We start from the raw sequence: 56,933 nt of genomic DNA, 5'->3' as shown, positions 1-56,933 counted from the left end.
GTCGACTCGACGACGACGGTGTTGACCCCGGCCTTCTCCGTGTAGACCTGCGCCTGGCGGGCGTTGGCCTCCAGCCAGTCGCCGAACGAGGACGATCCGGTGTAGTCGATGATCTTGATTTCGGGGCGCAGGGCGAGCGTCTTGGCGATGCCCTCGCCGGGCCGCTCGGCGGCCAGGCACACGAGGTTCGGGTCGAAGCCCGCCTCCGTGAGGACCTCACGGGCGATCCGCACCGTCAGGGCCAGCGGCAGGACCGCGCGCGGGTGCGGCTTGACCAGGACGGGGTTGCCGGTGGCGAGCGAGGCGAACAGGCCCGGATAGCCGTTCCACGTCGGGAAGGTGTTGCAGCCGATCAGGAGCGAGATGCCGCGCGCCACGGGCGTGAAGCGCTTGTGCAGCGCGAGCGGGTCGCGCTTGCCCTGGGGCTTGGTCCACTCCGCGGCGTCGGGGGTGCGGGTCTGCTCGGCATACGCGTACGCCACCGCTTCCATGCCGCGGTCCTGGGCGTGCGGCCCGCCCGCCTGGAAGGCCATCATGAAGGCCTGGCCGCTGGTGTGCATGACCGCGTGCGCCAGCTCGTGCGTGCGGGCGCTGATCCGCGACAGGATCTCCAGGGAGACCATCGCGCGCACTTCCGCGCCGGCGTCGCGCCAGGCGCGCATTCCGGCGCGCATCGCGGGGAGCAGGGTGTCGACGTCCGGGTGCGGATACGTGATGCCCAACTCGGGTCCGTACGGCGAGATTTCGCCGCCGACCCAGTCGTCCGTGCCGGGCTGGCCGAGGTCGAAGCGGGTGCCCTGAAGGGCGTCGAAGGCGGCCTTGCCCTCGGGCAGGCTCAGGCTCCCGTCCTCCCCGTACGCCTTGGGGTGTTCGGGGTGGGGGGACCAGTACGCGCGCGAGCGGATGGTCTCCAGCGCCTGGTCGAGGGTGGGCCGGTGCTTGGCGATCAGCTGGTGCGCGGTGAGTTCGGCGGCCATGACGGGACCAACTCCTCCTCGGCCGGCTCTTCGTCGAGCCGGCGAGCTGGGCAGGGACGGTGGGCAGGAACGCTCTGACACAGCTAGAGTAACCGAACGATCGGTCGGGACAAGGGGCTCCGCGAAACCTGTGGACAACTTCTTCACGGTCACCCCCGGGCCCTGCGGCCGACAGGCCGTGCGGGAGGATCGCGAGCATGACAGCACTCGAGCTCAGCAGCGCCGTTGCCGTGGTGGGCACCGGAACCATGGGGCAGGGCATCGCCCAGGTCGCCCTGGTCGCGGGCCACCCCGTGCGGCTGTACGACGCCGTGCCCGACCGCGCGAAAGCGGCCGCCGACGCGATCGGTGCCCGTCTGGACCGGCTCGTCGAGAAGGGCCGCCTCACGGCGGAGGACCGCGCCGCGGCAGGCGCCCGGCTCAGCCCTGCCGAGAGCCTCGCGGAGCTCGCCGACTGCGCTCTCGTCGTCGAGGCGATCCTGGAGCAACTGGACGTCAAGCAGCGGCTGTTCCAGGAGCTCGAAGAAGTCGTCGCCGAGGACTGTCTGCTCGCCACCAACACCTCGTCCCTCTCCGTGACCGCCGTCGCGGGCCCGCTGCGCGAGCCGGGCCGCTTCGTCGGCCTGCACTTCTTCAACCCGGCCCCCCTGCTCCCCCTCGTCGAGGTCGTCAGCGGCTTCGCGACGGACGAGGCGGCGGCCACGCGCGCGTACGAGACCGCCAAGGCCTGGGGCAAGACCCCGGTGCGCTGCGCGGACACCCCCGGCTTCATCGTCAACCGCATCGCACGGCCCTTCTACGCCGAGGCGCTGCGCCTGTACGAGGAGCGGGTCGCCGACCCCGCGACCATCGACGCCGTCCTGCGCGAGTGCGGCGGCTTCAAGATGGGCCCCTTCGAGCTGACCGACCTCATCGGCCAGGACGTGAACGAGGCCGTCACGCGCTCCGTCTGGGAGTCCTTCTTCCAGGACCCCAAGTTCACCCCCTCACTGGCCCAGCGCCGCCTCGTCGAGTCGCGCCGCCTCGGACGGAAGTCGGGGCAGGGCTGGTACGCGTATGGGGACGACGCCCCACGCGCGGAACCGCACACGGCCCCGCCCGAGAAGGCCCCGGCCTCCGTCGCCGTCCACGGCGACCTGTTCCCGGCCGACACCCTGTCCGGCCTGATCGGCGACGCGGGCATAGAGGTCCGCCGCGGCGAGGGCGACCCCAGCTACCCCGGCTTCATCGAGCTCCCCAGTGGTGTCCGGCTCGCCCTGGCCGACGGCACGGCCGCCGACGCCGCGGCGGAGCCCACGATCCACTTCGACCTCGCCCTGGACTACGCCGCCGCGACCAGGATCGCCCTCGGCCCGTCGAGCCGGGTGGGCGAGCGGGGGCTGAAGGAGGCCATCGGCCTCTTCCAGGCGCTCGGCAAGAAGGTCAGCGTCATCGGGCACACCCCCGGGATGATCGTGGCCCGCACGGTGTGGATGCTCGTCGACTTCGCCCTCGACGCGGTCGGCCGCGAGGTGGCGGCCGCCGAGGACATCGACACCGCCATGCGGCTCGGCGTCAACTACCCGCTCGGACCGCTCGAATGGGGTCGCAGGCTCACCGCGTACCGGGTGGCCGAGGCGCTCGACGTGCTGCACGACGAGTACCCCACCGGGCGTTACGCGCCCTCCCAGGCACTGCGGCGCCAGGCCGTGCGAGAGGAATACTCATGACCACCGCCCGGCGGGACACGTACACCCCGGAGACGCTGCTGAGCGTGGCCGTCCGGGTCTTCAACGAGCGCGGCTACGACGGCACGTCCATGGAGCACCTCTCCAAAGCGGCCGGGATCTCCAAGTCGTCGATCTACCACCACGTCGCGGGCAAGGAGGAGCTGCTGCGCCGGGCGGTGAGCCGGGCCCTTGACGGGCTCTTCGGGATCCTCGTCGAGGAGCACGCGCGCGTGGGCACCGCGGTGCAGCGCCTCGAGTACGTCACGCGGCGCACCGTGGAGGTCCTGGTCGCCGAACTGCCCTACGTGACGCTGCTGCTGCGGGTGCGCGGCAACACGGACACCGAGCGCTGGGCCATGGAGCGGCGCAGGGAGTTCGACCAGCAGGTGGCCGAGCTGCTCAAGGAGGCCGCCGCGGAGGGCGATCTGCGCTCCGACGTCGAGCTGCGCCTCGCCACCCGGCTGCTCTTCGGAATGATCAACTCCATCGTGGAGTGGTATCGCCCGGAGAGCCGGGGGGCCGCCAACGGCGAGCAGATCGCCGACGCGGTCGTGCAGTTGGCCTTCGCGGGACTGCGTACCGACCGCTGAGGCCGGTGCTCCGGAGTCAGTTCTCCGGCTCCATGTCGTCCTCCTCGAAGACCAGCAGCGTACGCGTACTGAGCACTTCGGGGATGGCCTGGAGCCGGGTCAGCACCAGTTCGCGCAGGGCTCGGTTGTCCGGTGTGTGCACCAGGAGCAGTACGTCGAAGTCCCCGCTGACCAGGGCGATGTGAGACGCACCCGGCAGTGCGCGCAGATGCTCGCGCACCGTGCGCCAGGTGTTCTGGACGATCTTCAGCGTGATGTACGCGGACGCGCCCTGCCCGGCGCGCTCGTGGTTGATGCGTGCCCCGAAACCCCGGATGACGCCGTCGTCGATGAGGCGGTTGATGCGCGCGTACGCGTTGGCGCGTGACACATGGACGCGTTCGGCCACGGAGCGTATCGACGCGCGTCCGTCCGTGTGCAGGATCTGCAGTATGTCGCGGTCGATGGCGTCCAGGGGGCGGGGATCCGGCAGCTGGCCCTCCGGCGGCCGTCCGTCCGGAACCGGCCGTCCGTCCGGAACCGGCCGTCCGTCCGGAACCGGCCGTCCGTCCGGAACCGCGCCTTCCGGAGCTCGGGCCTCCGGGACGCGGCCCTCCGGCGCGCGAGCGTCCGGGATTCGGGGCTCGGTGCGGTCGCCGTCCCGCCCCTCGGCCATTCGTTCAGATGCCATGTCCCCCCGCCTCCCTACCATGGACGTACTGCATCCATCCCAGGCTGTGGAGAACCGTTTGTCCACAGCCTGGAGGTGCCTGTAGCCAAAATGTGCCGACGACCGAACAATCGGTAGGTGAGGCGCATCACGCCGACGCGTCTCATTTCCGCTCCCACGAGGAGTCCGCTTCCCCCAGGAGGTGCCGTGATGACGGTCATGGAGCAGCGGGGCGCCTACCGGCCCACCCCGCCCCCCGCTTGGCAGCCCAGGACCGACCCCGCGCCGCTGCTGCCGGACCCGGAGCCGTACCGCGTCCTGGGCACCCCGGCCGCCGAGAAGGCCGATCCTGGGCTGCTGCGCCGTCTCTACGCGGAGCTGGTACGCGGTCGTCGCTACAACACGCAGGCGACGGCCCTGACCAAGCAGGGCAGGCTGGCGGTCTACCCCTCGAGCACCGGGCAGGAGGCGTGCGAGATCGCCGCCGCGCTCGCCCTGGAGGAGCGGGACTGGCTCTTTCCCAGCTACCGGGACACGCTCGCCGTGGTCGCCCGCGGTCTGGACCCCATGAGCGCGCTGACCCTGCTGCGCGGCGACTGGCACACCGGGTACGACCCGCGCGAGCACCGCACAGCGCCCTTGAGTACGCCTCTCGCGACGCAGCTGCCGCACGCCGTCGGCCTCGCGCACGCCGCCCGGCTCAAGGGCGACGACGTCGTCGCGCTCGCCATGGTGGGCGACGGCGGCACCAGCGAGGGCGACTTCCACGAGGCGCTGAACTTCGCGGCGGTGTGGCGGGCCCCCGTGGTCTTCCTCGTGCAGAACAACGGCTTCGCGATCTCCGTGCCCCTCGACAAGCAGACGGCTGCCCCGTCCCTCGCCCACAAGGCGGTGGGGTACGGCATGCCGGGCCGCCTGGTGGACGGCAACGACGCGGTGGCGATGCACGAGGTGCTCGGCGAAGCGGTCTCCCGCGCGCGGGCCGGCGGCGGCCCCACGCTCGTCGAGGCCGTCACGTACCGCATGGAAGCCCACACGAACGCCGACGACGCCACGCGGTACCGCCAGGACACCGACGTCGACGCCTGGCGCGACCACGACCCGATCCTGCTCATGGAGCGGGAGCTGACGGAGCGCGGACTCCTGGACGACCACACGAAGCGACAGGCGGCCGACGACGCGGAGGCCATGGCGGCCGACCTGCGCGAGCGCATGAACCAGGAGCCCGTGCTCGACCCCATGGACCTCTTCGCGCACGTGTACGCGGAGCAGACCACGCAACTGCGGGAGCAGGCGGCCCAGTTGCGCGCCGAACTGGAAGTGGCCTCCGAAGAGGCCGAGGAGGAAGGGCGATGACCACGGTCGCGGCGAAGCCGGCCGCCAAACCGGCCACGATGGCGCAGGCGCTCGGACGCGCGCTGCGGGACTCCATGGCCGAGGACCCTTCCGTGCACGTCCTCGGAGAGGACGTCGGGGCGCTGGGCGGAGTCTTCCGGGTCACCGACGGGCTCACCAAGGAGTTCGGCGAGGACCGCTGTACGGACACGCCGCTCGCCGAGGCGGGCATCCTGGGGACGGCCGTCGGCATGGCGATGTACGGGCTGCGGCCCGTCGTCGAGATGCAGTTCGACGCCTTCGCCTATCCCGCCTTCGAGCAGCTGATCTCGCACGTGGCGCGGATGCGCAACCGCACGCGGGGAGCACTGCCGCTGCCCATCACCGTCCGCGTGCCCTACGGCGGCGGCATCGGCGGCGTCGAGCACCACAGTGACTCCTCCGAGGCGTACTACATGGCGACTCCGGGCCTCCACGTCGTCACGCCCGCCACGGTCTCCGACGCCTACGGCCTGCTGCGCGCCTCCATCGCCTCCGACGACCCCGTCGTCTTCCTGGAGCCGAAGCGCCTGTACTGGTCGAAGGCCGACTGGACCCCGGAAGCCCCGCAGAGCGTGGACCCGATAGGCCGCGCCGTGGTGCGCCGCGCCGGTCGCAGCGCCACGCTCATCACGTACGGGCCGTCCGTGCCCGTCTGCCTGGAGGCGGCCGAGGCCGCGCGCGCCGAGGGCTGGGACCTGGAAGTGGTCGACCTGCGTTCGCTGGTGCCCTTCGACGACGAGACGGTCGCCGCGTCCGTGCGGCGCACCGGGCGGGCGGTCGTCGTCCACGAGTCGGGCGGCTTCGGCGGCCCCGGCGGCGAGATCGCCGCGCGGGTCACCGAGCGGTGCTTCCACCACCTGGAGGCGCCGGTGCTGCGGGTCGCGGGCTTCGACATCCCGTATCCGCCGCCGATGCTGGAGAAGCACCATCTGCCGGGTGTCGACCGGATCCTGGACGCGGTCGCGCGGCTGCAGTGGGAGGCGGAGAGCTGATGGCCCCGGCCCTTGATGTGAACAGTATGGAATTCAAACTGCCCGACCTCGGGGAAGGGCTCACGGAGGCGGAGGTCGTCCGCTGGCTCGTCGAGGTCGGTGACGTCGTGGCCGTGGACCAGCCGGTCGTCGAGGTCGAGACGGCCAAGGCGATGGTCGAGGTGCCGTGTCCCTACGGAGGCGTGGTGACGGCCCGCTTCGGCGAGGAAGGCACGGAACTTCCCGTGGGGGCGCCGCTGTTGACCGTCGCCGTCGGCGCTCCGGCCGGGTCCGGTGCCCTGGAGACGACGACCGGGGGCCGGGCCCCCGAGGAGCCCGCCGAGCGGGCCCTGCAGACGGCCGCCGAGGAGGCCTCCGGGAACGTCCTCGTCGGGTACGGGACGGCGGCGGCTCCCGCCCGCCGCCGGAGAGTACGGCCCTCGCGGCCCGCACCCCGCACGGCCGCCGCGCCTCCCGTGGCGCCCCCGGCGCAGGACCGGACCGTGGCCCCCGCGCGCGGGGACGGCCCCATTCCGGTGATCTCCCCGCTCGTCCGCAAGCTGGCCCGGGAGAACGGCGTGGACCTGCGCGCCCTCGCGGGCTCCGGCCCGGACGGGCTCATCACGCGCGCGGACGTCGACGCGGCGCTCACGGCGGACCGCGCCGGCACGAGGGCCACCGGAGAGGCCACCGGCGAGGACGCCGAGGCGCGCCGGACCAGGGCGATCGAGGCGGCCGCCCGCGAGGACGACGAGCTGATCCGCGAGAACCGGGCCGCTGCGCGCCACCAGGTGGCGGCGGGACAGGAGCCGCAACACGCCGGAGCCGTGAGCCGGCACACGCTGACCGGCATACGGGGCCTGGTCGCGGACAAGATGTCCCGCAGTCGGCGCGAGATACCGGAAGCCACCTGCTGGGTCGACGCCGACGCGACCGAACTGCTCGCGGCCCGCAAGGCCATGAACGCCGCGACGACGGAACGGGACGGCCACAAGGTGTCCCTGCTCGCGCTGCTCGCCCGCATCAGCGTGGCCGCGCTGACCCGGTATCCGATGCTCAACTCGTCCGTGGACATGGAGGCGCGCGAGGTACGGCAGTTCGCCGACATCCACCTCGGTCTCGCCGCGCAGACCGACCGCGGCCTGGTCGTTCCGGTGGTGCGGCACTCCCAGACCCGTACGACCGACTCGATCAACGCCGAGCTGATCCGGCTCACGGAGTTGGCGCGCAAGGGCACGCTCACGCCGGGAGAGCTCACCGGCGGGACCTTCACGCTCAACAACTACGGGGTGTTCGGAGTGGACGGTTCCACGCCGATCATCAACCACCCCGAGGCGGCCATGCTCGGGGTGGGCCGGATCGTGCCCAAGCCGTGGGTGCACCAAGGGGAGTTGGCGGTGCGGCACGTGGTGCAGCTGTCCCTCACCTTCGACCACCGGGTGTGCGACGGCGGCACCGCGGGCGGCTTCCTGCGCTATGTGGCCGACTGCGTCGAACAGCCGGCGGTGTTGCTGCGGTCGGTGTGACGGGTGTGACGAGCGTGAGGGATGTGACGGGTGGGAGGGGTGTGATGACGGGTGCACCTGAAGTGACGTAAGTCCTTTGCCCGTAAGGCCCTTCGCGGGGGTGGCAATGATCCTTCGTATGCCCATACTCAGTGGGTGACCACGAACGAGGGCGGTCCGCCCGAGCCCGCCACGCCGTACGACGCCGTCGTCCTCGCCGGCGGTGGCGCCGCGCGGCTCGGCGGCGCGGACAAGCCGGGCGTGCGGGTCGGCGGCCGGACGTTGATCGACCGGGTCCTCGCGGCCTGTGCGGGCGCCGGGACCACGGTCGTCGTGGCCGCGCCGAGGCCGACCACGCGTCCCGTCGTGTGGGCGCGCGAGGAACCCGCGGGCGGCGGGCCGCTGGCCGCGCTCGCCGCGGGGCTGCGGCACACCTCGGCGGAGCGGGTGGTGGTGCTCTCGGCCGACCTGCCGTTCCTGGGTGAGCGGACCGTAGGCCGTCTGCTCGCCGCGCTGGGCGAGAGTGGTGCGGACGGGGCGGTCCTCACGGACCCCGAAGGGCGGGATCAGCCGCTCGTCGCGGCCTACCGGCGGGACGCGCTGTGCCGGGAGATCGCGGGGCTCGCGGAGGAGCGGGAGGCGGGTGGCCGCTCCGCGGATGTCCGGTCCCCACACCTCCGAGGGCTCTCCGGGTTGCCTCTGCGGTTGCTCGTCGCGCGGCTCGGGCTGGCCCGGGTCGCCGACCCCGTCGCCGCATTCGACTGCGACACCTGGGACGACATCGCCACCGCCCGGGCGCGGATCAGGGAGCATGGGCACGTGTTGGATGAATGGATTTCCGCAGTCAAGGACGAGCTGGGCATCGATCTCGATGTCGACACCGGCGCCCTCCTCGACCTCGCCCGCGACGCCGCGCACGGCGTGGCCAGGCCGGCCGCACCGTTGACCACGTTCCTCGTCGGATACGCGGCGGCGCAGGCCGCCGCGCGGGGCGGCGGCGCAACAGCCGACGGCGCCGAGGCGGTGGCCGAGGCGACGCGCAAGGCCGTCGCGCTCGCGGCCCGCTGGACCGACGAGGACCAGCAGGACGAGAAACCCGACGCCAAGCCCGGCTCCGCGACCGATGCCAAGCCCGGCTCCGCGACCGATGCCAAGCCCGGCTCCGCGACCGATGCCAAGCCCGACACCGCGACCGACTCCTCGCCCCGCACCCGGCCGGACGCCGGATGACCGGGCAACCCGCGCCGGACGCCGATCTCGACGAGGCACTCGCCCTGGTGAACGGCGACCGCGACGTCAGCCGCAACCGCGACCGCGACGTCAGCCCCGACCGCAGCCACGACAAGAGCGCGCCCCAGGCCTCCCCGGCGACCACCCCAGCCGCCCGAACCGCCGCCCGAACCGCCGCCCGAACCGCCGCCCGGTCCACCGCCCAGCCCGCCGCCTCACCCTCGCCCGCCTCCACCCCCGCACCCGCCTCGGCACCCGCCCCCACCCCTTGGCCCGCCGCCCGCGTCCGGGCCGAGCGGGCCGCGCCGCGGCCGACGGTCGAGCCCGTCCCGGTTCCCCTGGACCGGGCCCTCGGCCTGATCCTCGCCGCGCCGCTCACCGCTCTCACGGACCTGCCGTCCTTCGACACCTCGGCGATGGACGGCTGGGCCGTCGCGGGGCCGGGGCCCTGGGACGTGCGGGCCGAGAAGATCCTTGCGGGGCACGGCCGTCCGGACGCGCTCTGCGACGGGGAGGCGGTGCGCATCGCGACGGGTGCCCGCATCCCGCAGGACGCCACCGCGGTGCTGCGCAGCGAGCACGGCACCCTCGACGACAAGGGCCGGCTGCACGCGCTGCGCGAGGTGGTCACCGGCCAGGACATCCGCCCGCGCGGCCAGGAGTGCCGCTCCGGCGACCACCTCCTGCCCGCCGGCTCCCTGGTGACCCCCGCCGTGCTCGGCCTGGCCGCGGCCGCCGGATACGACACGCTCGCGGTGGTCCGCAGGCCGCGGGCCGAAGTCCTCGTGCTGGGCGACGAGTTGCTGACGGAGGGCCTCCCCCGCGAAGGCCTCATCCGGGACGCGCTCGGCCCGATGCTGCCGCCCTGGCTGCACGCGCTGGGCGCCGACGTGACCGCCGTGCGGTTCCTCGGTGACGACGCCGAAGCGCTCCACGAGGCGATGCGCTCGTCCGCCGCCGACCTGATCGTCACGACGGGCGGTACGGCGTCGGGGCCGGTCGACCACGTACACCCGACCCTCGACCGGCTCGGCGCCGAACTGCTCGTGGACGGCGTCGCCGTGCGCCCCGGGCACCCCATGCTGCTGGCCCGCGTCCGACCCGGACAGCACGTCGTCGGGCTGCCCGGCAACCCGCTCGCCGCCGTCTCCGGGCTCCTGACGCTGGCCGAGCCCCTGCTGCGTACGCTCTCCGGTCGCGCGACCGGCTGCGGCGGCCCCTCGACGTACACCGCTCCCCTGCGCGACCCCGTGCAGGGACACCCCCACGACACCCGCCTCGTCCCCGTCACCCTGCGCTCCGACCGGGCCGTGCCGCTCCGTTTCAACGGTCCGGCGATGCTGCGCGGCATCGCGGCGGCCGACGGGCTCGCGGTCGTACCGCCCGGCGGGGCGCGGGAGGGGCAGGAGCTGGAGATCCTCGACCTGCCGTGGGCGGTGCCGGACGTGGGTACGGGAACGGGGCCGTACGGCGCGGGCAGCGCGGACGGCGAGGAGTGTTTCACGTGAAACTTCCCGGGCACGACGCGATGGCGCGCCACCCCGAAGAGCAGCAGATGACCCAGCGGATCAAGCTGCCCCGGCGTACGGTCGAGCGCCCGTTGCGCCAGGTCACCCGCCGTCTCGCGATGGCATTGCTGGTGCTCGCACTGACGACGTTCATCGTCTGGGTGGACCGCGGCGGCTATCACGACAACTCGGACAGCCGCGTCGACTTCCTCGACGCCACGTACTACGCCACGGTCACGCTCTCCACCACCGGCTACGGCGACATCGTCCCGTACAGCGACAGCGCGCGGCTCACCAACATCCTCCTGGTCACGCCGTTGCGCGTGCTCTTCCTGATCATCCTGGTCGGCACCACCCTCGAAGTGCTCACGGAACGGACGCGCGAGGAATGGCGTCTGTCCCGCTGGAGGTCCAACTTGCGTGAACACACCGTCGTCGTCGGATTCGGCACCAAAGGCCGGTCCGCGATCCAGACCGTCCGTGCCACCGGCCTGAAGCCGGACCAGATCGTCGTGGTCGACCCGAGCGCGAAGGTCATCGAGGCCGCCACGGCCGAGGGCTTCGCGGGCGTCGTCGGTGACGCGACGCGCAGCGACGTGCTGCTCCGCGCCGAGGTGCAGCGGGCGCGCCAGATCATCATCGCGACCCAGCGCGACGACACGGCGGTCCTTGTCACCCTCACCGCACGGCAGTTGAACCGCGGGGCGAAGATCGTGGCGGCGGTGCGCGAGGAGGAGAACGCGCCGCTGCTCCGGCAGTCCGGCGCCGACGCGGTGATCACCAGCGCCAGTGCGGCCGGACGGCTGCTCGGCCTCTCCGTGCTCAGCCCGAGCGCGGGCATGGTCATGGAAGACCTGATCCAGCAGGGCAGCGGGCTCGACATGGTCGAACGGCCGGTGATAAAGGCCGAGGTGGGGCTGAACGTGCGGGAGACGGACGACCTGGTCGTGAGTGTCGTACGAGGGCACCGCGTGCTCGGGTACGACGATCCGGCTCTGGGGAAGCTGCAGTTGACGGACCGGCTGATCACGATCGTCCGCGCCTCACCGGGCACGGCCGTCGCCCCGGACTTCAAGCCGCTGCCCCCGAACTGACGCGGGCCGTTCCCGGAGACGAGCGATCAGGACCGCGCCCACGACAGGGGCCGAGCACTCCTTCCCGGCACCCCGCGTCGCCGTTCCCCGACCGGCCCCGCGGCCGTGACGCGAGTAGCCTCGCCCGCATGTATGCGATCACGATCCCCGAACCCGGCGGCCCCGAAGCGCTCGTATGGGCCGAGGTCCCCGATCCCGTGCCCGGCGAGGGCGAGGTGCTCGTCGAGGTGGTGGCGAGCGCCGTGAACCGGGCCGACCTGCTGCAGCGGCAGGGCTTCTACAACCCGCCGCCCGGCGCATCCCCCTACCCCGGCCTGGAGTGCGCGGGCCGGATCACCGCCCTCGGCACCGGCGTCTCCGGCTGGGCGGTGGGGGACGAGGTGTGCGCGCTGCTCTCGGGCGGCGGCTACGCGGAACAGGTCGTCGTGCCGGCCGGTCAGCTGATGCCCGTGCCCGCGGGCGTCGACCTCGTGACGGCGGCCGCGCTGCCCGAGGTGACCTCGACCGTGTGGTCCAACGTCTTCATGATTTCCCACCTGCGACCCGGCGAGACGCTGCTCGCGCACGGTGGTTCGAGCGGCATCGGGACCATGGCGATCCAGCTGGCCAAGGCCGTCGGCGCGAAAGTCGCCGTGACGGCGGGCAGCAAGGAGAAGCTGGAGTTCTGCCGGGAGTTGGGGGCGGACATCCTCATCAACTACCGCGAGCAGGACTTCGTCGAGGAGATCGAGCGGGCCACCGGGGGCGCGGGCGCGGACGTCATCCTCGACAACATGGGCGCGAAGTACCTGGACCGGAACGTGCGGGCCCTCGCGGTCAACGGCCGCCTCGCGATCATCGGTATGCAGGGCGGCGCCAAGGGTGAGCTGAACATCGGCGCGCTCCTCCAGAAGCGGGCCGCCGTCACCGCGACCTCGCTGCGCGGCCGTCCGGCGGCTGAGAAGGCCTCGATCGTCGCGGCCGTACGGGAGCACGTCTGGCCGCTGATCGGCGGGGGCCACGTACGGCCCATCGTGGACCGTACGGTGCCGATGCGGGACGCCGCGGCGGCGCACCGGGTCCTGGAGGAGAGCGGGCACATCGGCAAGGTGCTCCTGACCCGGTAACAGGTCAGGCTCGGCCCCCGCGGGTGATCTCCGGCCGCGGGGGCGCCGTGACGCAGGCCGCACGGTTCTCGCGTCCCTTCCGGGGCCTCCCGCTGTCACCTTCCGTGGTCCTCCCGCTGTCACCTCGCGAGGCGCCATTCCGCCGTATTCCGCCGCACGCCTGGTCGAGATGCCGGATATAAGCCTTCATGTGAGGCTTGTCACCATCGTCGTCAGTGCAGCGATGCCCTTGATCGATGGTTCCGATGATTCCGACGGCCCGGTGACGGGAGGGGGTCAGCGCGGTGGAAGCTTCACGGGCTGGACGGCGTGCGGTCCTGGTGGCGGGCGCGTTGTTCGTCGTTCTCATGGCGGTCGTGCCCGGTCTCGTCTCGTACGCGGCGGCTCACCCCCCGCCGAGGCGTCCGGTCGCCACCGTCGACGAGACCTCCCGGGCCGGAAGCAGGCCGGGCGAGGGGCGGGAGCGGCCCGGCCAGGCCAGGCCGCCGCTCACGGGCCTGCCGCAGATGCCGCAGGCGCCCTACACGCCGCCCCCGAGCCCCCCGAAGCCCGACCCGCTCCCCGTCACCCACCAGGACACCGCCTCCGACCCCACGGAACGCACCCCCACCGGCCCCGTGCTCCCCAACCTGCGCGTCCTGCCCCTCGGCGGTGGCCTGCTCCTCATCGGCCTCGGCCTCGGCTTCCTCGGCCTGCGGCTGCGCCGTGGCTGAGGGTGGATCAGTCGCTTCCGGGGGCACCACCGATGTGTGAGGCAGGCGTGCGAGAGAATGGCGGCATGGAGATGCCGAGGAACGAACGGTCGCCGGAGAGCCCCCAGGTCCTGGTCGTGGGCCAGGACGGAATGGCTCTCGGTGGTGGCGGAGACGACGAATCCCGCGAGGTCCCGGTGACGGAGATGGTCGAACAGCCGGCCAAGGTCATGCGCATCGGCAGCATGATCAAGCAGCTTCTGGAGGAGGTGCGGGCGGCTCCTCTCGACGAGGCGAGCCGGGTGCGCCTCAAGGAGATCCACGCCAGCTCCGTCAAGGAGCTGGAGGACGGCCTCGCCCCTGAGCTCGTCGAGGAGCTGGAGCGGCTCTCGCTGCCCTTCACGGACGAGTCGACGCCCAGCGACGCGGAACTGCGCATCGCGCAGGCCCAGTTGGTCGGCTGGCTCGAAGGCCTCTTCCACGGGATCCAGACGACGCTGTTCGCGCAGCAGATGGCGGCGCGGGCCCAGCTGGAGTCGATGCGGCGGGCGCTGCCGCCCGGCGTCGGCGGCGACGAGGAGGACGAGGGCGGCGGCATCGCCGGGCGCACGGGAGGCCCGTACCTCTAGCCCCCGGACCCGCACGGACGCCGACACCGGCACATACGAAGAGGGGCTCGGTACGCATCACGCGTACCGAGCCCCTTCTTCACGAGGTGTGCCGCCAGGGATCAGGCCGGATTGCCCGTGGAGATGTCGAACTGGATGTCGACGTTCTTCGGGTCGACCTCCGTGCCCTCCTTCGGGGTCTGCCGCATGACGGTGTCCTCCCCGTAGGCGTTCTCATTCACCTTGCGCTTGTCGTAGCTCCAGCCGGCCGCCTGCAGGCAGGAGAGGGCCGACCGCCAGTCCTTGAAGGTGAAGTCAGGGACCTTGATCTTGTTCTCGTCGTTGTAGCCCTCTTCGGGGTCCGTGCACTTCTCGGTGTCCATCACCATGTTGCGATTCGGACCCTTGTGCCCGGCCACCGGCTGCTTCGACTTGTCGCCGCCGGCCTCCTTGCCGCCCTCGTCGTCGCCGCTCATCGAGACGGCGGCGACCAGGCCGCCGACGGCGAGCAGCGCGACGACGATCGAGCCGACGACCACCGGCATGTTCCGCTTGCGGCCACCGGAACCGCCCGGACCGGCCGGGGCCGTCGTCGCGGGCTGCGGCGAGAGGTTGTACGGCGGCGGGGTGTGCGCCCCCTGCTGCGGCGCGTACGCGTTGACGGGCGGCGGGGTCTGGTAGGCGCCCTGCTGCGGGTAGCCGTAGCCCGGGGTGGGCGCGGGCGTCGGCGCCGGGGTGGACGGGCCGTACTGCCCGGGGCCCGCCTGGTACGGGGTCTGGACCTGGCCGTTCTGCGGCAGCGACGCGTCGACCGGCGGGAAGACTGCCGCGCCCACGCCCGCGCCGCTCGCGGTCTGCGAGCCCGGCACGATGCTGGGGGCCGCCGCCTGGAAGGACTGGGCGACGCGCAGGCACTCGTCGCGCATGGCCTCGGCGGTCGGGAAGCGCTCGTTCGGGTTCTTCTTGAGCGCGCGGGCGACGATCGCGTCGACCGCGGGCGGCAGGGAACGGTTGATCGAGGAGGGAGCGACGGGCTCCTCCTGGACGTGCGCGTACGCGATCGCGAGCGGCGAGTCCGCCTCGAACGGCAGCCGCCCGGTCACCAGCTGGAAGAGCATGATGCCGACGGAGTAGAGGTCGCTGCGCGCGTCGACGCCGCGGCCGAGCGCCTGCTCGGGCGAGAGGTACTGCGGGGTGCCGACGACCATGCCGGTCTGGGTCATGGAGGTGACGCCGGACTGCATGGCGCGGGCGATGCCGAAGTCCATGACCTTCACGACGTTGCGCTTGGTCATCATCACGTTGCCGGGCTTGATGTCGCGGTGGACCAGGCCCATCTCGTGGCTGATCTCCAGCGCCGCGAGCACATCGGCGGTGATCTTCAGTGCCTGGTCGGACGGCATCGCGCCGAACTGGGCGACGGACGCGTCGAGCACGGAGCCGAGCGGCTTGCCCTCCACGTACTCCATGACGATGTACGGCATCGGAGCGCCGTCGCCCCCGGCGGAGCCGCCGTCGGACAGCGTGTCCTCGCCCGTGTCGAAGACCGACACGATGTTGGTGTGCGTGAGCTTCGCCACCGACTGGGCCTCGCGGCGGAAGCGCTCACGGAAGGACTGCTCGCGGCCGAGTTCGGTGTGGAGTGTCTTGATGGCGACCTGGCGGTCGAGCACGGTGTCGTAAGCGAGGTGCACCGACGCCATGCCGCCCTCGCCGAGCAGATCGCGCAGTTGGTAGCGGCCACCGGCCAGCGAACGCCCCGCGTACCGCCCCTGTGCGCCGTCCTGGCTGCTCATCTCGTGCGTCCCCCATTGGCGCGGTTGCCGGACGGCTCCGCGGCTGGTGATCGATTGACCGCTTATTCCAGGCCAAGTCTGCCCCAGGACGATGACGCGTCAAGCTCGGTGCCCGTTCCGTGACCGTACGCGCAAGAAGCGTCTCGGAAGCGTTACAAGTTTGCGCGCGGGACCCCGCGAGGGCTTTGATGTCCGGTCCACGTCGAACCGGGGGGCGGCGCGAAGGCTGTAGCGTGGCCCGTCGGAGTACCCGGTATCGCGACGTACTCAGCACCAAGTACCACGACCAGAAACGACGGCGAGGACTGATGGCACAGACGCAGCGCGCTCAGGGCCCGTCCGACCCCGAGGCGTCCGGCGGCGGTATGTCAGACGCGCCTGAATTGTGGGGCAATGGCGGGCTCGTCGGCGACGGCCGTTACCGGCTGACCCACAGACTCGGCCGGGGCGGCATGGCCGAGGTCTTCGCGGCCGAGGACGTACGTCTCGGCCGCACCGTCGCGGTCAAGCTGCTCCGCTCCGATCTCGCCGAGGACCCCGTCTCCAAGGCCCGTTTCACGCGTGAGGCGCAGTCCGTCGCGGGCCTCAACCACCACGCTGTGGTGGCGGTGTACGACTCCGGTGAAGACGCCGTCGGGCCGAACGTCGTCCCGTACATCGTCATGGAGATCGTCGAGGGCCGGACGATCCGCGATCTGCTGCTCAACGCGGAGGCGCCGGGTCCGGAGCAGGCCCTGATCATCGTGTCCGGTGTGCTGGAGGCCCTGGCCTATTCGCACCAGCACGGCATCGTGCACCGCGACATCAAGCCCGCGAACGTGATCATCACCGACACCGGCGCGGTGAAGGTGATGGACTTCGGCATCGCGCGCGCCCTGCACGGCGCGCAGTCGACGATGACCCAGACCGGCATGGTCATGGGCACGCCCCAGTACCTCTCGCCCGAGCAGGCGCTCGGCAAGGCCGTCGACCACCGTTCCGACCTGTACGCGACCGGCTGTCTCCTCTACGAACTCCTCGCGCTGCGGCCCCCGTTCACCGGTGAGACGCCGCTCTCCGTGGTCTACCAGCACGTCCAGGACCAGGCCGTGCCGCCGTCCGAGGTCTCCGACGCGTCGCCGCCGGAGCTGGACGGGCTCGTCATGCGCTCGCTCGCCAAGGACCCGGACGACCGGTTCCAGACGGCGGAGGAGATGCGCGGCCTCGTCCAGTACGGGCTGCAGATGCTGCACGAGCAGGGCAGCCACACGGGCACCTGGAACACCGGGCCCGTCGCGATGCACGAGGGCGGCAGCACCCCGGCCATGGGCGTCGCGGGCACCACCGCGATGGCCCACCCGGACTCCGGAACCGCGCAGATCCCGAGCCCGATGCTGCGGCCGCCGGGTGACGACGGCGGTTTCGACGGCGGTCACCGCGGCGGCAAGGGCGGCCGCGGCAAGGTGTTGATCTTCGTCGTCCTGGCGATCATCGCCATCGCGGTGGGCGTCGCGTTCGCGCTGAACGCGAGCGACAAGAAGGACCACAAGGACCCGACGAAGTCCCCCTCGCCGAAGCACTCGCAGTCGAAGGACCCGAGCAAGAGCCCGGACAAGGAGACGTCGAACGAGCCGACGGACCCGGACACGGACACCGGCGGGGAGACGTACAACCCGACGCCGAACCGGCCCACCAACCCGACGGGCCCGACGAACAGGCCGACGCAGCCGACGAACGAGCCGACGCAGCCGACGAACGAGCCGACCGAGCCGACCACGGACCCGACGACGCCGACCACGGACCCGACCGAGCCCACCGGCGACCCGACGGACCCGGGCGACGACGAGGGCGCGGGCAACGGCGGCGGCGAGGGCGAAGGGCTCTGACGCCCGGCGCCGTACGGCTCAGAGGACGTGCTGGAGCCGGCGGTCGTACGCGGCCGCCCGCAAGGTGTGGACCGTGCTGAACTGCGGCTGGATGCGCAGGTAGACCGGGTCGAAGAGGTCGCCGTCCACGAAGTGCGGACCGGGGCCGAAGAGCTCCAGCTCCGCGTTGGTCGGCTCCACGCGGTCGCAGAGGCCGACGCACTGGACGGTCCACTGGGCGTCGCGCGCGCTCGTGACGTTGAGGTTGTCCGCGCCGTACGCGACGACACTGCCGATGCAGGCCCGGTGGTAGCCGTATCCCTTGTGCATGCGCAGGAGGATCTTGCCGTCCACGACGATGTGCCGGGCCGCCGCGAGGAAGGGCAGCGCGCGCATGCTGGTCGCCACCCGGCCGTAGTCGGTGCGGCTGAGCAGTTCGAAGGCGCGCTGTTCATCGGTGGGCATACCACCCACTTTGGTTGATGGACAGGGTGTCGGAAAAGGGGATCCCGCCCCCACAAAACGAGGACGTAAGTCCCTCAACCGTCAGGCGCTCCCGTACGTCACCGGTCGCCGCCCCCGTACGGCGCCCGGCCCCCCGACGGGGGTGTCAGTGCTTCTCCGCCTGCATGCGCGCCACGTACGCGGCCGCCTGCGAGCGCCGCTCCATGCCCAGCTTGGACAGCAGGCTGGAGACGTAATTCTTGATCGTCTTCTCGGCGAGGTGCAGGCGCTCACCGATCACGCGGTTGGTCAGACCCTCGCCGATCAGGTCCAGGATCTTCCGCTCCTGCTCGGTGAGGTTGGCCAGGCGGTCGTCGCCCTTGGCGTTGTTGCCGTCCCGCAGCCGTTCGAGCACCCGGGCCGTGGCGACGGGGTCGAGCAGGGACTTGCCCGCGGCCACGTCACGGACGGCGGTGAGGAGCTCATTGCCGCGGATGGCCTTGAGGACATAACCGGAGGCACCGGCCATGATCGCGTCGAAAAGGGCCTCGTCGTCGGCGAACGAGGTGAGCATCAGGCATTTGATGTCCTCGTTCTGCGAGCGGATCTCGCGGCACACCTCGACGCCGCTGCCGTCCGGCAGGCGTACGTCGAGCACGGCCACGTCCGGCCGGGTCGCAGGGATCCTGACCAGGGCATCTGCCGCGGTGCCCGCCTCGCCGACCACCTCGATGTCGGACTCCACGGAGAGCAGCTCATGGACTCCACGCCGGACCACTTCGTGGTCGTCGAGGAGAAATACCGTAATTTTTCCGTCTTCGCGCACGGAGCCAGTCTCACACACGATCTCTTTCCGTGCCCGGGCGGAACCCTTCCCGTACGCGGGGTGGCCGGGATAACGTGCCGGTGTTCCGGCCCCCTGCCAGGCTGTGATCAGTGCTGTGACCAGGACGTGTTCCTCCCATTCTCGATTTACTCGGTAATCCAAGCAATCAGGTACTTGGATTTCCGAGTAAATTCGCAGGTCAGATGGGGTTTCACAGAAATGGGAAGCACTGGGTAACGTGCATTGAGCAGGGTGCTCGCCGGGGCACCTGTCACGCCTGTTCCCGGCCGAGTCGCACCCACCCCGTGCGCGGGCTTGTGGACGGGCGAGCCGCACTGGCCATCCCGGTAACCCCGGGGGCCGGACCGACGGAGGAGCACACGTGACCGTGGAGAGCACCGCCGCGCGCAAACCGCGCCGCAGCAGTACGGGCGGCGGCAAGCGCGCCAGCGCCAAGAAGGCCGCGCCGCAGAAGAGCACGGAGCCCGAGCTCGTACAGCTGCTGACCCCCGAGGGCAAGCGCGTCGAGAACGCCGAGTACGACGCGTACGTCGCGGACATCACCAGTGAGGAACTGCGCGGCCTGTACCGCGACATGGTCCTCACCCGCCGCTTCGACGCCGAGGCCACCGCCCTGCAGCGCCAGGGCGAGCTGGGTCTGTGGGCCTCGCTGCTCGGCCAGGAGGCCGCCCAGATCGGCTCCGGCCGGGCCACCCGGGACGACGACTACGTGTTCCCCACGTACCGCGAACACGGCGTCGCCTGGTGCCGTGGGGTGGACCCGACGAACCTGCTCGGCATGTTCCGCGGCGTGAACAACGGCGGCTGGGACCCGAACAGCAACAACTTCCACCTGTACACGATCGTCATCGGCTCGCAGACGCTGCACGCCACCGGCTACGCCATGGGCGTCGCCAAGGACGGCGCCGACTCGGCCGTGATCGCGTACTTCGGGGACGGTGCCTCCAGCCAGGGTGACGTGGCCGAGGCGTTCACGTTCTCCGCGGTCTACAACTCCCCGGTCGTGTTCTTCTGCCAGAACAACCAGTGGGCGATCTCCGAGCCCACCGAGAAGCAGACCCGCGTGCCGCTCTTCCAGCGCGCGCAGGGCTACGGCTTCCCCGGTGTGCGGGTCGACGGCAACGACGTGCTCGCCGTGCTCGCCGTCACCAAGTGGGCCCTGGAGCGGGCCCGTACGGGTGAGGGTCCCGCGCTGATCGAGGCGTTCACGTACCGCATGGGCGCGCACACCACCTCCGACGACCCCACCAAGTACCGCAGGGACGAGGAGCGGGAGGCCTGGGAGGCCAAGGACCCGATCCTGCGCCTTCGCGCCTTCCTGGAGTCCGAAGGTCACGCGGATGAGGGATTCTTCGCGGAACTCGACGACGAGAGCGAAGCGTTGGGCAAGCGAGTGCGAGAGGTGGTGCGGGCGATGCCGGATCCGGATCTGATGGCGATCTTCGAGAACGTCTATGCCGACGGCCACGCGCTGGTCGACGAGGAGCGCGCCCAGTTCGCCGCCTACCAGGCGTCGTTCGCGGACGCCCCCGCGGGCGGGGAGGGCAAGTAACCATGGCTGTCCAGAAGCTTCCCATCGCCAAGGCGATCAACGAATCGCTGCGCACCGCGCTGGAGAACGACCCCAAGGTCCTCATCATGGGTGAGGACGTCGGCAAGCTCGGCGGCGTCTTCCGCGTGACGGACGGGCTGCAGAAGGACTTCGGCGAAGAGCGGATCATCGACACCCCGCTCGCCGAGTCGGGCATCGTCGGCACGGCCATCGGACTCGCCCTGCGGGGCTACCGCCCGGTGGTGGAGATCCAGTTCGACGGCTTCGTCTTCCCGGCGTACGACCAGATCGTCACGCAGCTCGCGAAGATGCACGCGCGGGCGCTCGGCAAGGTCAAGATGCCGGTCGTCATCCGCATTCCGTACGGCGGCGGCATCGGCGCCGTCGAGCACCACAGCGAGTCGCCCGAGACGCTCTTCGCGCACGTGGCGGGGTTGAAGGTGGTCTCCCCCTCCAACTCGGCCGACGCGTACTGGATGATGCAGCAGGCCATCCAGAGCGACGACCCGGTGATCTTCTTCGAGCCGAAGCGGCGCTACTGGGACAAGGGCGAGGTCGACAAGGACGCGATCCCCGGCCCCCTGCACAAGGCCGTCGTCGCCCGCGAGGGCAGCGACCTCACGCTCGCGGCGTACGGCCCGATGGTGAAGGTCTGCCTGGAGGCGGCCGCGGCCGCCGCGGAGGAGGGCAAGTCCCTGGAGGTCGTGGACCTGCGCTCGATGTCGCCGATCGACTTCGACACCGTGCAGTCCTCGGTCGAGAAGACGCGGCGGCTCGTCGTCGTCCACGAGGCCCCGGTCTTCCTGGGCACGGGCGCGGAGATCGCGGCGCGCATCACCGAGCGGTGCTTCTACCACCTGGAGGCGCCCGTGCTGCGGGTCGGCGGCTATCACGCGCCGTACCCGCCGGCGCGCCTGGAGGAGGAGTACCTGCCGGGCCTTGACCGGGTGCTCGACACCGTCGACCGCTCGCTTGCGTACTGAGGAGAGGAGCGTGACGACGATGACTGAGACCGCTCTTGCCGAGTTCAGGATGCCCGACGTGGGCGAGGGACTCACCGAGGCCGAGATCCTCAAGTGGTACGTGCAGCCGGGTGACGAGGTCACCGACGGCCAGGTCGTGTGCGAGGTCGAGACGGCCAAGGCCGCGGTCGAGCTCCCCATCCCCTTCAACGGCGTGGTGCGGGAACTGCGCTTTCCCGAGGGCACCACGGTCGATGTCGGCCAGGTGATCATCGCGGTGGACGTGTCGGGCGGGGCGGGTGCCGTGGCGGCCGCTCCGGAGACGGCCGAGACCGCCGAGGCGGCGCCCGCGGCGGCCGCCGCACCGGCGCAGGCGGAGCCCGAGGCCGAGCCCGATGTGCCGCAGGGCCGTCAGCCCGTGCTCGTCGGGTACGGGGTCGCCGAGTCCTCGACCAAGCGGCGGGCCCGTAAGACCGGTTCCGCGGACGCCCAGGGCCAGGGCCAGGGCCAGGACGTGCGGGTGAACGGGAACGGCGCCAGGCCGCTGGCCAAGCCGCCCGTCCGCAAGCTCGCCAAGGACCTCGGCGTCGACCTGGCGACGGTCGTCCCGTCCGGGCCCGACGGGGTCATCACCCGCGAGGACGTGCACGCCGCGGTGGCCCCGGCCGCCGAGTCCGTGCCCGCCCCGCAGGCCGCGCGGGCACCGGAACAGGCCTCCGCCGCGGCGGCCGCGGCCGCCCCCGTGGTGTCCACCGACGCCCGCGAGACCCGTATCCCGGTCAAGGGCGTCCGCAAGGTCACCGCACAGGCGATGGTCGGCTCGGCGTTCACGGCGCCGCACGTCACGGAGTTCGTGACGATCGACGTGACGCGCACGATGAAGCTGGTCGAGGAGCTCAAGCAGGACAAGGCGTTCGAGGGGCTGCGGGTCAATCCGCTGCTGCTGATCTCCAAGGCCCTGCTCGTGGCGATCAAGCGGAACCCCGACGTCAACGCCGCCTGGGACGAGCCGAACCAGGAGATCGTCCAGAAGCACTACGTGAACCTGGGCATCGCCGCGGCCACTCCGCGCGGTCTGATCGTGCCGAACATCAAGGACGCGCACGCCAAGACCCTGCCCGAACTGGCCGAGTCGCTCGGCGAGTTGGTCTCCACGGCCAGGTCCGGCAAGACCTCGCCCGGTGACATGCAGGGCGGCACGGTCACGATCACGAACGTCGGCGTCTTCGGCGTCGACACGGGCACGCCGATCCTCAACCCGGGCGAGTCCGCGATCCTCGCGGTCGGCGCGATCAAGCTCCAGCCGTGGGTCCACAAGGGCAAGGTCAAGCCGCGCCAGGTGACGACGCTCGCGCTCTCCTTCGACCACCGCCTGGTGGACGGGGAGCTCGGCTCCAAGGTGCTCGCCGATGTCGCGGCGATCCTGGAGCGGCCGAAGCGGCTGCTGACCTGGGCGTAAGACACCGAGTCAGAAGAGAGGGGCCCGCCGCGTCGCCGCGGCGGGCCCCTCTCGTTGCGCTGCTTCCGGGTCAGGCGACCTTGAAGCCGTAGTCGAGGAGCTTCTTCGCGTCCGCCGTGCGGTTGTTCACGGACGACGAGGTCAGCACGGTCCCGACGACCGTCTTGCCGTTGCGGGTCGCCGCGAAGACGAGGCAGTACTTCGCCTCGGGGCCGGAGCCCGTCTTCACGCCGATGGCGCCGCGGTAGGAGCTGAGCAGGTTGTTCGTGTTGGACCACGACATGTAGCGGTAACCACCGCTCTTCGTCGTGACCTTCTGCTTGGTCGACTTGGTCTTCACGACCGTGCGGAACTGCGAGTACTTCAGCGCGTTGCTCGCGAGCTTCGTCAGGTCGCGCGGCGTCGAGTAGTTGCTGCCGTTCCCGATGCCGTCGAACGAGTCGAAGTGGGTGTTCTTCAGGTTCAGGTTCTTTGCCGTCGTGTTCATCTGGCCGATGAAGTTCTTCACGCGGGCGGCGCGGGACGAGCCCTTGCCGAACTTGTCGGCCAGCGCGTACGCGGCGTCGCAGCCGGACGGCAGCATCAGACCGTAGAGGAGCTGACGGACGGTGACCTTGTCGCCGACGATGAGGCGCGCCGACGAGGCGGAGTTCCTGACGATGTAGTCGCTGTAGGCCTTCTGGACCGTGACCTTGGAATTCAGGTTCAGGTTCCGCTGGCCGAGCACGACGCGCGCCGTCATTATTTTCGTCGTCGAGCCGGTGGAACGACGGGTGTCGGCGGCCTTGGTGAAGAGGCTCTTACCCGTGCCGTTGTTCATCGCGAAGCCGCCCTTGGCGACGATCGACGGCTTCGGCGGTGCGGCCGCGTGGGCCGTGGTGGTGAGGGCGCCGCCGGCCAGCATCGCGCTCGCGGTGACGAGAACGGCCGATGTGCGACGTACGCCCTTAATGCCGGTATTCAAGTTGGATACTCCAAATGCCCCTGGGCTGCGGCTGCATGAGGATGCCGCTCACTCAGTAGACGAGTGAGGGGGGCCGATGGATGTGCCGGAACGGCCAGGAATTCTGCTGGAGGTGCCCGCGATGTGGACGGCTGTTCCTGTGTATACGTGTTGTATCTATGCTGTGCCCATGCCAGCCGCCACCACCGCCACCACCACCGCTCGCACCGACACCACCACCGGCCTCACCACCGGTCTCGCCGCCGCCAAGCGGCCCCCTGCCGCCGAGCGCGTCTACGCCCACGTGAAGCAGGCCGTCCTGGAGCGCCGCTACGAGGGCGGCACGCTCCTGACCGAGGGCGAGCTCGCCGAGGCCGTGGGGGTGTCCCGCACTCCGGTGCGCGAGGCGCTGCTCAAACTGGAGGTCGAGGGCCTGCTGCGGCTCTACCCGAAGAAGGGCGCCATGGTGCTGCCCGTCTCCGCGCAGGAGATCGCGGACGTCGTCGAGACGCGGCTGCTCGTCGAGACGCACGCGGTGCGCAAGGCGGTGCCGGCCCCGGCAGGACTGATCGGCCGCCTCGCGGAGCTCCTGGACCGCCAGCGCGAGCAGGCGGCCGCCGGCGACCTCGCGGGGGCCGCGGTCACCGACCGGTGCTTCCACGCGGAGATCGTCCGCAGCGGCGGGAACGAGATCCTCTCGCGCCTCTACGACCAGCTGCGGGACCGCCAGCTGCGGATGGGGGTCGCCGTGCTGCACTCCCACCCCGACCGGATCGCGAAGACCCTGACGGAACACGAGGAGATCCTCGACGCGCTGCGGCGCGGTGACGCCGAGGCGGCGGTGGGCGTCGTCACCCGGCACGTCGGCTGGTTCCAGAACCTGGCGCGGGGTGACGTCCGATGAGTTCCGCGGACGCGGCGGGGTCCGCCACCGGCGCGCTGCCGGGCGACCCGCCCGGCGGCCGCAAGGCGGTGCTCGTCTGGTCCGTCGGCGTCTCCGTCTACTTCGTGGCCGTCATCTTCCGGACGTCCCTCGGCGTCGCGGGCCTCGACGCCGCGGACCGCTTCCACGTCAACGCCTCCGCCCTCGCGACCTTCTCCATCCTCCAGCTGCTCGTATACGCGGGCATGCAGATACCCGGCGGCCTGATGGTCGACCGGCTCGGCACCAAGAAGGTGCTGACGATCGGGGTCGTCCTCTTCACGGTCGGGCAGCTCGGCTTCGCCTTCTCGCCCACGTACGCCATGGCGCTCGTCTCCCGTGCTCTGCTCGGCTTCGGCGACGCGCTGACCTTCATCAGCGTCCTGCGGCTCGGCGGCCGCTGGTTCCCGGCGCGGCGCGGCCCGATGATCGCCCAGCTCGCGGGGCTCCTCGGCATGGCGGGCAACCTCGTCTCGACCCTCGTCCTCGCCCGGCTGCTGCACTCCGTCGGCTGGACCGCGGCCTTCGCGGGCAGCTCGCTCTGCGGCGTCGTCGTCCTCGTCCTGCTGACGCTGTTCCTGCGGGACCACCCCGAGGGTCACGAGCCGCGCCCTTCGGCGCACAGCGGTACGGCCTACGTGCGCAGGCAGATCGCCCTGTCCTGGCGGGAGCCCGGCACCCGGCTCGGCATGTGGGTGCACTTCACCACGCAGTTCCCCGCGATGGTCTTCCTGCTCCTGTGGGGCCTGCCGTTCCTCGTCGAGGCGCAGGGCCTCTCGCGGGCGACGGCCGGTGAACTGCTCACGCTCGTCGTGCTGTCCAACATGGTCATCGGCCTCGTCTACGGCCAGATCGTGGCCCGGCACCACGCAGCGCGCCTCCCGCTGGCGCTCGGCACGATCGGGGCGACGGCCACGGTCTGGGCGGCCACGCTGGCCCACCCCGGGGACCACGCCCCGCTGTGGCTGCTGATCGTCCTGTGCACGGTGCTCGGCGCCTGCGGGCCCGCCTCCATGATCGGCTTCGACTTCGCACGGCCCGCCAATCCGCAGGAGCGGCAGGGCACGGCCTCGGGCATCACCAACATGGGCGGCTTCGTCGCCTCCATGACGACGCTGCTCGCGATCGGTGTGCTGCTCGACGCGACCGGCGACAACTACCGCGTGGCGTTCTCCGCGGTGTTCGTCCTGGAGGCGCTCGGGGTCAGCCAGATCCTGCGGCTCAAGTCGCGGGCGGTGCGCAGGGAACGGGAGCAGCTGGTCGCCAGCCGGGTCGAGGCCGTGCACGTCCCGGCCTGACGGCCCGGCCCGCGGTCACGGGGTGACCGCGAAGTCCCGCAGGATCGCCTCCGCCAGGTCGTGGTCGCCCTCGACCTTGACCCGGTCCGCGACGGCGCCGTACGTCACGCGCCCGCACGCGAGCCTGACGTATGTCTCCCAGTCGAGGGCGATGGTGGCGAGGGGGCCCAGCGAGGGCGTGCTGTCGACGGTGCCCTTGCCCTCGGCGTCCACGCGGACCGTGCGCAGGAACTCGACGGGGCCGCTCACGTCGAGGACGACCGCCGAGTTCGGGGGCGCGCCCGCCTTCTTCGCGACGACCTTGGCGAGGCCGAGGAGGAGCATGTCGCGGGCGACGTACGCGCCCGCGGAGTCGAGGTTGCCGGGCTTGCGCAGCGTCGTACGGAGGTCCTGCTCGTGGACCCACACGTCGAAGGCCCGCAGCCGCATGGCCAGTTCGAGGGTCTGCTCGGTGCCCAGCGGGCCGCGGATCTTCGTCGAGGGGTCCCGCGACTCGTTCCGCAGCTGCCGGGTGCGGCGGATGAGCGTGTACTCCAGCTCGGAGGTCATCTCCGGCGCGGTGTGGTGGCGCCGCACGTCGACCTGAACCTCCATGTACCGCTGGGCCTCGGTCTGTACGTGGTAGAGGTCGCGGGGCAGGGTGTGGATCGGGCGGGGGTCACCCAGCATCTCGCATTCGAGGCCTATGACGTGGGAGACGATGTCGCGCACCGACCAGCCGGGGCAGGGGGTCGCCCAGCTCCACTCTCCCTCGGCGAGCGGAGACACCAGCTCGGATATCGCTTCCACGGACTGCGTCCAGGCATCGGCGTAGGTTTGCAGGCTGGGATGGAGACTCACGGGACCCCTTGCGGTTGTACGCGGGCGGTGGGTGTCTGAGACGTTAAGTTACGCTGCCCGCAGGCACCCCGGCAGTGCTTTCGTGTGACGATCGTAGGCCGTGCCAACGGCTCGAATGCCAGGACGGTGGTAGTGTGCGCGCCTCCCTCATCCAGATCGCCGTAGACGAGGACGAACCGGTCAATTCCCGTCGGTCGCGGGTCGCTTCGCTGGTACGCGAAGTGAGCGCGCGGGACGGTTCCGATCTGGTCGTCCTTCCCGAACTGTGGACCACGGGCGCCTTCGCGTACGAGTCCTTCGCGGCCGAGGCGGAGCCCCTCGAAGGGCCGACGTACGAGGCCATGGCGAAGGCCGCGAGCGAGGCGGGCGTGTGGCTGCACGCGGGCTCGATCCCCGAGCGGGACCCCGACGGGCCGCTCTACAACACCTCGCTCGTCTTCTCCCCGGCCGGCGAGCTCGCCGCCGCCTACCGGAAGATCCACCGCTTCGGCTTCGACAAGGGCGAGGCCGTCATGATGGCGGCCGGCTCCGAGCTGGCCACGTTCCGTACGCCGGACACCACGCTGGGCCTCGCCACCTGCTACGACCTGCGCTTCCCCGAGCTCTTCCGGGGGCTCGTCGACGCGGGCGCGGAGATGTTCGTGGTGCCCGCGGGGTGGCCCGCGCGGCGCCTGGAGCACTGGCTGCTCCTCGCGCGGGCGCGGGCGGTCGAGGACCAGGTGTACGTGCTGGCCTGCGGCACGGGCGGGACGCACGCGGGGGTGCCGCAGGCCGGGCACAGTGTCGTCGTCGACCCGTGGGGCGCGGTGCTCGCGGAGGCGGGGGACGGCGAGGAGACCCTCACCGTCGATCTCGACCCCGCGAGGGTCGCGGCGACGCGGGAGCAGTTTCCGGCGCTGAAGGACCGGCTGCTGGGGCAGGCCCCGCCCCCGCGTCCCTGAGGCACGACTGCGTCGGGGCGCCCGGTGTGCGGGGCCTCCCCTTCCGGTTCGCGGCCGCGGGTTCGTTGTGGCTGGTCGCGCGGTTCCCCGCGCCCCTGGTGCGGCTTCGCCGCTCATGCGTCCCCCTCGCGCTCCTTCTCCGCGAGGCGGATCACGCAGACCGCGACGGCGAGGAGGAGCGCGGGGTCGGCGTCCTCGCGGGTGATCTGGAGGCCGTACGTCTCGCGTACGTGGAACCAGCGGCGGGAGATGTCGGCGAGGAGTTCACCGTCGTACTCGATGGCGAACTCGCGGTCGAGGATCTTGCCGCTGACGTCCAGTTCGGTGCCGTCGACCAGGGAGACGCGGTAGTGGTTGCGCAGCAGTGACAGGCGCTTGCGCTGCACGCGAGCGAGCGCCTCGCCCGCGCGTTCGATGACCATCGTGTCGCGCAGGGCGAGCAGTTTGGCGTGGATCTCGATGAGGACCCTGCCCTGCATGTCCTTCAGCTCGAAGGTGTCGCGCAGGCGCATCGCCTTGCCGTCGACGAGGAAGACCTTGCGGCCCTGGTCGTCCTCGATCCAGTAGTCGTCGCCGATGCCGAGCATGCGGTCGCGTACGAGAAGTCTCATGACGCCATGACTACCCCGAAGCGCCGCACACCGGACATCAGGCGCGGCGTGAGGGGGCCGTCAGTAACCGCGGGGCTGCTGCTCCGGTTCGACGACCGTGGTCGGCGGGACCACGGCACGCCTGCGCTTGGCGATGCTGGTGAAGACGGCGACGCCGATGAGCCCCACGGCCATCATGATGACTCCGGTGACGGTGAGGTTGATCCCCTCCATCTCCCAGTCGGTCGCGAACGTGAGGATGGCACCCGCGGCGATCAGAATGATGCATCCGCCCAGGCCCATGAGGACCGCCTCCCTGCTGTAGTGGCTACGAAGTCACCGTGTACCCGGGTCCTTCGCAGCCACACAGACATTCGGGGGGCGGCCCTTCCGTTCAGCCCTCCAGGAACGCCACGAGGGCGTTGGCCAGGAGGTGCGGGTCGTCCGCGCCGCACAGCTCGCGCACGCTGTGCATGGACAGGATCGCGACGCCGATGTCGACGGTCTTGATGCCGTGCCGCGCCGCGGTGATGGGGCCGATCGTCGTGCCGCACGGCATCGCGTTGTTGGAGACGAACGACTGGAAGGGGACGCCCGCCTTCTCGCACGCGGCGGCGAAGACCGCGCGGCCCGAACCGTCCGTGGCGTAGCGGTTGTTGACGTTGACCTTCAGGATCGGGCCGCCGTTGGCGCGCGGGTGGTGCGTCGGGTCGTGCCGCTCGGCGTAGTTGGGGTGCACGGCGTGGCCGGTGTCGGAGGAGAGGCAGATGGTCCCGGCGAAGGCGCGGGCCTTGTCCTCGTACGAACCCCCGCGGGCGAACACGGACCGCTCCAGGACGCCGCCGAGCAGCGGGCCGTCGGCGCCGGTGTCGGACTGGGAGCCGTTCTCCTCGTGGTCGAAGGCGGCGAGCACGGGGATGTAGGGGAGGTCCTCCTGGGCGGCGACGGCGGCGAGGGCGGCCGTCGCGGCGTGCACGGACAGGAGGTTGTCCATGCGGGGGCCCGCGACCAGTTCGCGGTCGCGGCCGAGGTAGGCGGGCGGTTCGACGGAGTACGTCATGAGGTCCCAGCCGGTGACGTCGCCCTCGCCGAGGCCCGACTCCTCCTCCAGGAAGCGGATGAGGTCGCCCTCGTGGACGTCGTCGCCGAGGCCCCAGATGGGCTGCATGTGCTTCTGCTTGTCGAGCTTGAGCCCGTCGGTGTGCACGGACCGGTCCATGTGGATGGCCAGTTGGGGCACGCGCAGCAGCGGCCGGTCGATGTTCACGAGACGGGTGGTGCCGTCGCGCAGGGAGAGGCGTCCGGCGAGGCCGAGGTCCCGGTCGAGCCAGGAGTTGAGCAGCGGTCCGCCGTAGATCTCGACGGCGACCTGGCGCCAGCCGTGGACGCCCGCGTCGGGCTGCGGTTTCACGCGGAGGTTGGGGGAGTCGGTGTGCGCGCCGACGATGCGGAAGGGGGTGTGCGCGGCGGCGTTCTCCGGCACGTACCAGGCGATGATGGCACCGCCCCGCAGCACGTACTTCCCGCCGGTCGTGCCGTCCCAGGCCTCGGTCTCCTCGACCTGCCGGAAACCGGCCTTCTCCAGACGCTCGGCGGCGCTCGCCACGGCGTGGTACGGCGTGGGGCTCGCCGCGAGGAAGGACATGAGGTCTTCGGTGTGGCCGCGATCGAAGGGCCCGGAGGGTGTGCGCATGCCAGCCAGCCTAATGGCGCGGCCGTCCGGGTGGCGGGGCGATCAGAGGCGGTCGATCCCGGTGGCCGAGGGCATACGACGATGCCGCCACCCGAAAGAACAGGTGGCGGCATCGCGCCGACGTGCGGGAGGAACCCGTACGGGCAGGCGTACTAGAACGCCGCCTCGTCCAGCTCCATCAGGTCCAGGTCGACCGCCTCGGCGAGCTTGCGCTCGGCGGCGACGTTCGGGAGGACGTTCGTGGCGAAGAACTTGGCCGCGGCGATCTTGCCCGCGTAGAAGGCCCTGTCCTTCGCGGAGGCCGTCTCCAGCTTCTCGGCGGCGACCGCGGCACCGCGAAGCAGCAGGTAGCCGACGACGACGTCGCCCGAGGCCATCAGGAGACGGGTGGTGTTCAGGCCCACCTTGTAGATGGACTTCACGTCCTGCTCGGTCGCCGCGAGGTCGGTCAGCATGACGCCGACGATGGCCTCGAGCTCGACCGCGGCCTTGGCCAGCTCCTCGCGGGCGCCGGCGAGGGCCTCGCCGCCCGTGCCGACGGCGAGGAACTTCTTGATCTCCTCGGCGAGGCCGTTCAGCGCGGCGCCCTGGTTGCGGACGATCTTCCGGAAGAAGTAGTCCTGGCCCTGGATCGCCGTCGTGCCCTCGTAGAGGGTGTCGATCTTGGCGTCCCGGATGTACTGCTCGATGGGGTACTCCTGGAGGTACCCCGAGCCGCCGAACGTCTGGAGCGACTGCGCCAGCTGCTCGTAGGACTTCTCCGAGCCGTAGCCCTTCACGATCGGGAGCAGCAGGTCGTTGAGGGCGTGCAGCTGCGACGCGTCCTCGCCCGCCGCCTCCTTGACCTGGATGTCGTCCTGGACGGCCGCGGTGTGCAGCACCAGGGCGCGCATGCCCTCCGCGTACGCCTTCTGCGTCATCAGGGCGCGGCGCACGTCCGGGTGGTGAGTGATCGTCACCTTCGGCGCGGTCTTGTCCATGAACTGGGCCAGGTCGGGGCCCTGCACGCGCTCCTTGGCGTACTCCAGGGCGTTGAGGTAGCCCGTGGAGAGCGTCGCGATGGCCTTCGTGCCGACCATCATGCGGGCGAACTCGATGATGCGGAACATCTGGCGGATGCCGTCGTGCTTGTCGCCGATCAGCCAGCCCTTGGCGGGGTGCTGGTCGCCGAACGTCATCTCGCAGGTGTTGGAGGCCTTGAGGCCCATCTTGTGCTCGACGTTCGTGGCGTAGACGCCGTTGCGCTCGCCCAGCTCGCCGGTCTCCCAGTCGAACTCGTACTTCGGTACGAGGAAGAGGGAGAGGCCCTTCGTGCCGGGGCCGTGGCCCTCGGGGCGGGCGAGGACGTAGTGGAGGATGTTCTCCGACATGTCGTGCTCGCCGGACGTGATGAAGCGCTTCACGCCCTCGATGTGCCAGGAGCCGTCCTCCTGCTGCACGGCCTTCGTGCGGCCCGCGCCCACGTCCGAACCGGCGTCCGGCTCGGTCAGGACCATCGTCGAGCCCCACTGCTTCTCGACGGCGATCTCGGCGACCTTCTTCTGCGCCTCGTTGCCCTCCTCGAAGAGGATGCCGGCGAACGCGGGACCCGAGGAGTACATCCACACGGCCGGGTTCGCGCCGAGCAGCAGCTCCGCGTAGCCCCAGATCAGGGAGCGCGGCGCGGTGGTGCCGCCGATCTCCTCGGGCAGGCCGAGGCGCCAGTACTCGGAGTCCATGAAGGCCTGGTAGCTCTTCTTGAAGGACGCGGGCACGGGGGCGGTGTTGGTCGCCGGGTCGAAGACCGGCGGGTTGCGGTCCGCGTCCTCGAAGGACTCGGCCAGCTCGTTCTCGGCGAGGCGGCGCAGCTCGTCGAGGATGCTCTTGGCGGTGTCGACGTCCATCTCCGCGAACGGGCCGGTGCCGTACAGCTTGTCGCGGCCGAGCACCTCGAAGAGGTTGAACTCGATGTCGCGGAGATTCGACTTGTAGTGGCCCATGGCGAAGGCTCCGTAAGCAGGAAAAGGGGTGGATACCAGTAAGTAGCTACGATGATGCTACCCGTCGGTAATAAGACGCAACCCCTAAGCGCCCATCTGTGACTCAGTACGCTTACGCGCATGTACGGCTACGACCAGAACCCCGGCGCCCAGCAGCAGTACGCACCGCCGGGGGCGCAGCCACCGCCGCAGCAGATGTCGGGCATGCCCGGCGGTGGGTACGGCCAGCAGCCTCCGCTCTATCCCGAGCCCTCGCCGCCGTCCCTCGCGGACGCGGTGCGCGCCTTCACCACGGGCTCGATGTCCGCCGAGGACTTCCAGCAGGTCTTCGCCACGTCGAAGGTCTACTGCCCGCGCGGCGACAACCCCGGCTTCCTCGCGCTGCACAACACCCAGCAGCCCGTGATCCCGATGTTCACCTCCCTCAAGGAGCTGCGCCGGTACGCGGGCAAGGACTCCAAGTACTTCGTGATCACCGGCGCCGAGGTCATCGACCTGCTCCCGACCGGGTACGGCTTCGTCCTGGACATGGAGGGCGAGCACCGCATGGTCTTCGACGCGAAGGCCGTGGAGCAGATGGTCGACTTCGCGATGCGCCGCATGTACGGATGACGTTCCGCCGGTACGTATGACGCTCCGCCGGTACGGATGCCCTTCCCTACCGGCGGCCGGACGGGGGACTGCGGGCGCCGCCGCGTCAGGTGAACGGGTGACAGGCCGGGTGGGGGGCCCGGCCGCTCGGGGCCCGTCACCGATGCTCTGACCTATGCCCTCGCCCCTGATCCCGTGCCGCGCCGCCGCCCCGAGGGGCCCCGCTCCCGTCTTGCGCCGCCGCCCCGCCCGCCTCGTGAGCGCCCTCGCGACCGTCGCCGCGGGCGCTGCGCTGCTCGGGGCGGCCCCGGCCCCCGGGGCGGGCGCCGAGACCGCCGCCGAGCGCGCCCGCCGTGACTTCCTCGACCACGGTCCCAAGGCCGGTGTCATGATCGCCGCCCACCGGGGCCAGTGGCACAAGGCCCCCGAGAACAGCGTCGCCGCGATCCGGGCGGGCTTCGCGGACGGCGCCGGGATCGTCGAGGTGGACGTCCGGCTGACCAAGGACAAGGTCCCCGTCCTGATGCACGACGCGACCGTGGACCGCACCACGAACGGCACCGGCCGCGTCGCCGACCTCACCCTCGCCCACCTGCGCGGCCTGCGCCTTCGCGCGGGTCTCGGGGGCCGCCGGACCGCGCTCACCGGCGAACGGGTCCCCACCCTCGCCGAGGCCATGAAGGCCGCGCGCCCGCTCGGCCTCGTCAATCTCGACCAGGCGTGGAAGGACCGCGAGGCCGTCTGGCGGGTCCTTGAGGAGACCGGCACCGTGCGCTACGGCCTCTTCAAGTCGCAGGCTCCGGTGCCGGAGGTGCGGGCGTTCCTCGGCCGCCATCCGGGCGCGCTGTACATGCACCTGGTGGACGACACCAACGCCGGATCGGTCGCGGAGTTCGGCAAGGGCCGCCCGCCCGCCTTCGAGGTGGTCTTCGACGACGTCCACGACAAGGTGGCCCAGGGCGCCTTCGTCCAGGGGCTGCGGGCGACCGGCCGCGTCTGGTTCAACACGATGCGCGACGGCTTCGCCGCCCGGTTCACCGACGAGGCCTCGCTGATCTCCCCCGCGCGCGGCTGGGCCAGGCTCATCGCCGACTACAAGGCGACGATCCTGCAGACCGACAACGTCGAGGCGCTCAGGACGTACCTGAGGACGGGCGCCGTGGGTGGGGTGCCGCCCGGCGCGGTCCGCGTCCAGGCGGAGAACTACGCCCCGGGCGGCGAGGGCAGGGCCTACCACGACACCGACGCGGGGAACCGGGGCGACGGTCCCGGGCGGCGCGGCGACGGCGTCGACGTGTGCGACCACGACGGCGCGGTGGTGGTCTGCTGGATGCGCGGCTCGGAGTGGCTGACCTACGGAGTGGACGTGCCCAAGGCCGGGCGCTACACCCTCAAGGCCCGGGCGTCCTCCCCGTACTCGCCCGCCGGGACCTACCGGATCGCCTACGACGGCGGCAGGCCCGGCAAGGCCGTGCACGTCGCCGACACGACGGCCCACCACGCCTTCACGCTCCAGGACAGCCGTGACCCGCGGCAGCTGGCGCGCGGCCGCCACACCGTGCGGCTCTCCCTGGACGCGGGCGCCTTCCAGAACTGGAATCTGGACTACCTGCAGCTGGAGCCGGTCGGGCCGTGACGTCGGCGACCGGCTGACCCGCGGGGGTCGGCCTGCGGGAACGATCCGCGGGGCCCGGCCTGCGGGAACGATCCGCGGGGACGATCAGGATCAAGCCACCCGCGCGGCCTTGTGCAGCCTCGTTCGGCCCGGAGGGAATGCCCTCCGGGCCTCGTTCGTTCAAGTGGCAGAAAGTTCTACGTTCAACTAAAGTGGACGCACAAGGAGGTACCGACCATGCCTGCAGTGACTGTCGAGAACCCGCTGACCCTGCCCCGAGTGGTGACACCGGCCGACGCGACGGCGCGCCCCGTGCTCGCCGTGACCACCGCGCCGAGCGGCTTCGAGGGCGAGGGGTTCCCGGTGCGCCGGGCCTTCGCGGGAATCAATTACAAGTACCTCGACCCGTTCATCATGATGGACCAGATGGGCGAGGTGGAGTACGAGGCGGGCGAGCCCAAGGGCACTCCCTGGCACCCGCACCGCGGCTTCGAGACGGTCACGTACCTGATCGACGGGACCTTCATCCACCAGGACTCCAACGGTGGCGGCGGCACGATCGGGAACGGCGACACCCAGTGGATGACGGCGGGCTCCGGCCTGCTGCACATCGAGGCGCCGCCCGAGTCCCTCGTCATGTCCGGCGGCCTCTTCCACGGCCTCCAGCTGTGGGTGAACCTGCCCGCCAAGGACAAGATGATGGACCCCCGCTACCAGGACATCCGCGGCGGCCAGGTCCAGCTGCTCTCCACGCCCGACGGCGGCGCGCTGCTCCGCGTCATCGCCGGAGAGCTCGACGGGCACGAGGGCCCCGGCATCACGCACACGCCGATCACGATGATCCACGCGACCGTGCGGCCCGGCGCCGAGGTGACGCTGCCCTGGCGCGAGGACTTCAACGGCCTCGCGTACGTCCTCGCGGGGCGCGGCACGGTCGGTGCCGAGCGCCGACCGGTCCACCTGGGGCAGACGGCCGTCTTCGGCGCGGGCTCCTCGCTGACCGTCCGCGCGGACGAGCGGCAGGACGCGCACGCCCCCGACCTGGAGGTCGTGCTGCTCGGCGGCCGGCCCATCCGGGAGCCGATGGCCCACTACGGCCCGTTCGTGATGAACAGCCAGGCGGAGCTGCGCCAGGCCTTCGACGACTTCCAGAAGGGGCTGCTCGGGACGGTGCCGGCGGTGCACGGGATGTAGCGGTTCGGGTGCGCGGTCGGCGAGAGCCGCGGTAGCAGCAACAAGTCGGACGATCAGGGACCCGCGTCGCAGAGGCGGGTCCCTGTTTGATGCCATTTCAGTGGCTCCGGGATCAGTCCTTCCGGGCGCGGACCTGGCGTGCGATCTCAACGTCCTTCTCAAGTGCGCTCAGACGGGGAGGAGTCCTCGAATCGTCCAGAACCACCACGTGAAGTCGGTCCCCGACCTGCGGGGGTTCAACGTCGTCCGACCACCAGGAAGGGTGTTTCGTCTGGTCGATGAAACCCTTCTCGCCATCGATGTCCACCACGGCGCCGACCATGCTGACGCCCGTGATCACGGCGTCGAACTCCTGCTCATTGCTGATCATGTTTCCCGTCCTGTGCCATCACGCTCGAAGCCGACTGTTCGCCCGGCCGTCGAAGTCCGTCCCGGAGAACGGACGCCCAGCTGGGGCGTATGCATGTAGCGGTACATAACGTGCGCGGGTGGAGGGCCCGTGATCGGGTGGGGGAGGTGAGCACCCTCCTGCCCGAGTCTGTGCGGCGTCTCGCCGCGTGGTGTGTCGTCCTCCTTCTCGTCGCCGGTGTGGCCGCCGTGGGGGTCTGGCTCTGCGTCACTTTCAAGACAGCCGTGACGCCCGTCCTGCTCGCGCTCCTCGGGACCGCGCTGCTCGGCCCGCTGTACCGGCGGCTGCTCAAGCTGAGGGTGCAGCGCTCCCTGGCCGCCGGGCTGACCTGCGCGGCCGTCGTCGCCGTCGTCGGCGGGGCCACGTACATCGTGGTCAAGGCGCTGATCGACAGCGGCGACCAGATCATCTCCTCCCTCAAGCAGGCCGCCGCGGACCTCTCGAAGTACTTCGGGGCCGCGGGCACGTCGCTCGACGACATGGCGTCCAACGCCAAGGAGCTCTTCGGGAAGTTCGGCGGGACGGCCGCGTCCGGCGTGATCAGCGGGCTCAGCACGGTCGGCGAGATGATGGCGATGGCCGTCCTCGCCCTGCTCCTCGTCTTCTTCTTCCTGCGCGACTCCGAGCGCGCGATGGGCTCGTTGCGGTCGCTCGCGCCCGGTGACAGCGCCGACACCATCGAGGCGATGGCGCGGCGCGCGTTCGAGGCCATCGAGGGCTTCATGCGCGGCACGACGATCATCGCGTTCATCGACGCGCTCTGCATCACGGTGGGGCTGCTGATCCTGGGTGTTCCCGGTGCGTGGGGGCTGGGGGCGCTGGTCTTCGTCGGGGCGTACATCCCCTACCTGGGGGCGTTCCTGTCCGGCGCGGTCGCGGTCCTGGTCGCCCTCGCGGACCGGGGCTTCGCGATCGCGCTGTGGACGTTGGGGGTGGTCTTGGCGGTGCAGGTTCTGGAGGGTCACATCCTGCAGCCCATGATTCAGAGCCGCACCGTGCAGATGCATCCTGCGGTGGTGATGTTGGCGATCACTGCGGGGGCGTCGGTGGCGGGGATTCTGGGGATGTTGCTGGCGGTGCCGTTGACTGCGGCGGCGTTCGGGGTCGTGTCGGAGTTGCGGGGCCGCTACGCGTAGCGGCCCGCTGGGGCCGGGCCCGGTCACCCGGGGCCCGGCGCCCGGGTGTTGGCCCCCGGGGCCGGGCCTCTGCGCCGTTCCTCGCGCCCCTGGGGGGAGGGGGCTGGGGGTTGGACTCTGTCTGCGGGCCGGTTCTGGGCTGGTCGCGCAGTTCCCCGCGCCCCTGGGGGTGGGGCTGGGCGTGCGGCTTTTTCTGCGGGGTGGTTCTGGGCTGGTCGCGCAGTTCCTCGCGCCCCTGGGGGGTGAGCGTCACCGGAAAGGAACAGCAACCCCTCTACCCCCTACCCCTCCTCCCCTCCATCCGCCTCGTACAGCTCGAACCAGATGCTCTTTCCGTCACCCCGGGGGTCCACCCCCCACGCCCCGGCCAGCAACTCCATCAGGACCAGACCCCGCCCGGACGACGCCAGCTCGCCGGGATCACGCCGGTGCGGCAGGTCGTCGCTGCCGTCCGCCACCTCCGCCCGCAGCCTCCGCGCCCCCGGCGCCCCCGTGACCTCCGCCACCAGCAGCGCGTCGCCGTCCGTGTGGACGAGGACGTTCGTGAGCATCTCGGAGACCATCAGGACCGCCGAGTCGACCTGGTCGTCGTGCGCCCAGTCGTGCAGCAGGTCCCGGAGATGGCGGCGCGCCCCCGCGACCCGCTCCGGTTCGGCCTGGGCGACCGTCAGGACGGTGCGGCGGGCGTCCGTGCGCTGTTCGGGGCGGCCCGTCCGGCTCAGCAGCAGCACCGCTATGTCGTCCTCCCTGCGGTCCGCGAGCGGGCCCGTGGTGTGGTGGGAGGAGGGCCCGTGCACGGCCTGTACGAGGGAGTCCGCGAGCTGCTCCAGGGCATCCGGCTCGCCCTGCCCGGGGTACGCCTCCAGGATCGCCCTGATCCGCGACCAGCCGCTGTCCAGATCGTGGCCGCCCGTCTCGATCAGCCCGTCGGTGCAGATCAGCATGGTCTCGCCGGGTTCGAGGACGAGCCGCGTGGTGGGGTAGTCCGCGTCCGGGTCGATGCCGAGCGGCAGGCCCCCCGCCGTGGGCCGCAGGAGAACCGTTCCGTCGCTCATGCGTATCGCGGGCTCCGGGTGCCCCGCGCGGCCGATCTCCAGGACGCCGGTCGCCGGGTCGGCCTCCACGTACAGGCAGGTCGCGAACCGCGGGTCGTACGCCGTGGCCCGGTCCTCGCCCGTGCCGCTCGACCCGTAGGTGATGGACTCCGTGATCCCGGAGAGGAAGCGGGTGGCGCGGGAGAGCACCGCGTCGGGGCGGTGTCCCTCGGAGGCGTACGCGCGCAGCGCGATCCGTAGCTGCCCCATCAGGCCCGCCGCCCGCACGTCGTGCCCCTGCACGTCGCCGATGACGAAGGCGATGCGGCCGCTGGGCAGCGGAATCATGTCGTACCAGTCGCCGCCGACCTGAAGCCCGCCGCCGGTCGGCACGTACCGGGCGGCCACGCTCATCCCCGGGATCTGCGGTCCGAGCATCGGCAGCATCGAGCGCTGCAGCCCCTCGGTCAGCTCCCGCTCGGACTCCGCGACCCCGGCCCGCGAGAGCGCCTGCGCCAGCATCCGGGCCACCGTCGTCAGGACGGACCGCTCGTCCGGCGTGAACGAGACGGGATACGTGAAGGCCGCCATCCACGTGCCCATCGTGCGCCCGGCGACGGTCAGCGGCAGGAACGCCCACGACTGCCGCTCGAAACGGCTGGCCAGCGGCCAGGCGGCGGGATAGCGCCTGCGGTAGTCCTCCGGAGTGGAGAGGTAGACCGCCCGGCCCGTGCGCACCACTTCCGCGGCCGGATAGTCGGTGTCCAGAGGCATCGCCGAGAACGGGCCGTCGTCGCCGGGCTGGTGGCCGTGGTGCCCGATGATCGTCAGCCGCTCGCCCTCCACCCCGAAGACCGCGAGGCCGTCCGGCGAGAACCCCGGCATGGAGAGCCCCGCGGCGACCCTGAGCACTTCCTCCGTGGACCGCGCCTCCGCGAGCGCGCGCCCCGCGTCGAGCAGGAACGCCTCGCGGGAGCGGCGCCAGTCGCCCGTGACCGGCGTGCGCGCGGCGCTCCCCGGCGCGGGGTCGGTGACCTCCTGCAGGGTGCCGATCAGCTCGTACGCCTCGGTCGTCCCGTGCAGCACGGGCTTGGAGCGGCTGCGGACGACCCGCACGACGCGCCGTCCCGTCTCGTCCATGATCCGCAGACGGGCCTCGGCGAGGGTGCCCTCGGCGACGGCGAGCTGGACGGTTCCGTAGATCTCGTTCCAGTCGACCGGGTGGAAACGGGAGCGCACGCCCGCCTCGGACAGGGTCTGGGGCCGTGCGGGCAGGCCGAGCAGCCGGGCCGCCTCGGCGTCGAGCGTGACGGTCCCCGAGGCGTTGTCCCAGCGCCACAGTCCGGTCGCGATGGCCGTCAGGACGTCCCGTACGGGTGGCAGGGAGTCATCTCCCACCGGTGGCAGGGGATCGTCGGTGCGCATTGACCCACTTTAGGAAGATGTACACCCGCGCCGCCACCGAGCCCCGTCGTCACCGGCCCTCCCCCGGGCGGCTCCCGGGGCCTCCCGCGCCATCTCCCGCGCATATCCGGAAAGCGATCTTCGCCCGGACGGTAGCCTTGGGGACTGTCTGCTCTCTCCCCTATTCGCGAAGACTGGATGAACGACGATGCATCGGTACAGGTCCCACACCTGCGGCGAGCTCCGCGCCTCTGACGTCGGCACCGACGTCCGGCTGAGCGGCTGGCTGCACAATCGCCGAGACCTGGGCGGCATTCTCTTCATCGATCTCCGCGATCACTACGGGATCACCCAGCTGGTGGCCCGCCCGGGCACCAAGGCCGCCGAGGTCCTGGACAAGCTGTCCAAGGAGACCGTCGTCCGCGTCGACGGCAAGGTCGTCTCGCGCGGCACGGACAACGTGAACCCGGAGCTGCCGACCGGCGAGGTCGAGATCGAGGCCGCCGAGGTCGAGGTGCTCGGCGCGGCGGGCCCGCTGCCCTTCACGATCAACGCCGAGGACGGGGTGAACGAGGAGCGCCGGCTGGAGTACCGCTTCCTCGACCTGCGCCGCGAGCGCATGCACCGCAACATCATGCTGCGCTCCGCCGTCATCGCCTCCATCCGCTCCAAGATGGTGGCCCTCGGCTTCAACGAGATGGCGACGCCGATCCTCACCGCGACCTCCCCCGAGGGCGCGCGCGACTTCGTCGTCCCCTCCCGCCTGAACCCCGGCAAGTTCTACGCGCTGCCGCAGGCCCCGCAGCAGTTCAAGCAGCTGCTGATGATCTCGGGCTTCGACCGGTACTTCCAGATCGCGCCGTGCTTCCGCGACGAGGACGCCCGCGCGGACCGCTCGCCGGGCGAGTTCTACCAGCTCGACGTCGAGATGAGCTTCGTGGAGCAGGAAGACGTCTTCCGGCCCATCGAGAAGCTCATGACGGAGATCTTCACCGAGTTCGGCAACGGCCGCGAGGTCACGTCTCCCTTCCCGCGCATCCCGTTCCGCGAGTCGATGCTGAAGTACGGCAACGACAAGCCGGACCTGCGCGCCAAGCTCGAACTGCACGACATCACGGACGTGTTCGAGGGCTCGGAGTTCAAGGCCTTCGCGGGCAAGCACGTGCGCGCGCTGCCCGTCCCGGACACGGCGTCGCAGTCCCGCAAGTTCTTCGACGGCCTCGGTGACTACGCGGTCGAGCAGGGCGCGAAGGGCCTGGCCTGGGTGCGCGTCGCCGAGGACGGGTCGCTGACGGGCCCGATCGCGAAGTTCCTGACGGAGGGGAACGTCGAGGAGCTGACGAAGCGCCTCTCCCTCGTCCCCGGCCACGCCGTGTTCTTCGGCGCGGGCGAGTTCGACGAGGTCTCGAAGATCATGAGCGCGGTGCGCGTCGAGGCGGCCAAGCGCGCGGGCCACTTCGAGGAGGGCGTCTTCCGCTTCTGCTGGATCGTCGACTTCCCGATGTACGAGAAGGACGAGGACACCGGCAAGATCGACTTCTCCCACAACCCCTTCTCGATGCCGCAGGGCGGCATGAAGGACCTGGAGGAGAAGGACCCGCTCGACATCCTCGCCTGGCAGTACGACATCGTCTGCAACGGCATCGAGCTCTCCTCCGGCGCCATCCGGAACCACGAGCCCGAGGTCATGCTCAAGGCCTTCGAGATCGCGGGGTACGACGCGGAGACCGTCGAGCACGAGTTCGCGGGCATGCTGCGCGCGTTCCGCCTCGGCGCCCCGCCGCACGGTGGCATCGCCCCCGGCGTCGACCGCATGGTCATGCTCCTCGCGGACGAGCCGAACATCCGCGAGACGATCGCCTTCCCGCTCAACGGCAACGCGCAGGACCTGATGATGGGCGCGCCGACGGAGCTGGACGAGTCGCGGCTGCGGGAGCTGAACATCTCGCTGCGGAAGCCCGCGGCGCAGTAGCGGAATTCCCCCTCGGCGGAGGGCGGTTACGTCGAAGCCCCCGGAACCTCTGGTTCCGGGGGCTTTTGGGTTTCGCTTTCGGCTTGCGGGGGCGGTGTGGCTGGGTGCGCGGTTCCCCGCGCCCCTAAGCGGCGTGGGTCGGGGAGGAGTTGGCTTCTGCCTCTGCCCACTCCGTCACGAGCCGCTCGTACACGAGGCGTTCGTCGGGGCGGAGGCGTCCGCCGGCGCGCAGCCACAGCGCACGGATGTCCTCGTTGACCTCGTCGGCGGTGCGTCGCCGTTCGGGGGAGGGAGTCGTGGCCATGTCGTGAAGCTTACGTAGGCAGGTGTGAAGGCGGCGTCAATTTAAGCCGTCTCCCCGCATGACTTAGCTCACCGTGATGTGTGGCAACCGTTTCAGTGGGCAGTCGCACCGAGTCTGACCTGCAGTCCGTCGAGCACGCGCTGGAGTCCGTAGGCGAAGGTCTCCGCGCGCTCCCTCTCCGGGTCCCCGGCGTACGCCCTCCGGCCCCCGCCCGCCCCCTCGGCCCGCAGGCTCTCCGCGAACTCCCGTTCCGACCTGCCGCTTCGGGCGATCAGCGAGAGGTAGGCGGCCTCACTGGTGGCCATCCCGATCACGTACGAGAGGACGGTGTTGAGGGCCAGTTCGGTCTCGTCCGCGGGGAATCCGGCCGCCCGGTACACGGCGGCCATGCGCTCCGACATCTTCGTCACGTTCGGCCCGAGGTGGATGAGGCCGACCTGACCGAGCACGGAGGCGACCCAGGGGTGGCGCAGAATCATCGCTCGCAGGCTGTCGGCGCTGCGGCCGGCGGCGTCGCGCCAGTCGTCGGCTCCCTGTGCGGTGGGCACGGTCAACTCGCCGTACACCTCGTCGACGACCAGCTCGATCAGCTCGTCCTTGTTGGCGACGTGCCGGTAGAGCGAGGTGGCACCGGCGTCGAGCCGGGTGCCGAGCTTGCGCATGCTGAGCGCTTCGACCCCGTCCGCATCGAGCAGCCGCACGGCTTCGGCCACGATCTGCTCCCGGCTGAGCTGTTCGCGCTGCTTGCGGGGGCGGGTCCACACCGAGGCGATCTCGGGCTTGGGGTCGGTGGGCAAGGGGGCCTCCTCGGGCGGCGCCGGATGGTCCCCTGCACGGTAGCGCACGCTGTACGCAAGCTGCGCACAGCGCTTTCGCGTCCTGGGCCCCGGGGAGTCTCAGCCGTTCCGCTCGTCCGGCTCGTCGAACAAGTCGTCCGCGTGGGTGGCTGTGGCGGTGCGGGTGAGCCAGTGGTCGAGGGTGGGGAGGTCGGTGCAGCTCTCGATGCGTTCGCGGGCGGTGTCGGAGATGGGAACGTCGCGCAGCTCCAGGAAGCGGAGGATCGCTTTGGCCTCGCCCTTGGCTTTGCCCTCGAGATACTTCTCCTCGGCGAGGGTGCCCTGTCCGGGGAAGTAGATATCCGCAGCCATCTTCACCAAGTCCTTCCAGGCGACTCGGGCCGGGGTGTCTCCCAGGCCCGCGTCCAGCAGTTGCCAGTAGTGGTCGAACGTGCCTTCTCGGGGTCCCGGCGTTGCTGAGCCTCGATGACCAGGAGGAACGCGCGGCCGTTCGGTTCGCTGACGCGGAGCAGGGTATCGATGGGCCGGGTCTCGGTGACGTCGGTAGTGATCACCTCGACGATGGGGCTTTCGGGGAGTGCCACGCCCAGGATGCGGAAGATCGGCTGCAGGGCCTCGGGCCGCTCCCGGAAGATTCGGCCCTGGAGACCGAGGCGTTGAAGGACTGGGTGCACTGACCGCCGCACGGCGAAGGGCCGGAACCCGCCGTGGGGTTCCGGCCCTTCGGTCGTGGCAGGCGTGCCGCTACGCGGTCGGCTTCTCCTCCAGGCGCGGGAACAGCACCGCGCCCTTCGTGACCGTCGCGCCCGCGGGCAGCGTGCCCCACGTGCCGGCCGCGGCGAGCTCCTGGTCGGCGAGGGCGCCGAGGAGGGGCTCCGCGCCGAGGGAGTCCCAGAGCTTCTGGGACGTCTCGGGCATGATCGGGTTGAGGAGGACCGCCACGGCGCGCAGCGATTCGGCGGCCGTGTAGAGGATCGTCGCGAGGCGGGCCTTGCCCGGCTCGGAGTCGTCCTTCGCCACCTTCCACGGCTCCTGCTCCGTGATGTAGCCGTTGACCTGCTTCACGAAGTCGAAGATCGCCAGGATGCCGCCCTGGAAGTCCAGTTCCTCGCCGATCTTCCGGTCGGCCTCGGCGACCGCCTTCGTCAGGCCGTCCTGGACCGCCTGCTCGGCGTCGCCGGACGCCGTCGCCGCGGGCAGCTCGCCGCCGAAGTACTTGCCGACCATCGCCGCGACGCGGGACGCGAGGTTGCCGTAGTCGTTCGCCAGCTCGCTCGTGTAGCGGGCGGAGAAGTCCTCCCAGGAGAACGAGCCGTCGCTGCCGAACGTGATCGCGCGCAGGAAGTACCAGCGGTAGGCGTCCACGCCGAAGTGCGAGGTCAGGTCCTGCGGCTTGATGCCCGTCAGGTTCGACTTCGACATCTTCTCGCCGCCGACCATCAGCCAGCCGTTCGCGGCGACGCGCCCCGGCACCGGCAGGCCCTGCGCCAGCAGCATCGCGGGCCAGATCACCGCGTGGAAGCGGAGGATGTCCTTGCCGACGAGGTGCACGTTCGCGGGGAAGGTCGAGGTGAACTTCTCCTCGTTCGCGCCGTAACCCACCGCCGTCGCGTAGTTCAGGAGCGCGTCGACCCACACGTAGATGACGTGCTTGTCGTCCCAGGGGACCGGGACGCCCCAGTCGAACGTCGACCGGGAGATGGAGAGGTCCTGAAGGCCCTGCTTGACGAAGTTCACGACCTCGTTGCGGGCCGACTCGGGCTGGATGAAGCCCGGGTTCGCCTCGTAGAGGGCGAGGAGCTTGTCGCCGTACTCGCTCAGCTTGAAGAAGTAGTTCTCCTCCTGGAGGAGTTCCACCGGCTTCTTGTGGATCGGGCAGAGCTTCTGTCCGGAGAGGTCACCCTCGCCGTCGATCAGGTCGCCGGGGAGCTTGTACTCCTCGCAGCCCACGCAGTACGGGCCCTCGTAACCGCCCTTGTAGATCTCGCCCTTGTCGTAGAGGTCCTGGACGAACTCCTGGACGCGGTCGGTGTGACGCTTCTCCGTCGTACGGATGAAGTCGTCGTTCGCGATGTTCAGGTGCTCCCAGAGGGGCTTCCAGGCCTCGGTGACGAGCTTGTCGCACCACTCCTGGGGGGTGACGTCGTTCGCCTCGGCCGTGCGCATGATCTTCTGACCGTGCTCGTCCGTGCCGGTGAGGTACCACACCTTCTCGCCGCGCTGACGGTGCCAGCGCGTGAGCACGTCCCCTGCGACGGTCGTGTAGGCGTGGCCCAGGTGAGGAGCGTCGTTTACGTAGTAGATGGGGGTCGAGACGTAGAACGCCTTCGCGTTCTCGCCCGCTCCCTGCTTCTCGGATCCAGTGGCCGCCATGGTCGAAATCCTAACGGCCGGATGGAGATCGACTCACATCGGTTTGCGGCGGCCCGGGCGGGGCCCCGGGCGAGGTCCCGGCGCCGTCTCAGGACGTGGGCAGGTTCAGCGGGGTGTCGGGGAAGGGGCCGTCGTCGATGAGGACGAAGGCCGGGTGGTCGAACGTGCCGGGGGGTGCCGGTTCCGTCGGCAGGGGGCTGGGGGCCCGGTGGCCGAGGTCCGGTCCGCAGGCGTGGAAGGGGCCGTAGGGGCTGAGGAGGACGGCCAGGTGCGGGTCGGCGTGGTGCAGCCACCAGTTGGTCATGCCGAGCGCCGGGTCGCTGCTGAGGTACTCGAAGGCCCGCCACAGGGCGGTGAGACGGGCGATGGCCTCGGCATGGGCCCACCAGGACGGGCACCAGACGTGGCTCCCGTCGTCGGTGCGGCGCTGGACGAGGTGGACGAGGTAGTCGTTCACGAAGTCCTCCACCGAGGGGAAGACGAGCGTGGCCCGCCGCTCGTCGTCCTTGATGGCCTGTTCGTCCGTGGCCTCCGGCCCGCTCCGGGTCCCCGGCTCGTCCGTCGTCATGCGGTCTCTCCTGTCGTAGGGGGGTGGTTGCGCGGCGGTAGCGAAGAAGGCGGCGGCGCCAGGCGGTCGCGTACGTCCGCAGCCTCCGCGCGGCGGCCGAGAGCGTCGAGCACGTCCGCGAGGCAGAGCGCGGTGTCCCGCAGCTCCCACGCGTGGGCCTTGGGATCGGCGGTCCAGCTGCGGCGCACGGCGGCCAGCGCCTCCCGCGCCGGGGCGAGCGCCGCGCGGGCGGGCCGCATGGTCCCGGTGCGCCGGGCGCACTCCAGGAGGGTCTGCGCCTGGTGCCGCAGCGTGCCGGTGATGCCGTACGCGGGCTCCGCCGCGGCCGCCGCCCGGCGCGCGACCGCGACCCCCTCGGCCGCGAGCCGTTCGGCCTCCGCACAGCGGCCGGTACGGGAGTACGCGCGGGCCAGCTGGACGATCTCCGGCCCGAGCGGCGGCGCCTGCGCGGGGTCCTTCTCGTGCTCGTGGCGGACGAGGGGGACGATCCGCTCGGCGCTGCGCGCGGCCTCGGCGTACCTGCGGGCCCGGTACTGGGACGTGCGCAGCCGCACCAGATACGCCCGCAGGTTCGCGACGGACGCCTCCGGCCCCGCCTCCCGTACGATCGCCTCCTCCAGCGCGACGGCCTCTTCGAGGAGGAGCAGGCCCCGGCGCCGGTACGTGGTCTCGCGGTAGGCCTCGCCCAGGTCCGCGAGGCAGGAGGCGAGGGCGGAGCGCCGGGCGGGGTCCTGGGCCGCGCGGCGGCGCAGCATGGGCAGGGCCGCGCGCAGCAGGACGCGCCGCGGTCCCGCGTGGCCCGCCTGCCGGTAGCAGCGGGCGAGGCCGTCGACGGAGATCCACAGGTCGTCGTCGTACGCCTCGGGGTCGGGCGATCCCGCCGCGGCGGCGCGGTACAGCGTCACGCTCTCCCGCAGCGCCGCCGTCGCCGCCGTCAGCAGGCCCTCGGAGCTTTCGCCGGAGACGGAGACGGAGAGGGAGAGGAGTTCCTGGCACCGGCCGAGCCGCTCCAGGTCGGAGGCGAGCTCGGCCCGCGTGTCCGGCGTGGGCTCCGCGGCGAGCACCGTCCGGTGCGCGGCCACGGCGTCCCCGAAGGCCGCGGTGGCCTCCCGCAGCCTGTCGTCGTCCCTCAGCCAGCAGCCGAGCCAGGACGACGAGGCGCCGGAACCGCGCGAACTGCGGGCGCCGGGCGCGCTGGAGCAGAGGGCCCTGCGCAGGTCGGCGGCCTCCTGCATGTGGCCGAGCGACGCGTCGCGGTCGCCCCTGTCCCGCTCGATGAGCGCCAGGTTGTGCAGGGCCTGGCCCAGCAGGCGCTCGTACATCTCCGGGAAGTCCGCCGCGTACCTGCGGTAGATCTCCACCGCCTGCCGGCACAGGGCGACCGCCTCGTCGGTGCGCCCGGTGCTGTCGTAGTTGAGGGCCTGGGAGTGCAGCGCGGCGGCGTAGGACGGGGCGTGCGCGTCGGGGTTGACGGCCATCTGCTCGCCGAGGAGGTGCAGGGACTCGCTGGTGACGCTGATGGCGTCGGGGAAGCGCTTGGCGTGCCAGTGGTTGATGCTCTGGCTGTCCAGGATGTGGGTGAGCAGCCCCAGATGACGGCCCGGTTCGGAGACTTCGAGGAGGCGGGTGAGCTCGGCGGCCTCGTCGCTGAGGCGGGCGGACTCGGCACGGTCGCCCGCGTACCACTCGATGTAGGAGGCGGTGCGCAGGCAGCGCACGAGCTGGAGGCGGTGCTGTTCGGGGTCCTCGCGGTGCAGGCGGCGCTGGATGAGCAGGGCCCGGTCGATGCGGTGGCGTGCCACGTCCATCCGCACCTCGGAGAGGGTCCGCGCGGACAGTTCGTAGCTCGCCGCGAGGTCGGACTCGTACGTCTCCGGGTCCCGGCGCGCCAGGTCCTCGCGCAGGTTCAGGGCGGTCTCGGAGGTCTGCACGGCGTCGGCCCAGTGGGACGTGACCCGCAGGTGGTGGGCGAGGTTGTGCAGATCGCCCGCGCGCTCGGCGTCGGTGGGCGGCCGGGCACCGGCCGGGGTGGCCCGGACGTGCCGCCCCACGAGGACCTCGGCCACCCGCAGGGCGAGCCGGGTCAGGACGTGCGAGTCGCTGGGCAGCGCCTCCGAGCAGGCGCGGAGTGCGGGGAGGCCCACCGGCGCCCGGTCTATGTGGTCGAGGACGTGATCCAGCAGGGTCAGGACGGCGCGGGCCGCGTCGGGGCGGGACTCGTTCGTGTGGGCGACGACCGCGCGGGTCAGCACGGTGAAGGCGTTGGTCCACTGCTCGTCGGAGGCGCCGTCGAGCAGCGCGGGCAGCAGTTCCGGGTCCGCGACGACCTCGGCGGACGCCTGGAACTCCGCCACCCGGTCGGGGTGCAGCGTGCCCCAGTGGCGGTCGGGCGCCGCCGGATAGAGGGTGCCGAGCCAGCGGTCGAGCTTGTCGACGGGGACCGGGCCGGGGTGGGGCAGCCGGGCGAGCGTCGCGCGGCCCTCCGCGCGGTCGACGGCCCCGCACAGGGTGGCGGCGGCGACCGCGCGGCGCAGCAGCCGGGCGTCGTCGACGTCGTGGTCGGCGTCGAAGCCGAGGGCGGCGGCGGTGCTCGACCAGTAGGACGCCTCGTGGTCGAGGAGGGCGGGCTCCACGGAGCTTCGGCTGGTGGCGCGCACGGGGTCGCCCGCCGCGTGCCCGAGCAGCGCTTCGAGGGCCCGCATCTGTAAGGAGAGCGGGGTCTCGCGGCCGTCGTCAAGGGGCGGGGTGGAGATGCGCGCGGCCAGTTCGGACCAGTCCACGTCGCCGTGCCGGTGCGCGCCGGACGGCACCTGGCCGAGGACCTGCGCCAGATCGGTCAGGGCGAGCCGGAACGCCTTCGCGGCCGGTCCCGGCGCCGTGTACAGGGGGCGCAGCACGAACTCCGGCGCGCTGTCCCGCATGCCGTACGCCAGGGCGGACCGGCCGAGCGCGGTGTCCACCCACGCGCCGACGGACCGGGCGAGCAGCAGCACGCGGAACCGGTCGCGGGCGCTGTCGGCCAGGCCGATCAGGTGGCGGACGAGGTCGGGGCGGGTCTCGGCGTAGTCGACGATGATCAGCGTGGGGTGCACGACGCCGTGCAGCGGCCGCAGGGCGTCGGCCGTGGTGACGCTCCCGCCGCCGCGCACCGTCTCGTGCCGCAGCCGTCCCGCGACCCAGCCCTCGGCCCGCAGCCCGGCGGCCAGTTCGCGCGCGATGCGGGACTTGCCCTGGCCGCCGGGGCCCACCAGCGTGGCCACTTGGTGCACGGAGTCGTCCGCCACGCACCAGCGCCGCAGCTCCTCCAGCTCCTCCTCGCGTCCCCGGAACGCGACCGCCTCCACGTCCGCGCGCAGCACCGTCAGGGGTGACTTCAGGTCGCGCTGCGCGCCGACGGGGGCGAGCAGGTCGGCGAGTTCCGCGGCCTCGGGTTCGGCGGGCAGGCCGCCGTTGTGCTCGCTGACGACGGCGCGGAAGCCCGGGTCGCGGAGCAGGTCCTCGGCCCGTGTCACCGCGAGCCGTACGCCGGTCGCGGCGCCCCGGTCAGCCCGGACGACGCCCAGGAGCAGTTCGCCGGGGCAGAGTTCGCCGGGGGTGCGGGTGGGCTCCGCGGTGAAGACCGCGGCGCCCGACAGGCCGGCCCAGGGCGAGTCCGTGCCGCGGGCGGCGCCGAACGGCCCCGTGGTGCCGGTCAGTTCGTAGCGCGGGGCCGGGAAGCCGCTGAGCGGGTTGATGCGCGCGGAGAGCTGTTCGAGGCGGGCGCCGTCCCGCGCGTCGCGCTGCACGCGGGCGAAGCCGTGGCAGCACACGGGCTGCCCCATGGTGTCGGTGACCAGCCGGCCCCAGCGCTGCGGGCGCCCGCGGGCCCGCCCCAGGAAGGAGCCGGGCGGCTGCCAGGCCGGGTCGGTGATCTCCAACAGGGCGGCGTCGGGGCCGCCGTCGGGCGCGCCGGTGCGGGCGGTGGTCCAGCGCAGGGTCGTGGTGTACGGGTACGGGTGCGGGTCGCCGGCCGTGGTGACGCAGGGGGTGGCTCCGGGGGCGCTGTCCGGGACGAGGTGGGCGGCGGTCAGGACGAGACGGGGTGCCACGAGGTAGCCGGTGCCGGAGGGGTGGGGGCGGGCGGCGCCGCGTGGGCCGCCGGGGTCGTGCGGGCGGTACGGGCTGTACGTGCTGGGCGCGCTGTAGGGGCTGTGCGGTCTTGGCGGGCTGCCGGGAGTGGGGTCCCGCGGCACGATCCTTACGACGCGGTCGACGTCCACTCCTGGCTACTCCTCCCAGTCGCCGATGGCGACGTCCCCGGCGTCACGTCCGCGCGGTTTCAGGGTGAGGCTGACGCGCTGGGTCGATCTGCGGGCGCTCTCCGCGCGGCCCTCCGCCTGGACGACGGCGAAACGCAGGCCGCCGCCCGCGGCGCGGGTGCGGTGGAGCTCCAGCTCGAAGTCGACGGTGATCTCGCCGACGTCGAAGCGGATGTCCGCGGTGCGGGCGCGGTGCTGGGATTCGGCGATCTGGGCGCGGAGCAGGTCGAGGGCGTCGGCGAGGTCGAGCCAGTCCGGTGGGTCCTGCGGGGTCCGTCGGCTCTGCCGACTCCCGGCATCCGGTTCGTCCGTCATCGCGTTCCCCCTGGTCGACCCGTGTTGGAAGGTGTCAACACCATAGATATGGGGGGTCAGTTGGTGCTACAGGGATGCGGAAGCGGGCCGTGGAAATGTTCCACGGCCCGCTGTTTCCGGTGCTTTGGGCCCGGTGCTCCGGGCTTGGTGTCACGTGCTGCGTGTTTGGTGTTACGTGCTGGGTGTTACGGGCGCCAGTGGGCGAGGAGGCCCTCGTAGAGCTCCTTGTCCGTGAGCTCGCGGGGGGTCGGGCCCGCGTGGAAGAAGGCCGCGTTGTCCGCCTTCAGTTTGCGGAGGTAGTCGAAGGCCTTGTTCTCGTGCTCGCCGAACGCGATGAACTGGAAGAAGAGGGGGTGCGCGGCGGCTTCCGCGAGGGCCCGGGTCGCCGGGCCCTTCGCGTCCGGGGCGCCGTCCGTCTGGAAGATCACGAGGGCGGGCTCGCCCGCGTGGTCCGACTTCTCGTAGTGCGCCACGACCTCTTCGATCGCGCGGTGGTAACTGGTGCGGCCCAGGCGGCCCGCCGCCGCGTGCAGCTCGTCGATGCGGCCCTCGTACTCGGGGAGCGTGAGCGTGCCGGTGCCGTCGATGTCCGTCGAGAAGAAGACGACGTGGACGGTGGCGTCGGGGTCCGTGTGCGCGGCGAGGGCGAGGACCTGCTCGCCGAGGCTCTGGGCGGAGCCGTCCTTGTAGTACGGGCGCATGGAGCCGGAGCGGTCGAGGACGAGGTAGACGGGGGCGCGGGTGCCGGTGAGGCCGTTCTTCTTCAGGGCGGTGGCGGCGGCCTTGTAGGCGTTGGCCAGCCCCGGGGCTTTGGAGCGGATGTGGGGGGCGGGGGTGGCGGGCTTCGGCTTGGCCTCCGTCTCCTTGAGGTCAGCCTTCGGCTCGGGGGCGGTGGGGGCCTCCGTCTCCTTGGCGTCAGCCTTCGGCTCGGAGGCGGTGGGGGCGGTGGGGGCCTCCGTCTCCTCGACGTCAGCCTTCGGCTCGGGGGCGGCCTCAGCGGTCTGCTCAGCCTTCGGCTCGGACTCAGGGACGCCGTCTTCATCGCTGCCCGGCACCGGGGGCTGTGCCCACCCGTCCCGCCCTGCGGGACGTTTGCCCACAGCGGTGGCGGCATCGTCGGCAGCGGTGGCGGGCTGCTCGGCCTCCCGCGCCTCGACGTCAGCCTTCGGCTCCTCGACGTCAGCCTCAGCGACAGCCTTCGGCTCGGGAACGGTCGACGCCTCCGTCTCCCCGGCGTCAGCCTTCGCCTCCTCGGCGTCAGCCTTCGGCTCCTCGACGTCAGCCTTCGGCTCGGGAGCAGGCGAGGTCTCCGGCTGGGCGGCGTCAGCCTCCCGCTGGGCGGCGTCAGCCTCCCGCTTCGGGGCCGTCACGTTGTCGAAAGCCGCTGCCACCAAGTCGTCCACCGCCGAAGGCGACGGCTCCTGGCTGGGGGCGGGGACCGAGGCCTTGCGGGGCGGGTCCGGGGTCGGCTCGGAGGACGGGGACGGCAGCGTCACCGTCTCCGGCGGCGTCGCCCCCTGCTCCGGCGCAGTCGCACGCTCAGGCTCCCGAGCCTCCGGAACGCTCTCCTTGCGTGATCGTCCGAACGCGTTCCGCAGGCGGTTCAGAATGCCCATGTGCGCAACCCTTCGCGTGAGTTGATTCCCGATAATCCCTGGCCAGGGCGGACACGTAAGGTTAGCCGCCGCCGTACGTGATCTTGGGCAGGGTCGCCCTCCGTCACCCGGCCGAACCACCCCCGGTTCCGCCCCCGGCCCCCGTACCCCCCGCCCCCGCCGCAACTCCCTGCCGGGCGCCATGGATTCACCGCCCGTTCACCCGCAGGCCGCCGCCCTGCCGGAACCCGCGCCTAGCCTCACGGCGGAATCAAGCCACGTCCACGAGCACGCCACAACGACGGAGGACCCGTGCGCACACTGCTGCCGATCATCACCTCTCACCAGGGGAGCGGCGGCCGTTCCGCCCTGACCTGCCGGTTCCGCTGCGGTGACGCGTGCTTCGGGGAGGTGCCGAACACCAGCGACAACGCGTACGTCGGCGACGTCATAGCCGGTGCCCTCAGCCGCCGTTCGATGCTGCGCGCCGCCGCCGTCGTGACGGTCGCCACCGCCGCGGGCGGCGCGGTCATGGCGGGGCCCGGCGCCCCGCAGGCCGTCGCCGCCGCGCCCGCGGACCGTACGGGTGACCGCCCGGGTGGCCGCCCGGACAAGGGAGCGCGCGGACTGCGGTTCGCGCCCGTCGCGCCCAACACCGCCGACGCCGTCACCGTCCCCGCCGGATACGAGCAGAACGTCGTCATCCGCTGGGGCGAGCCCATCCTGCGCGGCGCGCCCGCCTTCGACGCGGCGAAGCAGAGCGCCAAGGCGCAGGCCGGACAGTTCGGCTACAACAACGACTTCCTGAGTCTGCTGCCGCTGCGGCGTGAGCACGGACGTCAGATCCTCGTCGCCAACCACGAGTACACGGACGAGATCCTGATGTTCGAGGGGTACGACCCCGCGAACCCGACCCGCGAGCAGGTCGAGATCGCCTGGGCGGCCCACGGCCTCTCCGTCGTCGTGGTCGAGGGTGAGCGGCGGAGCGGGAAGCTCCGTGCCGTCTCCCGGCACCACCTCAACCGGCGCCTCACCGCGACCAGCCGTTTCCGCCTCTCCGGCCCGGTCGCGGGCAGCGAGCTCGTCCGCACGCAGGCCGATCCGCGCGGCACCACCGTCCTCGGCACCCTCAACAACTGCTCGGGCGGCACCACCCCCTGGGGCACCACGCTGCACGGCGAGGAGAACTTCAACCAGTACTTCGGCAACGCAGCGAGGGTGACCGACCCGACGACCGCCGCCCGTCTCAAGCGCTACGGCGTGACGGGCGAGGCCTCCGAGCGCAAGTGGGAGCGGTTCGACCGGCGCTTCGACCTCGCCCAGGAGCCCAACGAGGCCAACCGCTTCGGCTGGGTCGTCGAACTCGACCCGTACGACCCGGAGTCGACCCCGCGCAAGCGCACCGCGCTCGGCCGCTTCAAGCACGAGGCGGCGCAGCCGCGCCTGACGCACGACGGTCGCCCGGTGGTCTACATGGGCGACGACGAGAAGTTCGACTACTTCTACAAGTTCGTCAGCAGCAAGCGCATGGCCAGGGGCACGTCCCGTGCCGCGCACGAGCACAACCTGAGCCTGCTCGACGAGGGGACGCTCTACGTCGCCAAGCTGACCGGTGACTCGCCCGCCGACGAGATCGACGGCAAGGGCACGCTCCCGGACGACGGTGAGTTCGACGGCGGCGGCACGTGGATCCCGCTCGCCACCGCGGGCCCCGGCGGCAAAGCCGTCAGCCACGTCGACGGCATGACCGCCGAGGAGGTGTACGTCTTCACGCGCCTCGCCGGTGACAAGGTCGGCGCCACGAAGATGGACCGGCCCGAGGACATCGAGCCGTCGCCGCACACGGGCAAGGTGTACGTCGCCCTGACGAACAACTCCGACCGCGGCAAGGCGGGCAAGGCCGGTGCCGACGAGGCCAACCCGCGCAACCTCAACAAGCACGGGCAGATCCTGGAGCTGACCGAGCGCCGGGGCCGCGCGGACGCCACCACCTTCGGCTGGTCGCTCTTCCTGGTCGCGGGCGACCCGGAGGACCCCGCCACGTACTTCGCGGGCTTCCCCAAGGACCGCGTCTCGCCGATCTCCTGCCCGGACAACGTCGCCTTCGACCCGCACGGCAACCTGTGGATATCCACCGACGGCAACCAACTCGGCTCGCACGACGGCCTGTTCGGCGTCGCCACGCGCGGCGAGCGGCGCGGTGAGCTCAAGCAATTCCTGACCATGCCGACGGGCGCGGAGACCTGCGGACCGCTCATCCAGGACCGGCGGGTGCTCGTCTCCGTGCAGCACCCGGGCGAGGTCGACGGGGCGTCGGTCGAGAAGCCCGCGAGCACCTGGCCGGACGGTCCCGGCAGGATCGTCCGCCCGTCGGTCGTCTCGGTGTGGCGCGAGGACGGCCGCGACATCGGCGTCTGACCGTACGTACGCCCGCGGGTCACGTACGCACACAGGTGAAGGGGCATCCCGCAACAGCGGGGTGCCCCTTCACCTCGTGCCGGAGTCCGTCAGCCGTTCTGCTTGCGGCGGTAGAGCGCGAAGCCGAGGCCCGCCGCGCCGACGGCCGCCATGCCGCCGCCCGCCGCGATCAGCGGGGCGTCGTCGGAGGCGGGTGTGACGCCTTCGGCGCCGGCCTTGACGCCGCCCCTCGGGACGGTCCGGTCCCCGTTGCGGTGCGTGTCGTGCGTCGGCTGGGGCTGCGGCTTCGTGCCGTTGTGGTGCGTGCCGTCGCCGTGGGTCCTGCCGTCGACCCAGCCCTTCATGGTGCCGTCGGGGTTGAGCACGAAGTGGGCGCCGTTGTGCCGGCCGTACGCCGCCTTGCTGCCCGCCTGCTTCAGGGTGTCCCAGATGATCTTCTTGCCGGTGTCGGGGGCCTTGGCGATCATGTCGGCCTCGTAGCCGCCCTTGACCTTGTAGACCTTGGCGTCGAAGCCGGAGCCGCCGAGGTTCTGGTACGCGCGGACGAAGGAGCGCTTGTGGTCGGGCTGCGGCTTCGGCTGCGGCTTCGGCGGGGCGGGCTTGGCCTGCATGGTGACGGCGCCGCTGGGCGTCAGGGTGAAGGTGTTGCCGTCGATCTTGGTGCTCGCGGACTTCTCGTACGCGGTGAGGGAGCCCTTGGCCTCGCCGTTCAGGGAGAGGGCGGCCTTGGCGGTACGGGCCGAGGCGTTGACGTCGACCTTCGCGGACCAGCCCTTGCCGAGGTCGGTCGTGCCCTTGGACTCCCAGCCGCCGGGGACCGGCTTGTCCCGGTCCTTGTCCGTGTCCTTGTCCGTGTCCTTTTCCTTGTCCTGACCGGTCTCGTCCTTGCCGGTCTCGTCCTTCTTCCCGGTCTCGTCCTTCTTGCCGGAGTCGTCCTGGCCCTGGTTCTGGTCCTGGTCCTTGCTCGTCCGGTCGTCCTGCGCGATCGGGCCGTGCGGCGTCGACGGCGCGTCCGCGGCGAACGCCGCCGTGGTCGGGACGGCGAGCGCGGCGACGGCTCCGGTGGCGATGGCGGCGGTACGGAAGGTACGGCGAGTGGCGCGCATGTGGTGACTTCCCTCGTGGCTACAGATCGAGCTGTCCGTGTTTGTGCCCCTTTGCGGTGGCGACAGACATGAAGCTACGGGCGCGATGTGTGCGTCATCCGTAGGAAAGGTAACAAGTGGCCTCAACGCGTGACCCAGTACCGTAAAACTGTCAAAAGGGCAGGTCAGAGGGGGTGTGGCCGAAGGTCATCGGCTGGCCGGGACCAACGTCCCGCCCGCGCTTCCCCGGGTGTCGCCGGCCCGCAGCAGCCACTCCGTGTAGGCGGTCGCCTGGCGCGCGGCCTCCCAGTACGCGGCCTCCAGCTCGCCGTAGACCGCGTCGAGCTCCTCCTCGGTGCGGGCCACCAGCATGAGGCGCACGCCGAGGGGGTCGCCGTGCAGGGGGCGTACGGCCATGTCGGTCCTGCCGCGCGAGGTCGGCTGGCAGAGCGCGACGACCTCGCCGGTGGCGACGAGAGACGCCGCGGTGAGGTAATCGCCGTGCAGCACACGGGGGTTGAGCCCGGCCGAGGTCAGGACGCGGCGCAGGCCGTCCCACTCGCCGTCGACCGTGGGGTCCACCATCCAGCGGTCGTCTGCGAGGTCGGAGAGGCGTACGACGGGCCGGTCCGCCGCGGGGTGGTCCGCGGCGAGGGAGACGAACTGCGGCTCCCGGTCGAGCAGTACGCGTCTTCGCAGGGCCTCCGGCATGCGCAGCGGGCAGCCCTCGACCTCGTGCACGAAGGCGATGTCGAGCTGCCCGGCGGCCACCATGCGCAGCAGCGCGTTCGCGGACACGTCCATCTGAAGCGACATCTCGGTCCCCGGCAGGCGCGACCGCAGCCTGCGCAGCCAGCCCGGTATGGCGCGGCTCGCGGTGGAGCCGATGCGCAGCTGCGGGCCCTCGGCGGCGCGGGCGGCGGCCGCCTTCGTCTCCGCGACCAGCGCCCGCATCTCCGTGACGAGGGGGCGGGCGCGGCTCAGCACGACCCGGCCGAGCTGGGTGGGGCGGCAGCCGGTGCGCTCGCGGGAGAAGAGCTGGCCGCCGAGCGCGTGCTCGATGCGCCGCAGCTGGGTCGTCAACGACGGCTGGCTCATGCCGAGCTGGCGCGCCGCCTTGTGCAGGCTGCCGGTGTCGGCGATGGCGCACAGCGCGCGGAGGTGCCTGACGTCGAGCTCCATGGCCGTGAGCGTAGAGCCGGTACGGCCGTTGCACCAGACGCTCAAACCCCATGAGAACCGGCCGTTCTGGGCAGGCCGGGACCGGGTGATAGGGCCGTGCTATCGCGAGTTGCCATCATTCCCACGCGCCCCACGCTCCCCGACACTCACCGGTACCGAACCGTTCACCTTTCATCGATCGCCCCACGCGGTCGTGGAACGAGTAGGGAGCCCCCCACACATGAACAAGCGTTACCTGTCCGTCGCCGCCGTCCTCGGCCTCGCCGTCACCGGACTCGGCGCGACCTCGGCCTCGGCGTCGACCGCCACGCACGACATGGCGTCGGCCACGGCCACCACGTCCTCGTACTCCCAGTACCAGGGCTCGGCCGCGGAGGCCAAGAACAACAAGGCGTTCTTCGAGGCCGTCGTGAAGGCGGTCGCCGAGAAGCGTGCGGCCCACCCCGGCGCGAAGTCCGTGACCGTCGTCTACGACGCGTCCGGAGCCCCCACCTTCGCCCAGCAGATAGCCAGCTCC

Annotated in this window: 49 protein-coding genes (2 of these 49 only partly in view); 25 read left to right on the top strand and 24 right to left on the bottom strand. The window is 71.4% G+C overall.

The genetic code is table 11. The features are described from left to right. On the bottom strand, window positions 1–977 hold the 5' portion of the coding sequence (gene paaN, locus ACZ69I_RS32315; RefSeq protein ID WP_470836138.1) for a phenylacetic acid degradation protein PaaN. It extends 715 nt beyond the left edge of the window; 977 of the gene's 1,692 nt are visible here — the first part of the coding sequence; it begins with the start codon at window positions 975–977; the stop codon falls past the left edge of the window. 197 nt (window positions 978–1,174) lie between these two features. Here paaN and ACZ69I_RS32310 point away from each other — a divergent pair, with 197 nt between their 5' ends. Together ACZ69I_RS32310 and ACZ69I_RS32305 are read left to right on the top strand one after the other, a co-directional pair. Then, complete coding sequence (locus tag ACZ69I_RS32310; RefSeq protein WP_470836136.1) at window positions 1,175–2,686, top strand: 3-hydroxyacyl-CoA dehydrogenase; 1,512 nt, start codon at window positions 1,175–1,177, stop codon at window positions 2,684–2,686. Beyond that, a complete protein-coding gene (locus ACZ69I_RS32305) occupies window positions 2,683–3,276 on the top strand; it encodes a TetR/AcrR family transcriptional regulator (RefSeq protein WP_389716344.1) in 594 nt (197 codons plus the stop codon). Before ACZ69I_RS32310 ends, ACZ69I_RS32305 begins: the two co-directional genes overlap by 4 nt. 16 nt (window positions 3,277–3,292) lie before the next feature. On the opposite strand, the gene ACZ69I_RS32300 is transcribed toward ACZ69I_RS32305, so the two are convergent. Continuing rightward, the gene (locus tag ACZ69I_RS32300) at window positions 3,293–3,931 is read right to left on the bottom strand and encodes an Lrp/AsnC family transcriptional regulator (RefSeq protein WP_470836170.1); all 639 of its coding nucleotides are present in this window, start codon (window positions 3,929–3,931) and stop codon (window positions 3,293–3,295) included. Between the two features lie 204 nt (window positions 3,932–4,135). On the opposite strand from ACZ69I_RS32300, the gene pdhA (ACZ69I_RS32295) reads away from it, so the two are divergent. The 9 genes from pdhA (ACZ69I_RS32295) (at window position 4,136) to ACZ69I_RS32255 (ending at window position 14,037) form a co-directional block, all read left to right on the top strand. Further along, a complete protein-coding gene (gene pdhA / locus ACZ69I_RS32295; RefSeq protein ID WP_470836134.1) occupies window positions 4,136–5,281 on the top strand; it encodes a pyruvate dehydrogenase (acetyl-transferring) E1 component subunit alpha in 1,146 nt (381 codons plus the stop codon). Further along, on the top strand, window positions 5,278–6,294 hold the full coding sequence (locus ACZ69I_RS32290) for an alpha-ketoacid dehydrogenase subunit beta (protein ID WP_470836132.1): 1,017 nt from the start codon (window positions 5,278–5,280) through the stop codon (window positions 6,292–6,294). The genes pdhA (ACZ69I_RS32295) and ACZ69I_RS32290 overlap by 4 nt, the downstream gene beginning before the upstream one ends. A 26-nt stretch (window positions 6,295–6,320) precedes the next feature. Beyond that, on the top strand, window positions 6,321–7,799 hold the full coding sequence (locus ACZ69I_RS32285) for a dihydrolipoamide acetyltransferase family protein (RefSeq protein ID WP_470836131.1): 1,479 nt from the start codon (window positions 6,321–6,323) through the stop codon (window positions 7,797–7,799). 135 nt (window positions 7,800–7,934) lie between these two features. Next, window positions 7,935–9,008, top strand: coding sequence for an NTP transferase domain-containing protein (locus ACZ69I_RS32280; RefSeq protein ID WP_470836130.1), 1,074 nt, complete (start codon window positions 7,935–7,937; stop codon window positions 9,006–9,008). After that, window positions 9,005–10,516, top strand: coding sequence for a molybdopterin molybdotransferase MoeA (locus ACZ69I_RS32275; protein ID WP_470836128.1), 1,512 nt, complete (start codon window positions 9,005–9,007; stop codon window positions 10,514–10,516). Before ACZ69I_RS32280 ends, ACZ69I_RS32275 begins: the two co-directional genes overlap by 4 nt. Next, window positions 10,504–11,610, top strand: coding sequence for a potassium channel family protein (locus ACZ69I_RS32270; RefSeq protein ID WP_467674549.1), 1,107 nt, complete (start codon window positions 10,504–10,506; stop codon window positions 11,608–11,610). The genes ACZ69I_RS32275 and ACZ69I_RS32270 overlap by 13 nt, the downstream gene beginning before the upstream one ends. A gap of 128 nt (window positions 11,611–11,738) precedes the next feature. After that, entirely contained in the window at window positions 11,739–12,716 is a 978-nt protein-coding gene (locus ACZ69I_RS32265) for an NAD(P)H-quinone oxidoreductase (RefSeq protein ID WP_470836127.1), read from the top strand. 284 nt (window positions 12,717–13,000) lie between these two features. Further along, entirely contained in the window at window positions 13,001–13,429 is a 429-nt protein-coding gene (locus ACZ69I_RS32260; protein ID WP_470836125.1) for a hypothetical protein, read from the top strand. Between the two features lie 65 nt (window positions 13,430–13,494). Then, entirely contained in the window at window positions 13,495–14,037 is a 543-nt protein-coding gene (locus ACZ69I_RS32255; protein ID WP_467674543.1) for a bacterial proteasome activator family protein, read from the top strand. 101 nt (window positions 14,038–14,138) lie between these two features. Here the strand turns inward: ACZ69I_RS32255 and ACZ69I_RS32250 are convergent, their stop codons facing one another. Continuing rightward, window positions 14,139–15,812, bottom strand: coding sequence for a protein kinase domain-containing protein (locus tag ACZ69I_RS32250; protein ID WP_470836124.1), 1,674 nt, complete (start codon window positions 15,810–15,812; stop codon window positions 14,139–14,141). A gap of 308 nt (window positions 15,813–16,120) precedes the next feature. Here ACZ69I_RS32250 and ACZ69I_RS32245 point away from each other — a divergent pair, with 308 nt between their 5' ends. Then, a complete protein-coding gene (locus tag ACZ69I_RS32245; RefSeq protein WP_470836122.1) occupies window positions 16,121–17,677 on the top strand; it encodes a protein kinase domain-containing protein in 1,557 nt (518 codons plus the stop codon). 18 nt (window positions 17,678–17,695) lie between these two features. Here ACZ69I_RS32245 and ACZ69I_RS32240 read toward each other — a convergent pair whose 3' ends face one another. Next, complete coding sequence (locus ACZ69I_RS32240) at window positions 17,696–18,121, bottom strand: pyridoxamine 5'-phosphate oxidase family protein (RefSeq protein ID WP_467674536.1); 426 nt, start codon at window positions 18,119–18,121, stop codon at window positions 17,696–17,698. A gap of 145 nt (window positions 18,122–18,266) precedes the next feature. Then, window positions 18,267–18,926 carry a response regulator transcription factor gene (locus ACZ69I_RS32235; RefSeq protein WP_355812362.1) on the bottom strand — a complete coding sequence of 220 codons (660 nt, stop codon included), beginning with the start codon at window positions 18,924–18,926 and terminating at the stop codon, window positions 18,267–18,269. A gap of 382 nt (window positions 18,927–19,308) precedes the next feature. Here ACZ69I_RS32235 and pdhA (ACZ69I_RS32230) point away from each other — a divergent pair, with 382 nt between their 5' ends. From pdhA (ACZ69I_RS32230) to ACZ69I_RS32220, 3 genes are read left to right on the top strand one after another with little or no spacing between them, the layout of a single operon-like run. Beyond that, complete coding sequence (gene pdhA, locus ACZ69I_RS32230; RefSeq protein WP_467674533.1) at window positions 19,309–20,499, top strand: pyruvate dehydrogenase (acetyl-transferring) E1 component subunit alpha; 1,191 nt, start codon at window positions 19,309–19,311, stop codon at window positions 20,497–20,499. A gap of 2 nt (window positions 20,500–20,501) precedes the next feature. Then, on the top strand, window positions 20,502–21,482 hold the full coding sequence (locus tag ACZ69I_RS32225; RefSeq protein ID WP_467674531.1) for an alpha-ketoacid dehydrogenase subunit beta: 981 nt from the start codon (window positions 20,502–20,504) through the stop codon (window positions 21,480–21,482). A gap of 10 nt (window positions 21,483–21,492) precedes the next feature. Beyond that, window positions 21,493–22,920 carry a dihydrolipoamide acetyltransferase family protein gene (locus ACZ69I_RS32220; protein ID WP_470836119.1) on the top strand — a complete coding sequence of 476 codons (1,428 nt, stop codon included), beginning with the start codon at window positions 21,493–21,495 and terminating at the stop codon, window positions 22,918–22,920. A gap of 70 nt (window positions 22,921–22,990) precedes the next feature. On the opposite strand, the gene ACZ69I_RS32215 is transcribed toward ACZ69I_RS32220, so the two are convergent. Next, window positions 22,991–23,884 (bottom strand): D-alanyl-D-alanine carboxypeptidase family protein, encoded by an 894-nt coding sequence (locus ACZ69I_RS32215; protein WP_467674527.1) that lies wholly within the window; start codon window positions 23,882–23,884, stop codon window positions 22,991–22,993. A gap of 169 nt (window positions 23,885–24,053) precedes the next feature. On the opposite strand from ACZ69I_RS32215, the gene ACZ69I_RS32210 reads away from it, so the two are divergent. Next, window positions 24,054–24,767, top strand: coding sequence for a GntR family transcriptional regulator (locus ACZ69I_RS32210; protein ID WP_470836117.1), 714 nt, complete (start codon window positions 24,054–24,056; stop codon window positions 24,765–24,767). Beyond that, entirely contained in the window at window positions 24,764–26,083 is a 1,320-nt protein-coding gene (locus ACZ69I_RS32205; protein WP_467674523.1) for an MFS transporter, read from the top strand. The genes ACZ69I_RS32210 and ACZ69I_RS32205 overlap by 4 nt, the downstream gene beginning before the upstream one ends. Before the next feature lie 15 nt (window positions 26,084–26,098). On the opposite strand, the gene ACZ69I_RS32200 is transcribed toward ACZ69I_RS32205, so the two are convergent. Further along, the gene (locus ACZ69I_RS32200; protein WP_470836115.1) at window positions 26,099–26,923 is read right to left on the bottom strand and encodes a maleylpyruvate isomerase family mycothiol-dependent enzyme; all 825 of its coding nucleotides are present in this window, start codon (window positions 26,921–26,923) and stop codon (window positions 26,099–26,101) included. Window positions 26,924–27,057: 134 nt separating this feature from the next. On the opposite strand from ACZ69I_RS32200, the gene ACZ69I_RS32195 reads away from it, so the two are divergent. Then, window positions 27,058–27,864 carry a carbon-nitrogen family hydrolase gene (locus ACZ69I_RS32195; RefSeq protein ID WP_467674519.1) on the top strand — a complete coding sequence of 269 codons (807 nt, stop codon included), beginning with the start codon at window positions 27,058–27,060 and terminating at the stop codon, window positions 27,862–27,864. Window positions 27,865–27,977: 113 nt separating this feature from the next. On the opposite strand, the gene ACZ69I_RS32190 is transcribed toward ACZ69I_RS32195, so the two are convergent. The 4 genes from ACZ69I_RS32190 to ACZ69I_RS32175 form a co-directional block, all read right to left on the bottom strand. After that, a complete protein-coding gene (locus ACZ69I_RS32190; RefSeq protein WP_467674517.1) occupies window positions 27,978–28,475 on the bottom strand; it encodes an LURP-one-related/scramblase family protein in 498 nt (165 codons plus the stop codon). A 60-nt stretch (window positions 28,476–28,535) separates the two neighbouring features. After that, the gene (locus tag ACZ69I_RS32185) at window positions 28,536–28,757 is read right to left on the bottom strand and encodes a DUF6458 family protein (RefSeq protein WP_467674515.1); all 222 of its coding nucleotides are present in this window, start codon (window positions 28,755–28,757) and stop codon (window positions 28,536–28,538) included. 91 nt (window positions 28,758–28,848) lie between these two features. Continuing rightward, window positions 28,849–30,147, bottom strand: coding sequence for a M18 family aminopeptidase (locus tag ACZ69I_RS32180; protein WP_470836114.1), 1,299 nt, complete (start codon window positions 30,145–30,147; stop codon window positions 28,849–28,851). Window positions 30,148–30,299: 152 nt separating this feature from the next. Then, window positions 30,300–32,126: an acyl-CoA dehydrogenase gene (locus ACZ69I_RS32175; RefSeq protein WP_470836113.1), complete on the bottom strand. Its 1,827-nt coding sequence runs from the start codon at window positions 32,124–32,126 to the stop codon at window positions 30,300–30,302. A 120-nt stretch (window positions 32,127–32,246) separates the two neighbouring features. Here ACZ69I_RS32175 and ACZ69I_RS32170 point away from each other — a divergent pair, with 120 nt between their 5' ends. From ACZ69I_RS32170 to ACZ69I_RS32160, 3 genes are all read left to right on the top strand, one after another. After that, the gene (locus ACZ69I_RS32170; protein WP_467674508.1) at window positions 32,247–32,738 is read left to right on the top strand and encodes an SseB family protein; all 492 of its coding nucleotides are present in this window, start codon (window positions 32,247–32,249) and stop codon (window positions 32,736–32,738) included. Between the two features lie 154 nt (window positions 32,739–32,892). Beyond that, window positions 32,893–34,353, top strand: coding sequence for a glycerophosphodiester phosphodiesterase family protein (locus tag ACZ69I_RS32165; protein WP_470836111.1), 1,461 nt, complete (start codon window positions 32,893–32,895; stop codon window positions 34,351–34,353). A 216-nt stretch (window positions 34,354–34,569) separates the two neighbouring features. Further along, window positions 34,570–35,526 (top strand): pirin family protein, encoded by a 957-nt coding sequence (locus ACZ69I_RS32160; protein ID WP_470836110.1) that lies wholly within the window; start codon window positions 34,570–34,572, stop codon window positions 35,524–35,526. Between the two features lie 112 nt (window positions 35,527–35,638). Here ACZ69I_RS32160 and ACZ69I_RS32155 read toward each other — a convergent pair whose 3' ends face one another. Then, complete coding sequence (locus ACZ69I_RS32155) at window positions 35,639–35,896, bottom strand: hypothetical protein (RefSeq protein ID WP_470836108.1); 258 nt, start codon at window positions 35,894–35,896, stop codon at window positions 35,639–35,641. Between the two features lie 146 nt (window positions 35,897–36,042). Between ACZ69I_RS32155 and ACZ69I_RS32150 the strand changes: the two genes are divergently transcribed. Continuing rightward, window positions 36,043–37,071, top strand: coding sequence for an AI-2E family transporter (locus ACZ69I_RS32150; RefSeq protein WP_470836106.1), 1,029 nt, complete (start codon window positions 36,043–36,045; stop codon window positions 37,069–37,071). Between the two features lie 281 nt (window positions 37,072–37,352). Here the strand turns inward: ACZ69I_RS32150 and ACZ69I_RS32145 are convergent, their stop codons facing one another. Beyond that, a complete protein-coding gene (locus ACZ69I_RS32145) occupies window positions 37,353–39,530 on the bottom strand; it encodes an ATP-binding SpoIIE family protein phosphatase (protein ID WP_470836105.1) in 2,178 nt (725 codons plus the stop codon). A 187-nt stretch (window positions 39,531–39,717) separates the two neighbouring features. Between ACZ69I_RS32145 and aspS the strand changes: the two genes are divergently transcribed. Then, on the top strand, window positions 39,718–41,481 hold the full coding sequence (gene aspS / locus ACZ69I_RS32140) for an aspartate--tRNA ligase (RefSeq protein WP_467674495.1): 1,764 nt from the start codon (window positions 39,718–39,720) through the stop codon (window positions 41,479–41,481). Window positions 41,482–41,605: 124 nt separating this feature from the next. Here aspS and ACZ69I_RS32135 read toward each other — a convergent pair whose 3' ends face one another. The 9 genes from ACZ69I_RS32135 to ACZ69I_RS32095 all read right to left on the bottom strand — a co-directional run bounded on the left by ACZ69I_RS32135 (window position 41,606) and on the right by ACZ69I_RS32095 (window position 51,752). Continuing rightward, entirely contained in the window at window positions 41,606–41,785 is a 180-nt protein-coding gene (locus tag ACZ69I_RS32135; protein WP_467674493.1) for a hypothetical protein, read from the bottom strand. A 92-nt stretch (window positions 41,786–41,877) separates the two neighbouring features. After that, complete coding sequence (locus ACZ69I_RS32130; RefSeq protein WP_467674492.1) at window positions 41,878–42,582, bottom strand: TetR/AcrR family transcriptional regulator; 705 nt, start codon at window positions 42,580–42,582, stop codon at window positions 41,878–41,880. A 99-nt stretch (window positions 42,583–42,681) separates the two neighbouring features. Beyond that, window positions 42,682–42,933: a hypothetical protein gene (locus ACZ69I_RS32125; protein ID WP_467674490.1), complete on the bottom strand. Its 252-nt coding sequence runs from the start codon at window positions 42,931–42,933 to the stop codon at window positions 42,682–42,684. A 2-nt stretch (window positions 42,934–42,935) separates the two neighbouring features. Then, window positions 42,936–43,166, bottom strand: coding sequence for a hypothetical protein (locus ACZ69I_RS32120; protein ID WP_470836102.1), 231 nt, complete (start codon window positions 43,164–43,166; stop codon window positions 42,936–42,938). Window positions 43,167–43,326: 160 nt separating this feature from the next. Further along, window positions 43,327–44,955 carry a methionine--tRNA ligase gene (gene metG / locus ACZ69I_RS32115; protein WP_470836101.1) on the bottom strand — a complete coding sequence of 543 codons (1,629 nt, stop codon included), beginning with the start codon at window positions 44,953–44,955 and terminating at the stop codon, window positions 43,327–43,329. Window positions 44,956–45,043: 88 nt separating this feature from the next. Continuing rightward, the gene (locus tag ACZ69I_RS32110; protein WP_470836099.1) at window positions 45,044–45,523 is read right to left on the bottom strand and encodes a DUF4913 domain-containing protein; all 480 of its coding nucleotides are present in this window, start codon (window positions 45,521–45,523) and stop codon (window positions 45,044–45,046) included. After that, window positions 45,520–49,782, bottom strand: a complete 4,263-nt coding sequence (locus tag ACZ69I_RS32105; protein ID WP_470836097.1) for a tetratricopeptide repeat protein — start codon at window positions 49,780–49,782, stop codon at window positions 45,520–45,522. Before ACZ69I_RS32105 ends, ACZ69I_RS32110 begins: the two co-directional genes overlap by 4 nt. A gap of 6 nt (window positions 49,783–49,788) precedes the next feature. Continuing rightward, a complete protein-coding gene (locus tag ACZ69I_RS32100; RefSeq protein WP_467674481.1) occupies window positions 49,789–50,136 on the bottom strand; it encodes a trypco2 family protein in 348 nt (115 codons plus the stop codon). A gap of 185 nt (window positions 50,137–50,321) precedes the next feature. Continuing rightward, on the bottom strand, window positions 50,322–51,752 hold the full coding sequence (locus ACZ69I_RS32095) for a VWA domain-containing protein (protein WP_470836096.1): 1,431 nt from the start codon (window positions 51,750–51,752) through the stop codon (window positions 50,322–50,324). A 291-nt stretch (window positions 51,753–52,043) separates the two neighbouring features. Here ACZ69I_RS32095 and ACZ69I_RS32090 point away from each other — a divergent pair, with 291 nt between their 5' ends. Then, complete coding sequence (locus tag ACZ69I_RS32090) at window positions 52,044–54,149, top strand: PhoX family protein (protein ID WP_470836095.1); 2,106 nt, start codon at window positions 52,044–52,046, stop codon at window positions 54,147–54,149. An 89-nt stretch (window positions 54,150–54,238) separates the two neighbouring features. Here ACZ69I_RS32090 and ACZ69I_RS32085 read toward each other — a convergent pair whose 3' ends face one another. Both ACZ69I_RS32085 and ACZ69I_RS32080 read right to left on the bottom strand, forming a co-directional pair. After that, window positions 54,239–55,255 carry a hypothetical protein gene (locus ACZ69I_RS32085; RefSeq protein ID WP_470836093.1) on the bottom strand — a complete coding sequence of 339 codons (1,017 nt, stop codon included), beginning with the start codon at window positions 55,253–55,255 and terminating at the stop codon, window positions 54,239–54,241. A 186-nt stretch (window positions 55,256–55,441) separates the two neighbouring features. Beyond that, on the bottom strand, window positions 55,442–56,416 hold the full coding sequence (locus ACZ69I_RS32080) for a LysR family transcriptional regulator (protein WP_470836092.1): 975 nt from the start codon (window positions 56,414–56,416) through the stop codon (window positions 55,442–55,444). A 220-nt stretch (window positions 56,417–56,636) separates the two neighbouring features. Here ACZ69I_RS32080 and snpA point away from each other — a divergent pair, with 220 nt between their 5' ends. Further along, window positions 56,637–56,933, top strand: partial view of a snapalysin gene (gene snpA, locus ACZ69I_RS32075; protein ID WP_470836091.1) — the start only. 375 nt of this gene lie beyond the right edge of the window; the window shows 297 of its 672 coding nt (coding positions 1–297); the start codon lies at window positions 56,637–56,639; its stop codon lies beyond the right edge, outside the window.

The sequence above is a fragment of the Streptomyces sp. NPDC036815 genome, from assembly GCF_055609205.1.
This window is presented reverse-complemented; position numbering and strand designations above follow the sequence as displayed.

Coding starts and splice junctions, on each gene's coding strand:
- ACZ69I_RS32310 (WP_470836136.1), top strand. CDS start 1,175: ATGACAGCACTCGAGCTCAGCAGCGCCGTTGCCGTGGTGGGCACCGGA.
- ACZ69I_RS32305 (WP_389716344.1), top strand. CDS start 2,683: ATGACCACCGCCCGGCGGGACACGTACACCCCGGAGACGCTGCTGAGC.
- ACZ69I_RS32300 (WP_470836170.1), bottom strand. CDS start 3,931: ATGGCCGAGGGGCGGGACGGCGACCGCACCGAGCCCCGAATCCCGGAC.
- pdhA (WP_470836134.1), top strand. CDS start 4,136: ATGACGGTCATGGAGCAGCGGGGCGCCTACCGGCCCACCCCGCCCCCC.
- ACZ69I_RS32290 (WP_470836132.1), top strand. CDS start 5,278: ATGACCACGGTCGCGGCGAAGCCGGCCGCCAAACCGGCCACGATGGCG.
- ACZ69I_RS32285 (WP_470836131.1), top strand. CDS start 6,321: ATGGAATTCAAACTGCCCGACCTCGGGGAAGGGCTCACGGAGGCGGAG.
- ACZ69I_RS32275 (WP_470836128.1), top strand. CDS start 9,005: ATGACCGGGCAACCCGCGCCGGACGCCGATCTCGACGAGGCACTCGCC.
- ACZ69I_RS32265 (WP_470836127.1), top strand. CDS start 11,739: ATGTATGCGATCACGATCCCCGAACCCGGCGGCCCCGAAGCGCTCGTA.
- ACZ69I_RS32255 (WP_467674543.1), top strand. CDS start 13,495: ATGGAGATGCCGAGGAACGAACGGTCGCCGGAGAGCCCCCAGGTCCTG.
- ACZ69I_RS32250 (WP_470836124.1), bottom strand. CDS start 15,812: ATGAGCAGCCAGGACGGCGCACAGGGGCGGTACGCGGGGCGTTCGCTG.
- ACZ69I_RS32245 (WP_470836122.1), top strand. CDS start 16,121: ATGGCACAGACGCAGCGCGCTCAGGGCCCGTCCGACCCCGAGGCGTCC.
- ACZ69I_RS32240 (WP_467674536.1), bottom strand. CDS start 18,121: ATGCCCACCGATGAACAGCGCGCCTTCGAACTGCTCAGCCGCACCGAC.
- ACZ69I_RS32225 (WP_467674531.1), top strand. CDS start 20,502: ATGGCTGTCCAGAAGCTTCCCATCGCCAAGGCGATCAACGAATCGCTG.
- ACZ69I_RS32210 (WP_470836117.1), top strand. CDS start 24,054: ATGCCAGCCGCCACCACCGCCACCACCACCGCTCGCACCGACACCACC.
- ACZ69I_RS32205 (WP_467674523.1), top strand. CDS start 24,764: ATGAGTTCCGCGGACGCGGCGGGGTCCGCCACCGGCGCGCTGCCGGGC.
- ACZ69I_RS32190 (WP_467674517.1), bottom strand. CDS start 28,475: ATGAGACTTCTCGTACGCGACCGCATGCTCGGCATCGGCGACGACTAC.
- ACZ69I_RS32185 (WP_467674515.1), bottom strand. CDS start 28,757: ATGGGCCTGGGCGGATGCATCATTCTGATCGCCGCGGGTGCCATCCTC.
- ACZ69I_RS32180 (WP_470836114.1), bottom strand. CDS start 30,147: ATGCGCACACCCTCCGGGCCCTTCGATCGCGGCCACACCGAAGACCTC.
- ACZ69I_RS32175 (WP_470836113.1), bottom strand. CDS start 32,126: ATGGGCCACTACAAGTCGAATCTCCGCGACATCGAGTTCAACCTCTTC.
- ACZ69I_RS32170 (WP_467674508.1), top strand. CDS start 32,247: ATGTACGGCTACGACCAGAACCCCGGCGCCCAGCAGCAGTACGCACCG.
- ACZ69I_RS32165 (WP_470836111.1), top strand. CDS start 32,893: ATGCCCTCGCCCCTGATCCCGTGCCGCGCCGCCGCCCCGAGGGGCCCC.
- ACZ69I_RS32160 (WP_470836110.1), top strand. CDS start 34,570: ATGCCTGCAGTGACTGTCGAGAACCCGCTGACCCTGCCCCGAGTGGTG.
- ACZ69I_RS32155 (WP_470836108.1), bottom strand. CDS start 35,896: ATGATCAGCAATGAGCAGGAGTTCGACGCCGTGATCACGGGCGTCAGC.
- ACZ69I_RS32145 (WP_470836105.1), bottom strand. CDS start 39,530: ATGCGCACCGACGATCCCCTGCCACCGGTGGGAGATGACTCCCTGCCA.
- aspS (WP_467674495.1), top strand. CDS start 39,718: ATGCATCGGTACAGGTCCCACACCTGCGGCGAGCTCCGCGCCTCTGAC.
- ACZ69I_RS32135 (WP_467674493.1), bottom strand. CDS start 41,785: ATGGCCACGACTCCCTCCCCCGAACGGCGACGCACCGCCGACGAGGTC.
- ACZ69I_RS32125 (WP_467674490.1), bottom strand. CDS start 42,933: ATGGCTGCGGATATCTACTTCCCCGGACAGGGCACCCTCGCCGAGGAG.
- metG (WP_470836101.1), bottom strand. CDS start 44,955: ATGGCGGCCACTGGATCCGAGAAGCAGGGAGCGGGCGAGAACGCGAAG.
- ACZ69I_RS32110 (WP_470836099.1), bottom strand. CDS start 45,523: ATGACGACGGACGAGCCGGGGACCCGGAGCGGGCCGGAGGCCACGGAC.
- ACZ69I_RS32100 (WP_467674481.1), bottom strand. CDS start 50,136: ATGACGGACGAACCGGATGCCGGGAGTCGGCAGAGCCGACGGACCCCG.
- ACZ69I_RS32095 (WP_470836096.1), bottom strand. CDS start 51,752: ATGGGCATTCTGAACCGCCTGCGGAACGCGTTCGGACGATCACGCAAG.
- ACZ69I_RS32085 (WP_470836093.1), bottom strand. CDS start 55,255: ATGCGCGCCACTCGCCGTACCTTCCGTACCGCCGCCATCGCCACCGGA.
- ACZ69I_RS32080 (WP_470836092.1), bottom strand. CDS start 56,416: ATGGAGCTCGACGTCAGGCACCTCCGCGCGCTGTGCGCCATCGCCGAC.